Raw genomic sequence first — 56063 nt, forward strand, 5'->3', positions numbered from 1 at the left:
CCATTTGCCCTCTGCCTTTTGTCTGTTTTTCTGCCACAACAACAGTGTAATCCTTAGGTAACGTAACCGACACTATATCCTTTAGATAGCTGTTTGTTGAGTCAATGGCATTAAGTTTGATTATATACATAAAAACGGAAAATTTATTTTATAGTTTTCTTATGATATTTAGAGCTTACAAGAACTAAAAAAATAATAACTTTGCACAAAATTAACTGAAATTAATGACGAAAGAAAAAATCAATCCAGACCAACTCATTACAACCATCATTGGAGGCATAGAAGAAGTTAAAGGAAAAGAAATTACAATTTTAGATTTAAGAGAAATAGAAAATACGGTTTGTGATTATTTTATTGTCTGCGAAGGATCTTCAAATACGCAAGTAAATGCAATCGTCAATTCCATCCAAAAACAAGTTAGCAAAACGCTTAAGGATAAACCTTGGCATGTAGAAGGTACCGAAAATGCCGAATGGGTTTTGATGGATTATGTTAACGTTGTAGTCCATGTATTTCAAAAACACATCAGAGAATACTACGATATTGAAAGTCTTTGGGGAGATGCAAAAATCACCCAAATAGAAACAAGTTACTAAAAAGAGAAACGCTTATAATGGCTAAAGACAATAAAAATTTAAACAAAAAACCGAAGCTAAATCCGTATTGGATTTACGGAATTATCATTGCGATATTTATATCTATACAAATTTTCTCAGGTGGATTTGGAAGTTCTACAGGAAAACAAACTACTCCAACAGAGTTTTTTAACTATTTACGTAACGGAGAGGTTAAAAAAGTAGAAATTATTAATAACCGTGAGGCTCGAGTATATTTAACTAAAGAAGCACAAGCTTTAGATGTACACAAAGGTTCAAAACCAAATACAATTCTACCATCTGTAGCTGCAGCACCTAATTATAAATTCGAATTTGGTGATTTAAAATTATTCCAAGAAGAAATAAATGCTATAACAGCTGAAAATAATCTAGATGTTGCTGTAGGATTTAAATCTGAACAAAATGTATGGGGAGATTTATTACTTACATTATTACCTTTTGTTCTTATTATTGGTGTTTGGATTTTTATTATGCGACGCATGTCATCTGGAGGTGGCGGTGGAGCTGGTGGACAAATTTTTAATATCGGAAAATCTAAAGCTAAACTTTTTGACGAAAAAATAGATACGAAGACGTCTTTTAAAGATGTCGCTGGTTTAGAAGGCGCGAAAGAAGAAGTTCAAGAAATTGTAGACTTCTTAAAGTTCCCAGAAAAATATACTGCTTTAGGTGGTAAAATCCCAAAAGGTGCATTATTAGTAGGCCCTCCGGGAACAGGTAAAACCTTATTAGCTAAAGCCGTTGCAGGTGAAGCACAAGTACCGTTCTTTTCACTATCTGGATCAGACTTTGTGGAAATGTTTGTTGGTGTTGGAGCATCGCGTGTAAGAGATTTATTTAAACAAGCTAAAGAAAAATCTCCTTCAATTATTTTTATTGATGAGATTGATGCTATTGGTAGAGCAAGAGGTAAAAACAACATGTCTGGTTCTAATGATGAACGCGAAAACACGTTGAATCAACTCTTAACAGAAATGGATGGTTTTGGAACTAATACTAACGTTATTGTATTAGCTGCAACAAACCGAGCAGACGTTTTAGATAGTGCACTTATGAGAGCTGGTCGTTTTGACCGTCAGATTTATGTCGATCTTCCAGACGTTAGAGAGCGTAAAGAGATTTTTGAAGTGCATTTACGACCACTAAAAAAAGAAGAGACATTAGATATCGATTTCTTAGCCAAACAAACACCTGGTTTTTCTGGTGCAGATATTGCTAATGTTTGTAATGAAGCAGCTTTAATTGCAGCAAGAAAAGGAAAGAAGTCTGTAAACAAACAAGATTTCTTAGATGCCGTTGATAGAATCATTGGAGGTTTAGAAAAGAAAAACAAAATTATCACTCCAGCAGAAAAAAGAGCTGTTGCTTTTCACGAAGCTGGTCATGCTACTGTGAGTTGGATGCTTGAGCACGCTGCTCCATTAGTAAAAGTAACCATTGTTCCTAGAGGACGCTCTCTTGGTGCTGCATGGTATTTACCTGAAGAACGCTTAATAGTACACCCAGAACAAATGCTAGATGAAATGTGTGCTGCATTAGGAGGTAGAGCTGCAGAAAAAGTAATTTTTGATAAAATTTCTACAGGTGCTTTAAGTGACTTAGAAAAAGTAACAAAACAAGCGAGAGCTATGGTTACTGTTTATGGTCTAAGTGACAAAGTAGGAAACCTAACGTATTATGATTCTTCTGGACAGTCTGAATATGGTTTTACAAAGCCATATAGCGAAAAAACAGCAGAGCTTATTGATAGAGAAATTTCTGATATTATTGAAGAGCAATATCAACGTGCCATTAAGTTATTAGAAAATAATAAAGATAAACTCACCGAATTAGCAGAAGTACTTTTAGACAAAGAAGTTATCTTTAAAGATAATCTTGAAAAGATATTTGGTAAGCGTACTTTTGAAAATGCGGTAATCTCAAACGAAGAGGAAGAATAACCTATATACAATCATATAAAAAACTTAAATTAACCCAATGTTAATTTAAGTTTTTTTATATTTGAAAATCACACAAACGACAGGATTAATCGCAACTATTGAATGAGCTTATTTCGTAAATTCTTCGGAAAAAAGTCTGAACAGACAGAAGAGCACATACCGAATCAAGAGCGTGGCAAATACATGCCAGAGGTTAAGCTACCTGTAGATGAACGCTTTACTATTAATTTTAAAGCCAATGGTGGTAAGTTTTTGTATTGTGAAAATATTGAAGAAGTTAAAGAAAGTTTTAACGCAATACTAGACGAAAACAATTGGCATAATGATAAAGTTTTCTTAATAGACCAACGCTTGTCTGAATTATTTAAAGATTTCAATCTTAATAGTACTAAAAATCTTTCAGAAAGTGCCTATTTTTTATCTACTTGCGAATATTTAATTTCTGATGATGGTTCTTTATTGATTTCTTCAAATCAAATTGCCGAAAAAAAATTAATTGAATTACCAGACCACTTCATTATTTATGCTACAACAAGTCAATTTGTAGAAACTATTGGAGAAGGTCTTAAAGGCATAAAAGCAAAAAGTAAAGCAACAATACCTACAAATATTACTACTATTAAGCACTTTAAAACTGCAGATGATAAAGACTTTTTAACCTATGGCAGCAGTTCTAAAAATTTATACTTACTCTTGCTAGAAGATTTATAATGAAAGAATTAGCTATAAGAGCCTTATCTGGTGCTGTGTATGTGGCACTTCTTATTGGTTCGCTTTTTGTCCAAGAAGCTACAGTTATACTTATTGGAATATTTGGTATTATCTCGCTTACAGAATTTAGCAAGCTCATTAAGCTTAAGTCTTTTATTCAATACATCGTATATTTTATTATCTATATTGGGTTTTGGTATGTTTGTTTACAAAATTCAACTATCACAGGAACTGATGAGGCCATTCAGATTTTATTAGTTATTACTACGTTTGTCAACCTCATTTTAATTAAAGATCTATTTACGTCAAAGAAAATCCCACTTTTTGAATCTAAACGCTATATAGCTACAACATTTTATTTATCTAGTGGTTTTGTATTTATGCTTCTTATAGCAAACTACCAAAATGAATTTACTCCATTATTATTATTAGGTAGTTTTATACTAATCTGGATTAACGACAGTGCTGCTTATTTAGTCGGTAAGAATTTTGGTAAACAAAAATTATTCCCAAGCATATCTCCTAAAAAAACAGTAGAAGGTTTTTTAGGAGGATTATTTTTTGCATGTATATCTAGCTATTTTATTGCTACATATACAGAAACTCTTGATTTTACACCATGGTTAATATTAGCTATTATTGTTAGTGTTTTAGGCACTTTTGGAGACTTAATTGAGTCTAAATTTAAACGTCAAGCTGGAGTAAAAGACAGTGGAGCAATAATGCCTGGTCATGGAGGGCTATTAGATAGGTTAGATAGTATTATATTTGCGGCACCATTTATTTATTTATTTTTAAGAATTTTAAACTATGTTTCATAAAGAAGGGCATAAAATTATATTCATAACTCTAGTGATTGTTGTGGGTTCGTTTTTTTTAATTGATGGATTTATCACTAATGAATGGATACGAAAAGGGCTAATGCTAGCTATTTTGGTGTTCTTTATTCTTATTTTACAATTTTTCAGAAACCCAAAACGAAATACGCATGCTAACGAAAAGCAAGCATTATCTCCGGTTGATGGTAAGGTGGTAGTGATTGAAGAAGTTATGGAGAATGAAGTTTTTAAAGATAAACGTATTCAAGTTTCTGTGTTTATGTCTCCTATAAATGTACATGTTACGCGTCATCCAATCGCTGGAAAAGTAACATTTAGCAAGTATCATCCAGGAAAGTATTTAGTAGCTTGGCATCCTAAAGCTAGTGAGGAAAACGAGCGTACTACAGTTGTAGTAGAAAATGGTAGTTTTGGTAAAGTATTGTATCGTCAAATTGCTGGAGCTCTAGCTAGACGTATAGTTAATTATGCTAAAGTAGGTACTAAAGTAGAACAAGGATCGGATTCTGGATTTATAAAATTTGGCTCACGTGTAGATTTATTTTTACCTTTGGATGCTGATATTAAAGTTGAACTTAACCAAAAAGTAAAAGGCGGCGAAAGTATCATTGCAGAAATGAAATGACTTCAGAACAATTAGACATAGAATTTAAGACTGCGGTAAATCGTGTAAACGATCATACAGAGCCTTTTCCTGCCGATTTTTTATTACGCCTTTATGCTTATTTTAAAAAAGCAACTAATAATTATGATCGCCCTAGCAGTCGTAAACCTATTATAAATGCTTTTAAAACTAATGCTTTATTTCAAGTCAAAAACATCTCTCAAGATGAAGCAAAACAAGAGTATATTAATCTTGTAAACAATTATTTTCTATATCGTAAATAATTATTCCCTAATTAAAGGCATTGTAGAACAGCGCAATAAACCTTCTTGTTTCGCAATTTCGGCATAAGGCACTTCCTCAACTGTAAAGCCTTTTTCTCTTAACCACGTATTTAATCTTGTGAAATTCTTTTCTGAAATAATAACATCTTCAGAAATAGAAAAGACATTACTATTCATATTATACATTTCCTCTTTTGTAATTTCAAAGACATTATCTTTTCCAAAGAAATTTAGTAACCATTCGTATTCCTTTTCAACTAAAAAGCCATTTTTATGAAGAATGGCTTTATCCTTACCAATAGGTTGAAAACAACAGTCTAAGTGTAATGCATTCTCTTTTGGATCGGTGTTAGACTTACGTAGTTCAAAAGCCTTAACGGTTTTGTGAGGAAACAACTCTTGTATGGCTATAACGGCATCTGTATTAGTCCTAGCCGTTATATAATCTGAATAATCATCACCAGAGTAAGTACCAATAAAAATATAATCGTTCCAAGGCATTACATCACCTCCTTCTACGTGGCATTCTTCTGGCAGTACAATAATATTCTCCTCTCCTATTTTATTTAGCACATGTTGAATTGCTGTGTACTCACGTTCGCGGTCTGGTAATATGTTTGCTTTTATTAATTTATCTTCTATTACAAAGGCGATGTCTCTAGAAAATATTTGATTATAATCCGCTATAATTTCGGGCCTAAAAACCGTTACATTATATTTTTTAAACACTTCTACAACAGCATCCATCTCCTTTATCATATCATCTTCTGTTGGATAGGTACCAGCTTTTATATGCTGTATGGATTTAGGATCATAAGCGTCTTCTATTGATGGTATAGGACCAATACTTTTGGCTGTACCAAGAATAACGGCTTTTAAACGTGATGTTTCGTTTTGTATGTTTAATTTCATGTGTTAATATTAATTATTATTTACAGTCAAATGAAACAGCCTAATTACAATTTCATTAGAATAATAAACTATCTGTATGAGCATTTCATAAAGTTGCGCATAAAAAAAGCTCCATAACATAGATGAAGCTTTTATAAGTTTATTACAATCAATTATCTCTTATCAATAGCCTTGAAAGGTCTATATGTTTCACCAATATATAACTGTCTTGGACGACCGATTGGCTCGTTATTTCGTCTCATTTCTTTCCATTGTGCTATCCAACCAGGTAAACGACCTAAAGCAAACATTACGGTAAACATTTCTACCGGTATTCCCATAGCTCTGTAAATAATACCAGAATAGAAATCTACGTTTGGATATAATTTTCTATCTACAAAATATGGATCTTCTAAAGCTTCTTTTTCTAACCCTTTTGCAATATCTAAAATAGGATCTTCAATGCCTAAATCTGATAACACTTCATCTGCGGCAACTTTAATAATCTTAGCTCTTGGATCAAAGTTTTTATATACACGGTGTCCAAAGCCCATCAAACGGAAAGGATCATTTTTATCCTTAGCTTTAGCCATATATTTTTTGGTATCACCACCATCTTCTTTTATGGCTTCTAACATTTCTAAAACGGCTTGGTTAGCACCACCATGTAATGGTCCCCAAAGTGCAGAAATACCTGAAGCTAGAGAAACAAAAAGTCCTGCATGAGACGATCCTGTAATTCTTACTGTTGATGTAGAACAATTTTGCTCATGATCTGCGTGTAAGATTAAAAGTTTATCTAAAGCATTTACAAGAATTGGATTTTGTTTGTATTCACTATTTGGGCTCTTAAACATCATTTTAAGAATGTTTTCTACATAACCTAAATTATCATCACCATATTCTAAAGGTAAACCTTGTTTTTTACGCATCGTCCAAGCTACAATAACAGGGAATTTACCTAAAATAGTAACAATAGAATTATACATGGCCTCTTCCGAAGCTACATTTACAGAAGATGGATAAAATGCTGTAAGAGCACTTGTTAATGAAGACAAAACACCCATTGGATGTGCTGACTTAGGAAAAGCATCTAGTATCTTTTTTAAATCATCATCTACAACAGAATGTGATTTTATATCTTCATGAAACTTGTCTAACTCTTGTTTATTTGGTAATTCACCAAAAATAAGTAGATAAACTACTTCTAAAAAATCAGCTTTTTCAGCTAACTCTTCAATAGAATACCCTCTATACCTTAAGATACCTTTTTCGCCATCTAGAAATGTTATAGCACTTTTACAACTTCCTGTATTTTTGTAACCAGGATCTAAGGTAATAACACCACCTGTTGTACTTCTTAAACTCTTAACATCTATAGCGACTTCTTTCTCTGTTCCTATAATAACAGGAAAATCATACTTCTCGCCATTAATTTCTAATGTAGCTTTATCTGACATATCTTCTTTTCGGGTTTTAATAAATTATAAGGATTGTAAATTTACGAAATCTCAAACGATTTAGAAAGTAGATTTATAATGGTTTTAACATTTAAAATAACTTCAATTTTATTCCTTAATGTTTCCTAATTAAAAGCTTAAAAAATCATGATATTTTTGTGCTTATTTTACAGATATGAAACGTTTTTTTTTACTCGTTATATTAGTTTTTAGTCTTAACCTCACATACGCGCAAATTGTAAATGTAGAATCCTTAAGACGTATTTCTGATACATCAAAATGGTCAGGTTCTGCAAGTTTAGATATTGGACTTATAAAGAACACACAGTCCATCTTTAAAATCACCAACAGTTTGAGGCTTCAATACAATACCAGAAAAAACCTTTATCTTTTTATTAATGATTTAAAGCTTGAACAAATTGAAGACAATTCTTTTGTAAACAAAGGCATTCAACATATTAGATATAATAGGAAAATCACAGAACGTTTAAAGCTTGAAGTTTTTGCTCAAAGTCAGTATGATGCTATTTCTGACATTAAATTCAGAGGATTATTAGGTCTTGGACCACGGTTTAAATTGTCTAAAAGTAAAGATTACAGGTTTTATTTAGGAACATTATTAATGTTTGAACATGAAGAATCCTCTGACAAAACCATTGACATCCTAAGAGATTTTAGAGGAAGCACCTATTTTTCTTTGAGTTTATATCCCGTAGACAATATTTCTTTAATAAGTACGACCTACTACCAGCCCTTATTAGAACAGTTTTCAGATTTTAGAATTTCTAATCAAACGTCTCTAGGCATTAAAGTCTTAAAAAATCTACTTTTTAAAACATCTTTCACTTATAATTTTGATGCTAATCCTATTATTGGTATTCCTAAAACACAGTATGAGTTGACCAATGGAATTGTGTATACGTTTGATTGAATTAAGATATAAGAGCGCTACGCTTTTAGAAACAAGAACATAGACTCCATTGTAACTAACTGATGTAATGATGGTACATATAGAACTAAGATAATTGTGGATGCCTACTAATTTTGGTTTAAAACTTATCTAAACTTATAAAAAATGCTGTATTAATCTCAAGTTCATTGGGATAATTTATCTCGTGTCTTTTTTCATTGAATTCTGTTTTCTTATTACAAGTGTATTTAATCTTCTCTAGAAGGTAAAAGTTTCACACGGTTATATGATAATGAGCATAATCTTAATAAATCTCGAATAAAGAAAACCATCTAAAATGTAATCTTTTAGATGGTTTTGTATATGTTCAAAATATTTACTTGGATGGTCTGTTCTAATTATATATCTTTCTATACATTCACAAAACAACCCTAAAGAGCTTCGCTCTTGTGGTTTCATTAATTGATCTTAATTTCTGTATGGAAATTGATTTTTTATAATATTTGGCAATAATTTTTAGGCAGATTGGACCACAATCTTTGTGATCTTTTTATTTGTAAAAACGAAAATTAGTCATTCAGTATTTTAATCAAAATACTATTTAAGAAAATATATTGTTTATGTTGCAATTAAAATTTTTGAATTATATGTTTATTGACAATACTCCTATATACAAATCGATTTATTTTTTTTTAAGAGGGAAAATTATTTCTATTCTGATATTTCAATTTTATTAATAATATCATTGAATTCCAAAGTATCATTTGGAGAGGGCGAATTAATCAAAACAACATTATTATTATAATCTAAAATAGCATAATGAGGAATAGTACTCACGTTAAAAAATGCTATTAAATGATTGCTTTGAGTTTTACTAATCACATATTGATTTTTATTCATACCAAATTCTTGTAATTCGGCAACTTTTTTTCTCCAACTTTCTTGATTCTCGTCTATTGAAAAATAATAGAATTCTACATTTTTATTCTGAATTAATTTTTTTCTAAACTCATGACTACTTTTAATTTCTTCAATACATGGTGCACACCAACTTGCCCAAAAATCAATTATTTTAATTGTATTGCCCTGATTCTTTAAAATATCTTTTAATGTAATTCTGTCTCCATCAATATCTAATAAAATAGAACCGTAAACATTTTCTGCTAATCGATTATTAATCTTATTTAATCGTTCATTTATTCTCTCTAACACAACTTTATATTTTTCTTCTTTTATTTGCGGCAAGTAAATCATAATTTTATCTTGTAGGTTCTTTGAATCTTTTGCAATCGAATGACTATCAAATTCAAATATCATTTTTGTAATCGCATATTCTTTAGTTTTACCAACCAAATTTTTATTGATTAAATCTAATTGAAAATCTAGTGATTCTATTGAATATATATTATTGCCAAATTTTTCTTCAGATACAATATTTAGATATTTTGTTAATGCAAGATAAAAATTCACATTATCATCTTGGTCATTTCTATTAAAATCATTGATAGATATACCTTTTAAATATTCTGTATAATTAGTTATGGCGCCTTTAGGAATGCTGTTCTGATTTAATATCCCATTGATATATTGAAATTTAAAAACATCTTTTATTTTATTATAAAACAAATCTGAAACATTTTTGTTTTTTGCATACTGATCTAAAAACTGTTGCTTATTTTTATAATAATTTTCATGAACTTTCTTATATTCAGAAATTCCAAGTTGCTCATTATATCTTGGGTAATTTAGGTTTAAATTATAAAGTTCTTTAAAAAAATTATAATGGGCTTCATTATTGCCATTAAAAGTTATTATACTATTATCCAATTTATAACTAAGCGTATCACCTGGAGTTACATATATAAAAAACGCAATTGAGCTAGGTTTAAAACTAGCAAACCTAAATAGTCTTGGTGATTCCAATTTAAAACTAAAGTTTAAATTTTCATCTTCATTCTTTGCTTTAAGCAAAAAAGACTGTTTATTAAATTCAATATGGGTTTCATCAAGCAATACTGATTCTATTAAAGTGTCTCCTGCTTGTTCTGCAAACAAGTAAACTTGCTTTGATGTTTCTATTAGTTTTGATGTTTCTTTTTTTAGATTAAAAACAAGAATCCCAATAACAATTACGACAAGTAAAATTATTAAGACTCTTTTTGGGGCTCTTACCATAACATTATTTTTTTGTGAAATTTATATAAAAATACGTTTTTAAATTTAGCCACCTCTTGCCAAAGATGGCTAATCAAATTATTTAGACTGGCATTATAAAAAATTGAAATATTTAGTTGTTGTTCATATTTATCTAATAAAGATTTGAGTAGATAGTGAGGTTCTTCACAAAATCCACAATATGGACTGGTGATGATACTTATCTTTAAATTAGCATTTTTATTACCAAAAACTAATTTCGTTTCTGGGAGGTTATATCGATCTTCTGATGTTAAAAGCAATTTGAACGTATTATAATTCCTCTTAAACCTATTGGCTTTTAACTCAACAGTTTTTAAATCATTTACTTTTTTTAAGTTTTTTTTTAATGGCAACCATACTGCTGTTAGTAGTGAGATTGTGGCGAAGAACAACAATACGCTAAGCAATCCTATATTAAAGCCAAAATTTGAATGTATTAAAATTACAGCAATAAACTCCAAAATGACAACACCAATGATTGATAAACATATTGGACACCATTTTTTTTCGATATATTTTTGATAATACAATGAGGCAATTATAACAGGTACCGAAAAGAGCAGCACTACAATCTGTAATGAGAAATACGCAGAGTATAGATTTAAAAGTCCCATCAAGAACAACCCAACAAGTTGCGTAGAAAAGAAAAGGATGCCTAGATCGCTAAAGCTTATGGTATCAAAAAATTTCCATTCAGTTGAGTTAACTACAGTTTTACAACTGGTATTAGCTGTTACATTACAAAATTTATTGAAGAGTTCACTCTTTGTGCTAAATAGATCTTTTAGTGCAGCTGTAGAAAATAACAGCCCTAAGATTGGCAATGTGTAGAACAATAGAAACCATTTTTTTGGAGCGGTCAATACTATAACTGCAGTAATTAGTGCTATAGTAACTATTGGTATTATGTAATTGTATTTTGGCTTTGATTTCGCTTTTGGAACTATATTTTCATTCTCCACCAATAATACAATATCGGTCCATAAAGCCTCAAAATCAGTTTTTGCTATTGAATTGTTCTCAACTCCATTAGAATATATAACAGTATCATCCTTTTTTTGAACGTAGGATAAAAAATCTGAGTTACTCTTATTTAATCTTGCAAAGAATTTATTTGGCAATAATTCAATCTCTGACTTATTTACATTAAATGCACCATTCTTAATGTTGAAGAATGTTAAAGTGTCGCTTAATGCTAAAAGCGTAGGGAAATCTGGATGCGAATTAAACTGAAAATTAAATTCTTCTTTATCGATATATATATCTTCTGCTTCTAAATAATTAAAAAGTGATTTTATATTACTCCTATAAGAAATTTATTATAATAAAACAAAAATCTAAATTAGGACAATGAGCATATTTTACAGGATATAAATGCGCACAATAAGTAAGCAAAAACGGAAATCTAAATAAAACCATTTGTTCTAGCTGCCAGAACCAAGTCTCTATCACTATTACTCTCAATATTAAATTTTCGTTTTAAAAGTCGTTTTCTCTTATCTATCGCTGATTTAGACAAATGCACTAACTTTAATAAATCTCTCATATTAGAGCCATTGGCAAGTTCTTTAAGTATTATAACATCATAAGCATCTAACTGAATATTATTGAGCGACTTTTGCTTAATAGCGTTTATTATGGTTTTGCTGTAATGAGTTTCACCAAACAACACCTTGTTAATGGCACTAATATAATTTGAAAAACCTACATCTTGTTTATTTAAAAAGCCCAACGGATTATAGGCATTAATAGTCTGCCTAATTCTATGACTATTAGTATATGACGTAATGACCAAAATCTTAGTATTTGGAAATTGTCCTCTAATGCATACACCCAAATCATCACCAGAATATAAATTAAGCTGTGGAGCTGGTGGTAGACTTAAATCTAAGATGACCAAATCTAAAGGTTTTGCTGCAGAATAGCTTTGAATTTTTTGATGAGCTGTTTCGCAATCCCTAGCACTTTCGGTTTTAAAACACAACTTATCTGATTGGTCTTGCATATATTGAAGTGTGTTAATAATCGCTTCAATAATAATGGGATGGTCATCTATGATTAGGACGTTAATGGATTTTTAATCATAAATATTGCACAGGTTTTAAAGCCTAATGTTTAGGCTATCAAAAAATTAAATATGTGTAATCAACAATGAACTAATTAACCCTTAGGGTAAGAATTTTCATGAAACTAATACTTTTTTCTTACAAATAAAAACCATCTAAAATTAATATTTTAGATGGTTTAGTATATATTCAGCATATTTAGTTGAATAGTCTATTCTAATTGTGTATTTTTCTATACATTCAAAAAAAACACCCCTAAGAGCTTCGCTCGGTAGTTTCAAAACAAAAAATATTTTGTTTCTCACTAATCCTCAAGGGGACAATCCAAAAAAACTTATGCTTTCACCTTAAAAGCATTAGCTCCAGGAAAATAAGCAACACTTCCTAATTCTTCTTCAATACGTAATAACTGGTTGTATTTTGCCATACGATCACTACGAGATGCAGAACCAGTTTTAATCTGTCCGCAGTTTAATGCTACAGCTAAATCGGCAATAGTATTATCTTCTGTTTCACCAGATCTATGAGACATTACAGAGGTGTAACCTGCATTATGTGCCATGTTCACCGCTGCAATAGTTTCAGTTAAGGTACCAATTTGGTTTACTTTAATTAAAATAGAGTTAGCAATACCATTTTCGATACCGCGAGATAAACGCTCTACGTTAGTTACGTATAAATCGTCACCAACCAATTGTACTTTATCACCAATTTGCTCTGTAAGGTCTTTCCAACCATCCCAATCGTTTTCATCCATTCCATCTTCAATAGAAATGATAGGATATTTTGAGGCTAATTCTGCAAGATATTTTGCTTGTTCTGCACTTGTTCTTACTACACCTTTATCACCTTCAAATAAAGTATAATCGTATTTACCATCTTTATAGAATTCTGCTGCAGCACAATCTAAAGCGATCATTACATCTTCACCGAATTTGTATCCCGCCTTTTCAACAGCTAATTTAATAGTGTCTAAAGCATCTTCTGTTCCTCCGGGTAAGTTTGGTGCAAATCCACCTTCATCTCCAACAGCTGTACTTAAATCTCTATCGTGTAATACTTTTTTAAGATTATGGAAGATCTCAGTTCCCATTTGCATAGCATGTGTAAAGTTTTTTGCTTTAACAGGCATAATCATAAATTCTTGAAAAGCAATAGGAGCATCACTATGAGAACCACCATTAATAATGTTCATCATTGGTAATGGTAATGTATTTGCAGAAACACCTCCAACATATCTGTATAATGGCATACCTAATTCATTAGCTGCTGCTTTTGCAACGGCTAAGGATACACCTAAAATAGCATTAGCCCCTAATTTTGATTTGTTCGGAGTACCATCCAATTCAATCATCATTTGATCAATAGCGTTTTGTTCAAAAACAGAAACACCTAATAACTCTTGAGCAATTGTAGAGTTTACATTTTCTACGGCTTTTAATACTCCTTTTCCCATGTAAGTGTCACCACCATCACGTAATTCAACAGCTTCATGCTCTCCTGTAGATGCACCAGATGGTACTGCTGCCCTACCCATAATACCGTTTTCTGTAGTAACATCAACTTCTACTGTTGGATTCCCTCTAGAATCTAAAATTTGTCTTGCGTGTACATTGATAATAATGCTCATTATTTTTGATTTTAATTTACTGTAATTTCTATTGAAATACTGAAACGAGTTCAGCATGACTAGCCTCTAAGCTAGTCAAATTTACGAAAATCTAAGGCGCGAAACTTGACAAAAATCATATTTATGATAATTGCTTACGATAATGATTTCGTAACTAAAAAAACGCAATAAAAAGGGTGTTTTATTGCGTTTTCGTTATTATTTATTTTTAATATTTTCTATAAACTGATCAAATAAATACAAGGAATCATTTGGTCCAGGACTTGCTTCAGGATGATACTGTACTGAAAAACAATTTTTGTCTTTTAGTTTGATACCTGCAACTGTATGGTCGTTTAAATGCACATGTGTTATTTCAACATTAGCATTAGCTTCTGTTTCTTCTCTATTGATAGCGAAACCATGGTTTTGAGATGTGATTTCACCTTTTCCTGTCACTAAATTTTTAACCGGATGATTAATACCTCTGTGACCATTATGCATTTTATACGTTGATATTCCGTTAGCCAAAGCAATCACTTGATGTCCTAAACAAATACCAAATAAAGGTTTGTCTTTTGCTATAATTTCTTTAGCTAAATTAATAGCATCGGTTAACGGTTCTGGATCTCCAGGACCATTAGATAAGAAATAGCCATCAGGATTAAAAGCTTCTAGCTCTTCAAATGTTGCATTATATGGAAACACTTTAATGTAAGCATCGCGCTTCGCAAGGTTTCTAAGAATATTCTTTTTGATACCAATATCTAAAGCTGCAATTTTATATGTTGCATTTTCATCACCAACAAAATATGGTTCTTTAGTAGATACTTTAGATGCCAATTCTAAACCTTTCATTGAAGGGAATTCTGCTAATTGCTTTTTAAGCGCTTCTATATTATCGACCTCAGTAGTAATTACAGCATTCATGGCTCCATTATCTCTAATATAGCTTACCAATGCTCTTGTATCTACATCTGCAATGGCTAAGGTATTATGCTTTTCAAAAAAATCTTCTAAAGAACTATCAGCTGCTGGTCTGCTATAATTAAAGCTAAAATTTTTACAAATTAATCCTGCTATTTTAACATCATCAGATTCACTTTCATCTTCTTTAATTCCGTAATTTCCAATATGTGCATTGGTGGTTACCATAAGTTGACCATAATAAGAAGGATCTGTGAATATTTCCTGATAACCTGTAGTACCAGTATTAAAACAGACTTCGCCAAAAGCAGAACCTTCTTTTCCTATGGATTTACCATGAAAAATTGTACCGTCTGCTAAAAGAATAAGGGCCTTTTTTCTTTGTTTGTATTTCATTGGTTATGTTATTGAGTCACATTAGTTGGAAGAAATAATTTTAAATACATTTTAAAACACCCCTAAAGTCCCCTCAAGGGGACAATACAACCAAGTAAAATTAATTTTTAATTTTTGCAAAAATCCAAAAAAAAAGGATAAACTGAAACAGTCTATCCTTTATATTTATCAATGCTTATTAACACGCGATAATCGCGATTTATGAAATGCAAAAAACGATTTCAAATTTTGATCAGTGTTGATTTCAAATTCCATTCGTTTTTTTACTAGCATTTTTACTCTTCTTCGTTAGAAGCTTTAGTTTCCGTAGGTGCAGGTGTAGCAGCTTTTGCTTTGCTTCCTCCTCTTCTACTTCTACGTGTTTTCTTCTCTGGTTTAGCAGCTGAATAAAGTTCGTTATAATCTACTAACTCTATCATTGCCATATCAGCGTTATCACCTAATCTGTTTCCTAATTTGATGATACGTGTATATCCACCTGGACGATCTCCAATTTTTGGTGCTACATCTCTAAACAATTCTGCAACGGCATCTTTTTGTCTAAGCTTAGCCATAACAATACGTCTGTTGTGAGTTGTATCTGCTTTAGATTTTGTAATCATTGGCTCAACAAACTGCTTTAAAGCTTTTGCTTTAGCTACTGTTGTGTTAATACGTTTGTGCTCAATTAATGAACAAGCCATATTAGCTAACATTGCTTTTCTGTGTGCTGTTTGTCTTCCTAAGTGGTTGAATTTTTTTCCGTGTCTCATGACATTTGTTTTATCATCTTGCTACTAAACTCGCAAATCGAGGAGCAAAATATGATTAATTAATCTTTATCTAATTTATATTTACTTAAATCCATTCCGAAGTTTAATCCTTTAACGTTTACTAGTTCTTCTAGCTCTGTTAAAGACTTCTTACCGAAGTTTCTGAATTTCATTAAATCGTTTTTATTGAATGATACTAAATCTCCTAAAGTATCTACTTCTGCAGCTTTTAAACAATTAAGTGCACGTACAGAAAGATCCATATCAACTAATTTAGTTTTCAATAGTTGTCTCATGTGAAGTGATTCTTCATCATAAGTTTCAGTCTGTGCAATTTCATCAGCTTCTAAAGTGATACGCTCATCAGAGAATAACATGAAGTGGTGAATTAATATTTTAGCAGCTTCAGTTAAAGCATCTTTTGGATTGATTGATCCGTCAGTTTGAATTTCGAAAACTAATTTTTCGTAATCCGTTTTTTGTTCTACACGGAAGTTTTCAATAGCATACTTTACATTCTTTATAGGTGTAAAAATTGAATCTGTAAAGATGGTTCCAATTGGTGCTGAAGCTTTCTTATTTTCTTCTGCAGGAACATAACCTCTTCCTTTTTCAATAGTTAATTCCATATTGATGTTTACTTTAGGATCTAAGTTACAGATAACTAAGTCTGTATTTAATACTTGGAACCCAGAAATAAACTTCTGAAAATCACCAGCTGTAATTTGATTTTGTCCTGAAATAGAGATAGTAACAGTTTCGTTATCTATTTCATCTATTTGACGCTTAAAGTTAACTTGCTTTAAGTTCAAAATCATTTCAGTAACATCTTCAACTACACCAGAAATTGTAGAAAATTCGTGATCTACACCTTCTATTCTAACTGAAGTTATTGCAAAACCTTCTAAAGAAGATAATAATACTCTTCGCAAAGCATTACCTACTGTTAATCCGTATCCTGGTTCTAAAGGTCTGAATTCGAATTTACCTTCGAAATCAGTAGAATCAATCATGATTACTTTATCCGGCTTTTGAAAATTTAATATTGCCATATTATTCTTCGTTTTAATTGTTATTTAGTTGCGCGATTTATAAGTATGAAGAAGACAAATAAATCCTTTGGCCAAATACCAATATGATTAGTTTATTATTTAGAGTAAAGTTCAACGATGAATTGCTCGTTGATTTGTTCTGGAATTTGAATTCTTGCAGGAACAGCAACATAAGTACCTTCCATTGAACCTGTATTCCATGTAATCCATTCAAAAACATTGCTAGAGTTTGCTAATGAATTTTGAATAGCTTCTAATGATTTTGATTTTTCTCTAACACCAACTACATCACCAGCTTTTAATTGGTACGAAGGAATATTTACCTTTTCACCATTTACTGTAATGTGTCTGTGAGATACTAATTGTCTTGCAGCACTTCTTGTTGGTGCAATACCCATTCTGTATACCACATTATCTAAACGAGATTCACATAATTGAAGTAATACTTCACCTGTAATTCCTTTAGATGCTGTTGCTCTTTTGAACATGTTTCTGAATTGCTTTTCTAATATACCATAAGTATATTTTGCTTTTTGCTTCTCCATTAATTGGATTGCATATTCAGATTTTTTACCACGACGACGGTTGTTTCCGTGTTGCCCTGGAGGGTAATTTCTTTTTTCGAAGGCTTTATCATCTCCGAAGATCGCTTGTCCGAATTTACGGGCGATTTTAGTTTTAGGACCAGTATATCTTGCCATTTTAAATTTGTTTAGAGAGTGAGTAAAGAATTAAGGTCTTAATCTTATCCTTCTTTAATCGTTAACCTCTCGATTGATACTTGTTATTTTTCAGTTTGCAAATTTATGCAAAATAAACTAATATCAATACATAAATGAATGATATTAGTTTATTTAAAATTTGTGTGAGTTTTTTTAACTAAGACTGACTTAGAAAACTGAATACGATTCAGATTATACTCTACGTCTTTTTGGTGGACGACAGCCGTTATGTGGCATTGGAGTTACATCAATAATTTCTGAAACTTCAATTCCTGCATTGTGAATAGATCTGATAGCAGATTCTCTACCATTACCAGGTCCTTTAACGTATGCTTTCACTTTCTTTAAACCTGCTTCTTTTGCTACGCCTGCAGCATCTTCAGCAGCTAATTGAGCAGCGTAAGGAGTGTTCTTTTTAGAACCTCTAAATCCCATTTTACCTGCCGATGACCATGAAATAACGTCACCTTTTTTGTTTGTTAAAGAAATAATGATATTGTTAAAAGAAGCTGTGATATGAGCTTCACCTATTGCATCAACTATAACTTTACGTTTTTTTGTACTTGCCTTTGCCATTTTATTTTTAGCTTTTAGTATTAGTTAATAGTCGCTAGAATCCTAAACCGTTAAATTTCAAACAGATTCTTTCCAACGTCTAAAGACTAAAGACTATTTATTATTTAGTTACTTTCTTCTTGTTAGCAACCGTTTTTCTTCTACCTTTTCTTGTACGAGAATTATTCTTAGTACGTTGTCCTCTTAATGGAAGACCAGATCTATGACGAATACCTCTGTAACATCCAATATCCATTAATCGCTTAATGTTCATTTGTGTTTCAGAACGTAATTCACCTTCGATTTTAAAAGTTCCAACAGCGTCACGGATTGCTCCTATTTCGTCGTCAGTCCAATCTTGTACTTTTGTGCTTTCGTCAACTTTAGCCGCAGCTAAAATTTCCTTTGATCTACTTCTACCTACTCCGTAGATATAAGTTAAAGAAATCACTCCTCTTTTTTGTTTTGGTATGTCTACACCTGCAATTCTTGCCATATTTACCCTTGTCTTTGTTTGAATCTAGGATTCTTTTTGTTAATGACGTAAAGTCTACCTTTTCTGCGCACTAATTTACAGTCTGCGCTTCTTTTCTTTACTGATGCTCTTACTTTCATCTTGTATTATTTATTACTACTATAGTATGATAGAACCTTTCGGCTATACCTTGTATTAGTATCTATAAGTTATGCGAGCCTTAGTTAAATCGTAAGGACTCATTTCTAATTTCACCTTATCTCCTGGTAATAATTTTATGTAATGCATACGCATTTTACCAGAGATATGTGCAGTCACTATATGACCATTTTCTAATTCTACACGAAACATTGCATTTGATAATGCTTCTATGATTGTTCCGTCTTGTTCTATTGCTGCTTGTTTTGCCATAATATATATTTAGTATTCAGTGATTAAATGCAAATACCTTGCCTAATTTTTAACACTGACATTCTAATGTTTAACATCTTATTGCGCAACCGCTTTTCTATTCTTACCTGTCTTCATCAAGCCATCATAATGCTTATTTAATAAATAAGAATTAATCTGCTGCATTGTATCAATAGCTACACCTACCATAATTAAAAGTGATGTACCACCAAAGAATAATGCCCAACCTTGTTGCACGCTCATTAACTTAACGATAAATGCTGGAAAAATAGCAACTAATGCTAAGAATATAGAACCTGGTAAGGTAATCTGTGACATAATTTTATCTAAATACTCAGATGTTTCAGATCCTGGACGTATACCTGGAATAAATCCACCACTACGTTTTAAATCATCAGCCATTTTGTTTGTCGGTACTGTAATTGCTGTATAAAAATATGTAAATATTATAATTAATAAAGCAAATATTAAGTTGTACCAAAATCCAAACATATCTTGGAAGTTAGATTGCATCCAAATGCCTGTACTTGTATCTTTCAACCAAGCAGAGCTACCTATTAAACTTGGAACAAACATAATTGCTTGTGCAAAGATAATTGGCATTACACCAGAAGCATTTAATTTTAATGGTAAAAACTGACGTGATCCAAATACATTCTTTTCATAACCACCAGAAGCTGTTCTTCTTGCATATTGCACAGCAATTTTTCTAACTGCCATAACCAAGAAAACAGAAGCTAATATGATTAAGAACCATATAACCATTTCAATTAAAATCATCATAAAACCACCATTACCACCTTCAAGTCTAGAGTACATATTTTGTACAAACGATTGTGGTAACGTTGCTATAATACCAACCATAATTAATAATGAAATACCATTACCTATACCTTTATCTGTAATTTTTTCACCTAACCACATAGCGAATACACACCCTGTTACTAGAATAATTACTGATGAGAAGTAAAACATATTTTCATTAAAACCAGGTACTAACATAGCATTAATTGATGACAATCCTGATAATGAAGGAATACTAGCTAAATAACCTGGTGCTTGAACTAAACAAATACCTATAGTTAACCAACGTGTAATTTGAGTGATCTTTTTCTGACCACTAGCACCTTCTTTCTGAAGTTTTTGTAGATAAGGAATCGCAATACCCATTAACTGAACAACAATGGAAGCAGAGATATATGGCATAATACCTAATGCGAATACAGAAGCATTAGCAAATGCTCCACCTGTAAAGGCATTTAATAATCCCATGATACCACCATCCATACCTGCTTGTAATCCACCTAAAGCATCAATATTGATACCAGGTAATACCACCTGAGCACCAAAACGATAAACCAAAAGCAAACCTAAGGTTAGAATAATTCTATCCTTAAGTTCTGTGATTTTCCAAACGTTTTTTAATGTTTCTATTATTTTCATCCTATAATCTTATAAAGTTACAGCTTCACCACCAGCAGCTTCTATAGCTGCCTTTGCCGTAGCAGTAAATTTATGAGCAGTTACTGTTAATTTTGTTTTTAACTCACCTCTACCTAAAATTTTAACTAGCTCGTTTTTACCAACTAATCCCATAGATACAAGTGTTTCAAAATCAACACTATCTTTGATTACTTTTTCATCTACTAACTTTTGTAAAGTATCTAAGTTTATACCTTGGTATTCTACTCTGTTAATATTTGTAAATCCAAATTTAGGTACACGTCTTTGTAATGGCATTTGACCACCTTCAAATCCTAATTTCTTAGAATAACCTGAACGAGATTTAGCTCCTTTGTGACCACGTGTTGCCGTACCACCTTTACCAGAACCTTGACCACGACCAATACGTTTACCTTGATTTTTTACTGAACCTTCTGCAGGTTTTAAATTACTTAAATCCATTGTTAAGTTATATTTTTAAGCTTCCTCTACAGAAACTAAATGTTCAACTTTCTTAACCATACCAAGGATGTTTGGTGTGGCGTCGTGCTCTACTACTTGACCAATCTTTTTTAGACCTAAAGCTAATAATGTTAGCTTTTGTCTTTTAGTACGATTGATTGCACTTTTTACTTTCTTTACTTTAATCTTTGCCATCTTATCCTATCGATTATCCGTTAAATACTTTTTCAAGTGAAATTCCACGCTCTTTAGCTACAGACTTAGCATCTCTTAATTGTAATAAAGCGTCAAAAGTTGCTTTTACTACATTATGAGGATTAGAAGATCCTTGAGATTTAGATAATACATCGTGTACACCTACTGCTTCAAGAACAATTCTTACCGCACCACCTGCAATAACTCCTGTACCAGGTGCAGCTGGAATAATGTTAACTCTTGCTCCACCATATTTACCTTTTTGCTCATGAGGAATAGTTCCATTAAGAATAGGTATTCTTACTAAGTTTTTCTTAGCGTCTTCAACAGCTTTAGCAATTGCAGTAGCAACATCTTTAGATTTACCTAATCCTTGTCCTACAACATTTGTTTCGTCACCTACAACAACAATAGCAGAAAAACCAAATGCTCTACCACCTTTTGTTACTTTAGTTACACGCTGAACGCCAACTAAGCGATCTTTTAATTCTAGTCCGCCTGGTTTAACAAGCTCTGCGTTTTTATATTTTTGATACATAATGTCTTAAAATTTAAGTCCTGCTTCTCTAGCACCTTCTGCTAATGATTTTACTCTTCCATGATATAAATAACCACCTCTATCAAAAGAAATAGTTTCAACACCAGCTTTCATAGCTTTCTCTGCTACAGATTTACCTACTAATGCAGCTACTTCTGTTTTGTTTCCTTTAGATGCTGCTATGTCTTTATCTCTTGAAGATGCAGCAACTAAAGTTTTACCAGTTACATCATCTACGAGTTGAGCATAAATTTCTCTATTACTTCTAAAAACAGCTAATCTAGGTTTTGTTTCTGTACCAGAAACAACCTTACGGATTCTGTTTTTAATTCTTATTCTTCTTTCGTTCTTTGTCAATGCCATAACTTAATTATTAAGCTGATTTACCTGCTTTTCTTCTAATTTCTTCACCAACAAACTTGATACCTTTTCCTTTGTAAGGTTCTGGTCTTCTAAAACCGCGAATCTTAGCTGCAACTTGGCCAACCAATTGTTTGTCAAAAGACGTTAATTTAATAATTGGATTTTTACCTTTTTCTGATACTGTCTCAACTTTTACTTCTGGAGCAATATCCATAACGATGTTATGAGAAAAACCAACGGCTAAATCTAATTTTTGTCCTTGATTTGATGCTCTATAACCTACACCAACCATTTCTAGTTCTTTGGTCCAGCCTTTTGAAACACCTTCTATCATATTAGCAATTAATGCTCTGTAAAGACCATGTTTTGCTCTTAAATCTTTCTTATCAGAAGCACGCTCTAATGTAATAGTACCGTCTTCTAATTTAATCTGAATATCTGAATACTCTTGAGTTAATTCACCTAATTTACCTTTAGCAGTAATTAAATTATCCTTAATCTCAACTGTGACACCTTCAGGAACTGTTATTGGGTTTTTACCTATTCTTGACATAATTTCCTGTTTTTAGTATACATAACATAAAACTTCACCACCTACATTTTCTCTCTGCGCTTGTTTTCCTGTCATCACTCCGTGAGACGTAGAAACAATTGCAATACCTAATCCGTTAAGGATTCTTGGCATTTCTTTAGATGAAGCATACTTACGTAAACCTGGTTTACTGATTCTTTGAATTTTTTTAATGACAGACTCTTTAGTCTCTTTACTGTACTTCAAAGCAATTTTGATTGTACCTTGTACTGTAGAGTCGTCAAACTTATAACTTAAGATATATCCTTGGTCGAATAAAATCTTAGTTATTTCTTTTTTTAAGTTAGATGCAGGGATCTCAACCACTCTGTGGTTGGCCTTAACTGCATTTCTAACTCGCGTTAAATAATCCGCTATTGGATCTGTATACATAGTTATTAATTTGCGGTAGCGGTTTTCGGCACTATTGCCAAACCTGAAACCAATTTATAATTTTACCAACTTGCCTTCTTAACACCTGGTATTAAACCTTGGTTGGCCATTTCTCTAAACATTACACGAGAAATTCCAAATTGTCTCATATAACCTTTAGGCCTTCCTGTAAGTTTACAACGGTTGTGTTGACGTATAGGTGATGCATTTTTTGGTAATTTCTGTAATGCTTCATAATCGCCAGCTTCTTTTAAAGCTTTACGTTTTTCTGCATATTTAGCTACCGTTTTAGAACGCTTCACCTCACGGGCTTTCATTGATTCTTTAGCCATAATTAATTCTTTTTAAAAGGTAATCCTAATTCTGTTAATAAAGACTTCGCTTCCTTGTCTGTATCCGCAGAAGTCACAAATGTAATATCCATTCCTGAAATTTTATTGATTTTATCAATATCTATTTCTGGAAAAATAATTTGTTCTACAACACCTAAATTATAGTTTCCACGTCCATCAAAACCTGTAGCTTTAATACCGTTAAAATCTCTAACTCTTGGTAAAGCTGAAGTTACCAAACGATCTAAGAATTCATACATTTGTTCACCTCTTAAAGTTACTTTGGCACCAATTGGCATTCCTTTTCGTAACTTGAAAGATGCAACATCCTTCTTAGACATTGTGTGTATAGCTTTCTGTCCAGATATTTTTGTAAGCTCTTCTACCGCGTGATCAATTAACTTTTTATCCGCAACAGCAGCACCAACACCTTTAGATATTACTATCTTAGTAAGCTTAGGTACTTGCATTACATTTTTATATCCAAATTCTTCCGTAAGAGCAGGAATTACTTTTTCCTGATACTCTTTTTTTAATCTTGCAACGTAAGCCATATTAAATTACTTCATTAGATTTTTTTGAAAATCTCACTTTATTATCACCTTCCATTTTATAACCAACTCTTGTTGCTTCACCTTTTGAAGTTAACAACGATAAGTTTGAAATATGTATAGAGGCTTCTTTCTCTACAATTCCACCTTGAGGATTTTGTGCACTTGGTTTCGTATGTTTCTTAACCATGTTTACGCCTTCTACAATGGCTTTGTTTTTATCTATTAATACTTTAAGTACTTTACCTTCTGATCCTTTGTGATCACCAGCTATTACTTTTACTGTATCTCCTGATTTTATTTTAAGCTTTGTCATCTTATTTATCAATTAAAGCACTTCAGGTGCCAATGATACAATTTTCATGAATTGTTTATCACGAAGTTCTCTAGCTACAGGTCCAAAAACACGAGTTCCTCTCATTTCCCCTTGAGGATTTAATAGTACACATGCATTGTCGTCAAATCTAATATAAGACCCATCTGGACGTCTTACTTCTTTAGCTGTACGAACTACAACTGCTGTAGATACAGCACCTTTTTTGATTTGTCCGTTTGGAGTAGCATCTTTAACAGATACAACTATTTTATCTCCTACAGAAGCATACCTTCTTTTAGTTCCACCTAGTACACGGATAGTTAAAACTTCCTTTGCACCAGTATTATCAGCTACTTTTAATCTTGATTCTTGTTGTAACATAATTACTTCGCTCTTTCAATTATTTCTACTAATCTCCAACATTTAGATTTACTTAAAGGTCGTGTTTCCATGATCTTTACAGTATCTCCTTCGTTGCAGTCATTTGTCTCATCGTGTGCGACATATTTCTTTGTCTTTAACACGAATTTTCCATACATAGGGTGTTTTACTTTCTTAACTTCAGCAACAACAATAGATTTCTCCATTTTGTTACTCGTTACGATCCCTATACGTTCTTTTCTTAAGTTTCTTTTTTCCATCTTTCAGCAGAATACAATTATTGTACGTCTCTTTTAGTTAGTTCTGTTGCCACTCTAGCTACTGTGCGACGTGCAACGCGTAACTGAATTGGGTTGTCTAAAGGAGAAATAGTATGAGCCATTTTTAGGTCCGTATAACTCTTTTTAGATTCACTAAGTTTCTCTTGTAACTCAGCTGTTGAAAGCTGTTTAATTTCTGATTGCTTCATAATATCTTTCTATTAAGCTTCGTAATCTCTAGCTATGATAAACTTAGTTTTTACCGGAAGTTTCTGTGCTGCTAAACGTAAAGCTTCTTGAGCTACGTCTAATGGCACTCCACTTATTTCAAATAACATACGTCCTGGTTTTACAACGGCTGCCCAATATTCTACACCACCTTTACCTTTACCCATACGTACTTCAAGAGGTTTCTTTGTGATCGGCTTGTCTGGAAAAATTTTAATCCATAACGATCCTTCTCTTTTCATATAACGAGTAGCTGCAATACGCGCTGCTTCTATTTGACGTGCAGTTATAAAAGTTGACTCTAATGATTTAATACCGAAAGTACCATTTGATAACAAATGACCTCTTCCCGCATTTCCTTTCATACGTCCTTTTTGCTGCTTACGAAATTTTGTTCTTTTAGGCTGTAACATTTTGTCTTTTCTTTAAAAAATTACTTTCTACGACGAGATTGGTTCTTGTTTCCACCACGTCCACCTTTACCTTTTTGTTTAGATAAGCCAACTAGTGGTGATAATTCTCTTTTACCATACACTTCGCCTTTCATTATCCAAACTTTGATGCCCAATCTACCATAAGTAGTATGTGCTTCTACTAGAGCATAATCAATATCAGCTCTAAAGGTAGATAAAGGAATACGTCCTTCTTTGTAGTGTTCAGAACGTGCCATTTCAGCACCATTTAAACGACCACTAATTTGAATTTTGATTCCTTCTGCATTCATACGAATAGCAGCTGCGATAGCCATTTTTATAGCACGTCTGTAAGAAATTCTACTTTCTATTTGACGAGCTACACTTGCTGCTACTAAATAAGCATCTAGTTCAGGTCTTTTGATTTCAAAGATGTTCAATTGAACTTCTTTACCAGTAATTTTCTTAAGCTCTTCTTTTAACTTATCTACCTCTTGGCCACCTTTTCCGATAATAATACCAGGTCTAGCAGTAGTGATAGTAACGGTTACAAGTTTAAGCGTACGCTCAATAATTACTCTACTTACACTAGCTTTAGATAAACGCGCGTGAACGTATTTTCTAATCTTATCGTCTTCGGCAAGCTTATCACCATAATCGTTTCCTCCGTACCAGTTAGATTCCCATCCTCTGATAATTCCTAAGCGATTTCCGATTGGATTTGTCTTTTGTCCCATATCTCTATCTTAGCTTTGTGTTTTATTTATTGCATCTACAACCACTGTTACGTGATTAGATCTTTTTCTTATTCTGTGTGCTCTACCTTGAGGTGCTGGACGCAATCTCTTTAACATAGAACCACCATCTACTCTAATTTCTTTGATAAACAATTTAGCTTCTTCAACATCAGCGTCTTCGTTTTTAGCTTGCCAATTTGCAATTGCAGATATTACAAGTTTCTCTAAACGACGAGATGCTTCTTTTTGACTAAATCTAAGAATCTGAAGAGCTTTATCTGCCTTCTCACCTCTAATTAAATCCGCAACTAAACGCATTTTTCTTGGTGATGTAGGACAGTTATTTAGCTTAGCAAAAGCAACCTGCTTTTTCTCAGCCTTAATAGCTTCCGCCATTTGTTTTTTACGACTTCCCATGATTCTTATTTTTTACCTTTATTCTTAGCACCTGCATGACCTCTAAAAGATCGTGTTGGTGAAAATTCTCCTAATTTGTGACCTACCATATTCTCAGTAACATAAACTGGAACAAATTGACGACCATTGTGAACTGCTATAGTCTGACCAACGAAATCTGGAGAAATCATTGATGCTCTAGACCAAGTTTTAATTACCGTCTTTTTGTTTGAAGCTACATTTTCTGCAACTTTCTTTTCTAGCTTATAGTGGATATAAGGTCCTTTCTTTAATGAACGTGCCATACTATCTTAATTATTTCTTTCTACGTTCTACAATATACTTATTACTCGCCTTTGTCTTAGAACGTGTTCTAAATCCTTTAGCAGGAATACCGTTTCTATTTCTTGGATGACCACCTGAAGATTTACCTTCACCACCACCCATTGGGTGATCGACTGGGTTCATCACTACTGGTCTTACTCTTGGACGTCTTCCTAACCATCTACTTCTACCTGCTTTACCAGATACTAATAATTGATGATCTGAATTTGAAATCGCTCCAATAGTAGCCATACATGTTACTAGAATCATTCTAGTTTCACCAGACGGTAACTTTACTGTAGCAAACTTATCACCTCTTGCCATTAATTGAGCAAATGCACCAGCACTACGAGCCATTACAGCTCCTTGTCCAGGACGTAACTCAATACAAGAAATAATTGTTCCTAATGGTATTTCACTTAAAGGCATTGCGTTTCCAATTTCTGGAGCGATACCTGTTTCACCAGACACTATATTTTGCCCTACTTGTAAACCATTTTGAGCGATAACATAACGTTTCTCTCCATCTTGGTAGTTTAATAGCGCAATAAATGCTGTTCTGTTTGGATCGTATTCAATTGTTTTAACTTCCGCTGGAACTCCAGTTTTGTTACGTTTGAAATCGATAATACGATAACGTTTCTTATGACCTCCACCTAATTGGCGCATGGTCATTTTTCCTTGACTGTTTCTACCACCAGATCTCTTTTTCGGAGCAAGCAAGCTTTTCTCCGGCTTATCAGTAGTAATGGCGTCAAATCCATTTACTACTCTAAATCGCTGACCTGATGTGATCGGTTTTAATTTTCTTACTGACATTAATGTCTAAAATTACATGTTAGTGTATAAATCTATTACTTCACCTTCCGCCAGTTGTACAATTGCCTTTTTAACAGCATTTGTTTTACCATGTTGAATACCAGTCTTTGTGTGACGTGTTCTTCTTTCTGGACGGACATTTATTGTACGAACTTTTTCAACAGAAACTCCATAAGCAGCTTCCACCGCTTTTTTGATTTCTACCTTGTTCGCCTTTGTATTCACTTCAAATGCATATGCATTTAACAACTCACTTTGCATGGTTGCTTTTTCTGTGATGATAGGTTTTATTAAGATACTCATCTGTTCTATTTACTTAAATTCGATTCAATTCCTTCTAATGCACTCTCAATTAGAATAACTTTATTAGCATTCATAATTTTATAAGTACTTAATTCTGAAGTCTTTATAACTTCAGACCCTTTAAAATTGCGTGATGACAAATATACATTATTATTTGTTTCACCCAACACAATAAGAGATTTTTTGTTTTCTACCTCTAAAGCCTTTAATACATTAACAAAGTTTTTAGTCTTTGGAGCATCAAAACTGAAGTCTTCCATTACTAAAATTGATTTGTCATTTGCCTTAATACTTAATGCAGATTTACGTGCTAATCGTTTTACGTTTTTGTTTAATTTAAAACCGTAATTTCTTGGTCTAGGACCAAACATACGACCACCACCTCTAAATACACCAGATTTAATACTACCTGCTCTCGCAGTACCAGTACCTTTCTGTTTTTTTATCTTACGTGTACTTCCAGAGATATCTGCTCTTTCTTTAGCCTTATGTGTACCTTGTCTTTGATTTGCTAAGTATTGCTTAACATCTAAATAGACAGCGTGATTATTAGGCTCTATAGCGAACACTTCTTTAGAAAGCTCAGCTTTTCTTCCAGTGTCTTTTCCGTTTATATCTAAAACTGCTACCTTCATTACTTCTGAATAATTACATAAGAGTTTTTATGACCAGGAACACATCCTTTAACCACAAGTAAGTTCTTTTCTGGAACTACTTTGTAAACTCTTAAATTTTGAACTTTTACTGTTTCACCACCCATTCTTCCGGCCATCTTCATTCCTTTGAATACTCTCGCAGGATAAGAAGCTGCACCAATAGAACCTGGAGCTCTTAAACGGTTATGTTGACCATGCGTTGCTTGACCTACACCTCCGAATCCGTGACGTTTTACTACACCTTGAAAACCTTTACCTTTTGAAGTACCTGCGACATCCACAAATTCTCCTTCAGTAAATTGCTCTACAGTGATTGCATCACCTAATTTGTACTCCTCATCAAAACCTTTGAATTCAACAACTTTGCGTTTTACAGAAGTACCCGCTTTTTTAGCATGACCTAAGTCTGCTTTAGTAGCGCTTTTTTCTGTCGCGTCATCGAAACCTAATTGAAGTGCAGAATAACCATCCACTTCTTCAGTTCTGACTTGGGTAACGATACATGGTCCAGCTTCGATTACTGTACAAGGAATGTTCTTCCCATTTTCATCGAAAATGCTGGTCATACCGATTTTTTTTCCAATTAACCCAGACATGTTTTTCTTTTTAGTTTGGCCAAATCGCGATTTGACCGATTGTTTGTTTTTTTTTGCTGGACAATTCGCGACTTGTCCTTTGCTATAAAAATTCAAGGCTGAAAATACGTTTCAGCCTTGAATTGTATTTTTTACCGTTTTTCCCTCGCTCGCAGCTTAGGACATGTAGTGTGTAATTACACTTTTATCTCAACTTCTACTCCACTTGGTAATTCAAGTTTCATTAAAGCATCAATAGTTTTAGAAGATGACGAGTAAATATCTAATAAACGCTTGTAAGAGCTTAATTGAAATTGTTCTCTAGACTTCTTATTTACGTGTGGTGAACGTAATACAGTGAAAATCTTTTTGTGTGTTGGTAATGGAATTGGTCCTGTTACTACTGCACCTGTACTTTTTACTGTTTTTACAATCTTATCAGCAGACTTGTCCACTAAGTTGTGATCGTAAGATTTTAATTTTATTCTGATTTTTTGACTCATTTTCTTAAGATTTACGATTCAACTCCTTTAGCTGCTTTAATCACTTCTTCAGATATATTTGAAGGTGTTTCAGCATAGTGTGAAAATTCCATTGTTGATGTTGCTCTACCTGAAGATAACGTTCTTAATGTTGTAACATAACCGAACATTTCAGATAATGGAACAGTAGCTTTTACAGTTTTTGCACCAGCTCTATCACCCATGTCACTAACTTGACCTCGTCTTCTATTTAAATCTCCAACAATATCACCCATGTTTTCTTCTGGTGTAATCACCTCAAGTTTCATGATTGGCTCCATTATAACTGCTTTAGCTGCTTTAGCTGAATTTTTAAAACCAAGTTTTGCTGCTAATTCGAATGATAATTGATCCGAATCCACATCGTGATAAGATCCATCCTTTAAAGTTACTTTCATAGAATCTACTTCGTAACCTGCTAATGGACCATTAGCCATTGCCATTTTGAATCCTTTTTCAATTGAAGGGATAAATTCTTTAGGAACGTTACCACCTTTAATTACAGATTCAAACTGAAGACCTACTACACCTTCATCTGCTGGCTCAATCGTAAATACGATATCAGCAAACTTACCACGACCACCTGATTGTTTCTTATAAACTTCTCTATGATCTGCAGCTTGAGTAATGGCTTCTTTATATTCAACTTGTGGTTGACCTTGGTTAACCTCAACTTTAAATTCTCTTTTTAAACGGTCTACAATAATATCTAAGTGAAGCTCACCCATTCCAGAAATAATTGTCTGTCCTGAAGACTCATCTGTTCTTGCTGTAAACGTTGGATCTTCTTCAGCTAATTTAGCTAAAGCCATACCTAACTTATCAACATCTGCTTTAGTCTTAGGTTCTACCGCGATACCAATTACAGGATCAGGGAAGTCCATAGATTCTAAAACAATAGGATGTTTTTCATCAGACATAGTATCACCAGTCTTAATGTCTTTAAATCCTACTGCTGCTCCAATATCTCCTGCTTCGATAAAATCGATAGCATTTTGCTTATTAGAGTGCATTTGATAGATACGTGAGATACGTTCTTTTTTACCTGAACGGTTGTTTAAGATATAAGAACCTGCATCTAAACGACCAGAATACGCTCTAAAGAAAGCTAAACGACCTACAAAAGGATCTGTAGCAATCTTAAACGCTAAGGCTGAAAAAGGTTCATCAACACTTGGCTTACGTCTTTCTTCTTTATCTGTATTAGGATTAACACCTACTACACTTTCTCTATCCATTGGAGAAGGTAAATAACGACAAACAGCATCTAATAAGAACTGTACACCTTTATTCTTAAATGAAGAACCACATACCATTGGTATAATAGCCATATCCATTACAGCAGCTCTAAGTGCAGCGTGCACTTCATCTTCTGTTATAGAGTCTTCATCTTCCATGAATTTCTCAAGTAAGTTCTCGTCGTAACTTGCTACTTCCTCGATTAATAAAGCACGGTACTTACGTACCTCGTCCTTCATGTCTTCAGGAATATCAACAACATCAAAAGTAGAACCATAGTTATCATCATGCCATACAATAGCTCTGTTTTTAACTAAATCTACAATACCTTTGAAGTTATCTTCATCACCAATGTTTAAAACGATTGGCACTGCGTTAGACTTCAACATATCTTTTACTTGCTGACAAACACCTAAAAAGTCAGATCCTTGACGGTCCATTTTATTAACGAAACCAATTCTTGGAACTTTATAGTTATCTGCTAGCCTCCAGTTAGTTTCAGATTGTGGCTCTACACCATCAACTGCACTAAACAAAAATACTAAACCATCTAATACACGTAATGAACGGTTAACTTCTACCGTAAAATCTACGTGACCAGGTGTATCAATAATGTTAAAATGGTAATCTTTAGCGTCTGCTGTTGGCTCACCATTTTCTTTTGGGAATGTCCAATCACAAGTAGTTGCAGCAGACGTAATTGTAATACCTCTTTCTGCTTCTTGCTCCATCCAGTCCATTGTAGAAGCACCATCATGCACTTCTCCAATTTTGTGTGAAACTCCCGTATAAAAAAGAATACGCTCTGTTGTTGTTGTTTTACCAGCATCAATATGAGCTGCAATTCCTATATTTCTTGTAAGTTTTAAATCTCTTGCCATTTCTTAAAATCTAAAGTGTGAGAATGCTTTATTTGCTTCTGCCATCTTATGCGTATCAGTTCTTTTCTTAACCGCAGCTCCTTCTTCTTTAGCTGCTGCTAAAACTTCTGCCGCTAAGCGTTGCGCCATAGATTTTTCATTTCTCTTACGTGAAAAGCTAATTAACCATTTCATCGCAGTTGAAACCTTACGGTCTGGACGAATTTGCATTGGAATCTGGAATGTAGCACCACCAACACGACGACTACGTACTTCTACGTGAGGCATCACATTTGATAAAGCTTCTTTCCAAATCTCTAAAGCTGTTTTTTCGTCATCATTCTTTTTCTCTTCAACAATATCAATTGCATCATAGAATACTTTAAAAGCTACAGACTTCTTACCATCCCACATCATCATGTTAACAAAACGTGTTACTAACTGATCATTAAACCTTGGATCTGGTAAAAGCGGTCTCTTTTTTGCTGCTCTTTTTCTCATGTCTTCTTCTTAAAGTTTTTAATTACTTCTTAGGGCGTTTTGCACCATACTTAGATCTACGTTGTGTTCTTCCTGATACACCTGCTGTATCTAAAGCACCACGAACGATGTGATATCTAACTCCTGGCAAATCTTTTACCCTTCCACCTCTAACCAATACTATCGAGTGCTCTTGTAAATTGTGACCTTCTCCACCAATGTATGCATTTACTTCGTTTCCGTTTGTTAAACGAACCCTTGCTACCTTACGCATTGCTGAGTTAGGTTTCTTAGGTGTCGTTGTATAAACACGAGTACATACACCACGTCTTTGAGGACACGAATCTAAAGCAGCCGATTTACTCTTCTTGGTTATTTTGGCTCTTCCTTTTCGTACTAATTGTGAAATTGTTGGCATATATTTCTATATAAAATTTTATTAATCCTCACTTTTGAGGGGTGCAAATGTAGTAATTAATATCTATTATTCAAACACTTGAGAATTAATTTTTAAAAGAAATATGAACTTTCATTTCATTCGTATATAATATCACTTATTTTTACGTTACATAAGAGTTACTCTATTTAGTGTCCATGCCGTTTTACAGCCGTTTTCTTTTTTTTCTTATTCTTCTAGTTTTTTCAAATCTAGGCACTTCTCAATCTATCAATTTAAAAGTTATTGGAGAAAACGAAGTTTCAACGGCAACTATTGACTCTCTAGGTTATCAAAAGAGCTTCAATAATTACAAAAATTTAGAAATTGAAATTCAAAATCTTAAAATTAAGCTGACAAAAAGGGGCTATATTGACACTTCAATTGAAAGTATTACTAAACAAAACGACTCTCTTTTTAAAGCACAACTAATAACGGGCAAACGGATAAACCGAATTCGAATCTATTACCCTTCGGATTTTAATACTGAATATTTGAACCTTATTCATCAATCAAAAGACAATAATTACTTTGAACTCAGAATAACTGAGCTAGAAACCTATTTAAAAAACTTAAATTCTACAATAGCCGAACAAGGTGATCCGTTTTCAACCTTACAGCTTATTAATATTTCTAAATTAGCATCTGATTTAATTTCAGCCGACTTAAAAATTGTAACGAACCAAAAAAGACGAATTGATAAGATTATTGTAAAAGGCTATGAGAAGTTTCCGAAATCTTACTTAAAACGTTTCTTAAAGTTAAGAACAGGAAAGTCTTTCAACCTAAATGCTATTAAAGAAAAAATTGAACTATTAAACGACTTACGATTTGCTAATAAAATAAAAGACCCAGAAGTGCTTTTTACCCAAGATTCTACAACACTATATATATATGTAGAAAAAACAAAGACAAACAACTTTGATGGTTTCCTTGGCTTTGGCACTAACGAAAACACTAATAAGATTGAATTTGATGGTTATTTAGATTTACGACTGATTAACAATCTTAACTACGGAGAGACCTTAAATCTTTTTTATAAAAGCGATGAGATAGATCAACAAACAATCAATGTAGATGCTGATTTACCTTATCTATTTAGCTCTCCTATTGGGTTGCAAGTTGGCCTTAATATTTTTAGAAAAGACTCTACCTTTTTAACTGCTAAGCAATACGCAAAAATTAATTATCAAATTAATGCCCAGCATAAAATTGGAATAGGAATTAATACTACAAATTCAACAAACTTATTAGATGACGATACTGATATTTTAAACGATTACACATCTAATTATTATACATTACACTACAATTATACAAAACCTCAATTCTCTGATCCTTTATTTCCTATTAACTTTTGGTTGGATGCCTCTTCTGGCTTTGGAAACAGAGATAACAACTTAGGCACGCAAAAACAAAGTGTATTTAACATAGATGCTTACAAGATATTTAATCTTAATAATAAGAACAGTTTTTATGCACGTTTAAATGGAGCAACACTTATTTCAGACGATTATTTAGATAATGAATTATTTCGTTTTGGAGGTATCAATTCTATTCGTGGATTTGAAGAAAATAGTTTGGTTGCCAATCTCTACGGAGTTCTAAGTACCGAATACAGATATCGTTTAAGTAATGATATTTATGTACATTCGGTTTTAGATGCTGCCTATTTTGAAAATAGACTTACAAATAGCAAAGAAAAACTATTTGGTTTTGGGTTTGGACTAGGCCTACTTACCAATGCTGGCCTTTTTCGTTTAAATTATTCTAGCGGAAAAACAGAAAACAGACAATTTAAATTATCAGATTCTAAAATACATATTAGCTTAACTGCAACTTTTTAAAGAAAAACTCATGTTAAAAAAAATAATTTTCACACTCTTAATTACAATTAACGTTTCTTATTCCCAAAACACTATTGGTACAACACTTATTTCTGAAGGTGTTGCAGATGGCTACACCTTATTTAGTGCTTTTACGGAAACTTACTTAATTAATAATTGTGGAGAAATTATAAATCAGTGGTCTAGTGAGTTCCCTCCTGGCAATGCTGTTCATTTATTAGAAAATGGAAATATTTTAAGAGCTGGTAGAACTGAAAGTAGTGATATTGTTTTTGGTGGACAAGGTGGCGTTATAGAACTATTTGATTGGGAGGGCAACCTCACTTGGCAATATTTTTATGACAATTCGACAATGCGACAACACCATGACGTATTCCCTATGCCTAACGGAAATGTTCTTATTCTTGCAGTAACTAAGATTACTAATTCTGAAGCTCTACAACTAGGACGCAACCCATCACTTCTAAATGAAGACATTTTATACAATGAACAAATTATAGAAGTTACTCCTATTGGCGAGGACAGTGCTGAAATTCTATGGAAATGGAACATCATGGACCATGTTATTCAGGATTTTGATGACGAAAAAGACAATTTTGGTGATATAGCCTTACATCCCGAAAAATTAAATATCAACTTTTTAAATGGAGGTGATGGAGGTGCCAATTGGCTTCATTTTAATTCAATAAATTACAATCCTATTCTAGATCAGATTATAATAAGCTCTAGAAATTTAAGTGAATTTTATATTATAGATCACTCTACTACAACTGAAGAAGCAGCTACAGGCGAAGGAGGCATCTATAATAAAGGAGGCGATTTTCTATACCGCTGGGGAAACCCTCAAGCCTATAATCAAGGTGACGAATCAGACCGACAACTTTACGGACAACACTCTCCTCACTTTATTAAACCTGGCCTATTAGATGAAAATAAAATTTTATTATTTAATAATGGTAGAGGAAGGTTACCCTTATTTTCTGAAGCTTATATTGTAAACCCTGAAACCGATAGCCCAGGAGTATATTCTTATGATACAGGAAGTGCATATGGCCCTATATCTCCAGATTACACTTACGGAAGCTCTACGGGCGCTTTAAACTTCTACTCTGGTATACTAAGCAGTGCACAGCGCTTACCAAACGGAAATACTCTAATTTGCGAAGGAATCAATGGTCGCTTCTTTGAAATCACAACGACAGAAGAAGTTGTATGGGAATATATAAATCCAATAAATACTTCTAATGGAAATATCATTTCACAAGGAACCAACCCTTCCACCTATTCTAATACCAGTTTTAGAGCACAAAAATATCATATAGATTATCCCGCTTTTACAAATAGAGATTTAACACCAAGCGCACCTATTGAATTAAATTCAAATATAACGGCATGTAAAAATTTAAGTGTTTCCAATTATGAAACACTAATAACCAAAGTGTACCCTAATCCTACAAGCGGATCCTTAAAAATAATATCAGAATTAGCTATTGATAAAATTGACGTTTATAATGTTATTGGAAAAAAAATCTATACAACTACATCTAACACTATTGATTTATATAACCAGCCAAACGGCATCTATTTTTTACAGATTTATTCAGACACCAATATTATAAGTAAAAAGGTGGCAAAAAACTAAGTTAACAAACTTGAATTAATTTGACAAACCATCTCAATTTCCGGATGGTTTTTTTTATACCTTTGCAGCATGAAGAACGAAACTACAATCTTTGGAATTAGAGCGATTATTGAAGCCATAAAATCTGGTGAAACCATAGATAAGGTTTTTATGCAGAAAGGACTTCATGGTGAATTGTTCCAAGAATTAGAACTTGCTATTCGTACTGAAGGCATTAATTCTTCTTACGTTCCTATTGAAAAATTAAATCGTCTAACTCGAGGTAATCATCAAGGAGCCGTAGCACAAATATCTCCAATTGCTTTTCATGATATTGACGACTTAGTAATGAGTGTTATTGAATCTGGAAAAACACCTTTATTCTTATTATTAGACCAATTAAGTGATGTAAGAAATTTTGGTGCCATTGTTCGTACTGCAGAATGTACAGGAGTCAATGGTATTATTATTCAGAAAAAAGGAGGAGCACCTATTAATGGAGATACTATAAAAACAAGTGCTGGAGCTATTTTTAAAATGCCTATTTGTAAAGTAGACCATATTAAAGATGCCGTTTTCCATATGCAGTCTTCAGGAATAAAAGTTATTGCTGCTACTGAAAAAGCAGACAATTATTTATATGATGTCTCTTTTAAAGAACCATGTGCTATAATTATGGGGTCTGAAGGCCGAGGAATTAATCCATCTGTTTTAAAAGTTGTAGACGACCAAGCAAAACTTCCTATACTAGGCGAAATAGAATCTTTAAATGTTTCTGTGGCTTGTGGTGCTTTTTTATATGAAGCCGTTAGACAACGCCGTTAATCTTCATTTTTTTTGAATGTATATTTGATACTGATTCTATTGTGATTATTTGAGGGCTTTTGATTATCCTCAATTTCAGATTCAACTTCTATATCTTCTTCAGGTTGAAGCTCAATAAAGTTTCCATTTTCATCAAAGTGTTTCATAAACGGATCATCCTCTTCATTATAATCTGGTTCTTCCCATTTATAACGGTCTGGTTTTGCAACTTGTTTTCTAAAAACTAATGCAAACACCAAGCCTGTAATTAATCCACTTAAATGCCCTTCCCAAGACATACCACTTTTAATAGGAAACACATACCAAATCATGCTTCCGTAAAGAAAAATAACGACTAGAGACAGAGCAATTAATCTATAATGTTTGGCAAAAATCCCTTTAAAAAACATAAAACTAACCAACACATAAACTAAACCACTTGCTCCAATATGATTTCCATTATTAGCAATAACCCATGTTAAAAGTCCTGATAATAAAATGCCAAAGCCTAGTACTTTCCATGCTATTTTATTGTAGAAATAAAACAGGGCTACACTGAGTACAAAAAGAGGAATAGAATTGTTATAAATATGATTAATGTCTCCGTGTAGAAATGGACTTGTTACAATTCCTATAAGTCCGTCAATCTTTTGAGGTCTTATTCCAAGAGCTTTTATACCACTATCTATTCTTACTTGATACCAAAACACCAGCCAAATACTGAACAAAATCATCAAAGGGTAGACAATAATACTATTAGAATATTTAAAATGTTGATGTTTGCTCATGTTATAAATCTCTTTCAATTTTGTAGCCAAAATAGGATAGTCTGCAAAATTGGCAGAAAAAGGTATTTTAAGATGAAATTAAATTAATACATCACAAAAGCATTTTGTAATTTTGAATTATGAATATTCCATTAGCAGAACGCCTTAGGCCAAAAACACTAAACGATTATTTAAGTCAACAACATCTAGTTGGCAAAGACGGTGTGCTTTATCAGCAAATTAAAAACGGTGTAATTCCTTCACTTATACTTTGGGGGCCTCCAGGTATTGGAAAAACGACACTTGCTAATATTATTGCCAATGAATCTGAACGTCCGTTTTTTAAATTAAGTGCCATCAATTCTGGGGTAAAAGACATCAGAGAAGTTATTGATAAAGCAAAAAAAAGTGGTGGTATGTTTACCACAAAAAACCCTATTTTGTTTATTGATGAGATTCATCGTTTTAGTAAATCGCAACAAGATTCACTTTTAGAAGCTGTAGAAAGAGGTTGGATTACCTTAATAGGAGCAACCACCGAAAATCCAAGTTTTGAAGTTATCTCTGCATTACTTTCTAGATGCCAAGTTTACATTTTAAATGCATTTAGCAAAACAGATTTAGAAGATTTACTTCAACGCGCAATGACTGAAGACTCTAAACTTTCTAAATTAAATATTGAATTAAAAGAGACAGAAGCACTACTTCGATTGTCTGGTGGTGATGCTAGAAAACTGCTAAATATTTTTGAACTATTAGTTGCTTCATTTGAAGGTGAAGACATTATTATCACTAATGATTTAGTGATGAAACAAATCCAAAACAAATCTGCTCGATACGACAAAACAGGAGAGCAGCATTATGATATTGTTTCGGCATTTATAAAGTCCATTCGCGGAAGCGACCCAAATGCTGCTGTGTATTATTTGGCACGAATGATTGAAGGAGGCGAAGATGTAAAGTTTATTGCAAGACGACTCTTAATTCTCGCTAGTGAGGACATTGGAAATGCCAATCCAACGGCTTTAGTTATTGCAAATAATACCTTTCAGGCGGTTTCTGTAATTGGCAATCCAGAATCTCGAATTATATTAAGCCAGTGTGTCACTTATTTAGCCAGTTCGGCAAAAAGCAATGCAGCATACGAAGCTATAAACAAAGCCCAACAATTAGTAAAAGACACTGGTGATTTATCGGTTCCAATAGCAATGAGAAACGCTCCTACCAAACTAATGAAAGAATTGGGTTATGGAGATCAATATAAATATTCGCACAGTTACGAAAACAACTTTGCAGCTCAAGAATTTTTACCACAAGAAATTGCCAATACAAAACTATATAATCCAGGAAATAATGCTCGTGAACAAGCACAGCGAAATTATTTAAAAATGCTTTGGAAAGATAAATATGGTTATTAGTGGTTTAGAACTTAATGTTCATTGCTGTTTTATCACCTAGTTCTCCATTGTTTTCAGAATAGTACCAAAATCCGTCTTCTTTAAAAACAATGGCACTCTTCCCTTTAACAATAAATACATTTTCTGCTGCAGTGCTCAGTAAAATCATAACAATTTTTGGTTCTGAATTTACCAATTGAAAACCGTTTTTAATTTCTTGGGCATAATGTAAATCTGAAAAATCATGTGTTGTAGAAACCACTTCTGTTTTAACACTTTCTACTTCTTCAGTTTTAGTTGTTTCAACAATTTTATTTTCTGGTGTTGCTACTTTAATAGTACTTTCATTTACACTTCCCGTTTCAGCATTTACAGGCTTAACCATTACGTCTGCTTTAGGAACATATTTATAATTAAAATTTTGGAAGGTTACAAAAGCATCTCTCAAAGCTAAGTTATATGCTTTTTTATATTCTTTTACTCGCGACTCTCCTATTTGAGATGTCATAACGGTAACGCCGTAACAATCTTTTAGCGAAATTAACAGCTTTGTTTTAAATATTCCACCTTTATCTTTAGTTACTTCAGCGGTTAATGCCAAACAGTGATTCTTTTTTAAATCCTCTGGGAATTCATCAACGTCACCTGCAAAAAAGGCCTCATAACCATATTTGTTAAATAGAAATTTCGTTAGAGAATTTAATTGATATTGGTCTTCTGTATTAAAAAAATCAAACTTTTGAGGTACAATAATATACTTGTAATCATTTATACTTTTTTGAGCTACACCATACCAACTCACAAGCATAAATAAAACTAAAACTACTATTTTCTTTGACATATTATTTTTTTTAAAGGTGATTAACAAGCGTTTTTAAATTGGTTATGCGTTTATATTTATGATTATTATGGGTATCCTTATAATCAAAATGAATGGTATCCATACCTATATTATGAGCTCCCTCAATATCTGCTTCTAGACTGTCTCCAATCATAACACTTTCGTGAGGTTTAGCCTTTGCCCAATCTAACGCAAAATTAAAAATTTTAGGGTTTGGCTTTTTCACTCCTACCATTTCAGAGTTTGTAACTGTTTTAAAATACGGTTTAATATTTGAAGTGGTCATTTTTTTATCCTGAGCTTCTTCAAATCCATTAGTAATAATATGAAGCTGGTATTTATCCTTCAGATAATTTAGAATTTCAAAAGTCCCATCAAACAAATGATTAAAAGTTGAAAGATGATCTATATAACTTTCAGACAAATGGTATATCATTTCGTCTTCAACTTTGACTCCTATTTTATCAAAAGTTTCTCGTAATCTCCCATACCGTAAGTTTGATTTTGTTACTTTTTCTTCTCTATATAATTTCCAATATTTAAAATTTATAGGTTCGTAAACTCTTAAAAAATCATCGAGATTTACTTCAATAGTATTCAGCTTAAATATCTTTTCAAACGTTAACCCTGAATTTTTATCAAAATCCCAAAGGGTATGATCTAAATCGAAAAACACATGTTTTATTTCGTTTTTCATTCTGATGATTCTAATATTAAATTAAATAGTGATTTAAAACCTTTCCAGCGGTCAAGATCACTAAAGCTATAATTATGAAACACAGCAACAAAAGTACCATTCACGGCTTTAACTTCGTTAATTAACTTTTGTAAATGCTCTGTTTTATCGAGCTCTGAATTGTATTTTAACAATGCATAATCTAAACACTGATACGGATTAATTTGCAACGGCGTTTGCACTTCGTAATCTAAATCGTAAAACTGAAATGGTGTACACGTACCTGCTCTAAAACCTAAGGTATCAATATAACCCATTGTAAAATCTTGATTAATTTCTAATTCTACTAAATTACGATAAGACGTAGGCAAATTGAGTTTAGAAAACGAATGACGAACCGCTTTTAAATCGGTATGTGTAATTCCTTCCATTCTAATCTTTTCCGCTTTAAGTGTCTTGATATTATTTAAAGAAAAATATGATGCTTTTATTCCAACATCGCAATAATCTGCAACCGATTTTATTAAGGATACAAATGATTTTCTATTCGTACTTATGTTTTTATCGTAGGTTGAATAATCTCCTATTAAAAACAATACTATAAATTTAAAATCGTATTTTTTTTGTTTTCTAATTATCCACTTAAAAGTATCATAAGGATCGCGTTTAAAACCCATTAAAACTAAATAACGCGTGTACGTTTGTTTCAATTTAAAACGTCCGAGGTCATTTAAAGTTCCTCCAATAGTTCGCAATAAACCTTTATGTTTAAAGTAGTAAGCCATGGGTACATCTATCACTGGCTTAACGTTATATTTACGTGTTGTAAATTTGTAATCTGGAAACCGCTCTTGCAAAACAGCTTGAAGCTTATAAGCCCAAATATCTACAACAGGTTGGTTAATAAACTCATGCTGAGACGCTAAACTTTCGGATGCTAAAAACCGACCATAATCATCCTTAACATGTGGTAAATATTCTTCGTATCTACTTAATAAATAAAAAGAGGCGGCAAAAATATCGAATGGTAAATCGCTTCGATCTCCTGTAGAGAAAAATCCTTTTGTGTTTTCCCATTGCTGTACGCTAATATCAATATCTGACAGCCCTGTTTCAAACAACAAATTATTGCTTCTTACAAACAACTCATGACTTAAAGGTTGTCTTGCGTAAGACATTTTAAGACTATCGTGTGCTATAAAATCTTCAACTTTAGACGTAAAACCAATTTCTAAACCTAAAATTCGTTTACATATATGCTTAAACGTATAAGTAACGCGAGGTGTGATTTTATGTGTATAAACGAGTAGCATAAGGCATTGCGGATTCCAAAAGTTAAAAATAACAAATTCCAACTCTAATTGCCCTAATTATATTGGTAATCCTAATTGACTTTTATTTAAAAATTTCTGATTTGGCTTTGGGAAGTTAATTTATAGCTAGGGCAAATTCCAAATTAAAAACAATAAATTCTATAGCTTTTCAAAATAACATGAGATTTAAGATTTCTAAGTTTTAGAATTTCTTAAAGACTATTTTCATCTGCGAAACTATAATAAGCATTTTCAGTAATGATTAGATGGTCTAAAACCGAAATATCTAAACTCTGAGCTGCCACTTTTAACTTTTGAGTTATCGCTTTGTCTGCTTGACTTGGTTTTAAAGTCCCTGAAGGATGATTATGACACAATATTAAGGCTACAGCTCCAACTTCTAATGCATTTTTGAGTACCAAGCGAACATCGACTAAAGTACCTGTAATACCTCCTTTACTTAATTGATTTTTCTGAATGACTTTATTCGAATTATTGAGATATAAGATCCAGAATTCCTCATGCGGTAAATCTCCAATAACAGGTTGCATGACATCAAAAACCGAACGACTCGATGTTATTTTATCTAATTGAAGTGCGTCTTCTAAGCGACGACGACGTCCTAATTCTAATGCCGCAGCAATAGTTATCGCTTTGGCTTCACCAATACCTTTAAACTCCATTAATTGTGCAATAGATAATTTACCTAAAGCATTTAAGTTGTTACCTACACTCGCAAAAATACGTTTACATAATGCTACAGCACTTTCTTCTCTGTTGCCAGAACCAATTAAAATGGCTATTAATTCAGCATCACTCAAAGACGTTTTCCCTCTGTCTCTAAGCTTTTCTCTTGGCTGATCGTCTTGTGACCAATTTTTAATTGAAAATGAAGTTAACTTCTTTGCCATGCATTAAAGATAAAAAAATTGTAAATTTAAGCGTCTATAAATGCTGAAGTAATTTAATAATCAATAGACGTAAATCTTAAAATCACAAACCTATTGTATCCTCCACAACATCACCAAGATAATGACACCAATCACATGGTTGACGTTATAAAAACCTATCCTTTAGCAACGGTTATTTCTGTACAAGACAATCAACCCGTAATTACACATTTACCTTTAATTTATAAAGAAGGCAAACTCATTGGTCATATTGATATAAACAATCCGCAAGCTAAATTATTAAAGGACAATAAGGAGGTTACTCTCATTTTTGCAGGACCAGAATGTTATATCTCGCCTAGTATTTATTCTACAGCACAACTTCCTACGTGGAACTATATTAAAGTACATCTAAAAGGTAAAGTAAAAGCTATAGAAAGTAAAGCGGCTCTAAAGCAATCCTTAATTTTAATGACTGAATTTTTAGAAGCACCAGACCATAAATACGTTTTAGACCCCAACCATCCGCGTTTAGACAAAAACCTTAACTATATTGAAATGTTTGAAATTACGATTACCAATTGGGAAGGTAAATTTAAACTCTCTCAAGACAAAAAACCAAGCGACATCAAAGCGGCTCGAGAAGAATTAGTTAGAGCCAATCAAGAAAGTATTACTCAATTTTTAAATAAAATATTCTAAACAAAAACCAATGAAGTATCTATTTACATTATTTATTATCCCTGCACTTTTATTAAACACCACAACCAATACAAACGACTTTATTGGCAAATGGAAAGGTGAAGACAAGAATGAGATTGGCTATATTATTTTTGATGATGAAGGTTATGCCGCTTTTGAAATTAATGGACAAACTATTGGTGGTAAAGAATTCTTTATGAATGGTAAAAAAGGAAAAATGACTTACACCATTAATTACGACACTAATCCAATTGAAGTTGATTTTACTATGACAAAAATAGAATCTGGTGAATCAAAGAAAATGTTAGGCATCGCAGAATTTACAGATGAAGACACTTTAAAATTTAATATAAATTTTGATGCAGCAAGACCCACTGAATTTGATGACGACTCTATTATCTTAACACGTGTTAAATAATTATAAAATACGGATTTGCGTTTTCAAAATTTGTAATTTAATCAATTGATTATCCATGATATAAAACAGCGACTTATGAAAGACTTAAAAAAAGAAGACATTAAACAAGACGTTTTCGATTTATACGATGATTACGCACATAACAAACTCAACCGAAGACAGTTTGTAGAAAAACTATCTTTATACGCTGTTGGAGGAGTTACACTATCATCATTATTAAGTTTTATGTCGCCAGATTATATCACTAATTTAATGGTACAACCAGATGACCCAAGCTTAGATTCAGATTATATAACTTATGAATCCCCAAAAGGAGGTGGTACCATCAAAGGCTTATTATCACAACCAAAGGACAATAAAACAAAATTACCTGGAGTTATTGTGGTACATGAAAACAGAGGTCTAAATCCATATATTGAAGATGTAGGCAGACGCACCGCAAAAGCAGGTTTTATCTCATTGGCGCCAGATGCTTTGAGTCCGCTTGGCGGCTATCCCGGCAATGACGACGATGGAAGAACAATGCAAAAAACACGTAACCAGCAGGAAATGCTCGAAGATTTTATTGCAGCTTATCATCACCTTAAAAATCACGACAACTGCGATGGCAATGTTGGTGTCGTTGGCTTTTGTTTTGGAGGTTGGATTTCTAATATGATGGCTGTTCGTTTACCTAACTTAGGCGCTGCAGTGCCGTATTATGGCCGACAACCAGAAGCTGAAGATGCTGTAAAGATTAAAGCGCCACTCCTACTTCAATATGGCGAATTAGATACCAGAGTTAATGCAGGTTGGCCTGCTTTTGAAAAAATCTTAAAAGCCAATGATATTGAATATACAGCTTATATCTATCCTGAAGTGAATCATGGTTTTCATAATAACACGACTCCACGTTATGATAAAGCAGCAGCTACTTTATCTTGGGAACGTACCATTGCTTTTTTTAATAAACATTTAAAATAAAGAACCTCTTACATTCATCAATATAATAAGTTAGTTTTTTGTTATTTAGCAGTCGCATAAAAACGCAACCTAAAAACACAAAACGAAATGCCGCTTACGCTATTATCTTCACCTCTACAAGGGTTTACAGACTTCCGATTTCGGAATGCCTTTAACCACTATTTTGGAGGCATTGACACGTTTTATGCTCCTTATATTCGATTTAATAAGAAATTAATAATCAAAAATTCTTATCAAATAGATTTGCAACTGGAAAATAATACTGACCTCGAAGTCATTCCACAAATTATGACCAATAGCGCTGATGAGTTTTTATTCGTGGTTGATTACATTCAGGAATTAGGCTATAAAGAGTTGAACTGGAATTTAGGTTGTCCCTATCCAATGGTAACGAATCGTGGTATGGGTTCTGGATTGATTTGCGACCCAGAAAAAATCAATCATATTCTTGAGCGTGTTCATAAAGAAACAGACATTGTGGTCTCTATGAAAATGCGAATGGGCTACGAACATCCGGAAGAAATTTTAGACACCTTCCCTATTTTAGATGCTTATCCGCTAAAGAATATTGCCATTCATGCACGTATTGGAAAACAACTCTATAAAGGAGGTGTCAATCTTGATGCTTTTGAAAAATGTATAGAAAGCACCAAGCACAAATTATATTATAATGGAGATATCACCTCTGTAGCAAAGCTAAAAGAAATGCAAACCCGTTTTCCTAGTATCGATCATTTTATGATTGGCAGAGGATTAATTGCTGATCCGTTTTTACCAAGCATGATAAAAAACGACACGACTGAATATCCAGAAAACCGATGGGATATTTTTAGAGAATTTCACGACACTATTTATCAGCAATACGATGCAGCGCTTTCTGGACCAACTCCTATAAAAATGAAAATGCAAGGTTTTTGGGAATACTTTGCGCAGTCGTTTTCTAATCCACAAAAAACCTTTAAGAAAATAAAAAAGGCCAATAATCCAAGAGCATACCAACAAGCCGTTACTGAAATATTAAAAAACGGATAAGTTTAAGTCTTATTAACTTAACTCTAAATTTCTACGCTACAATTTGCCTCTTAAAATTTTTCTTAGACCTTTGCATCTTCTAATACTAAGTTATCAAACTTAGCCCCAAAGCAAAAAACTAAAATTTCTTAATGAGGAAACATAAAGCCATTCGATTTTTAATGGTCGCTACTGTTTTATTTACACAGGTTACCTTTTTAACCATGATTGTAAACGCGCATTACGAAACCAACGCTGCCATAATTATAGCGGCCCTTGTTATCTTACTCACCATCGTGTTTGGATACCGCTACTTAGATTTACACCACGAAGATTACGCCTACGAAAAAATATCAGTCGTTATTTGGGTGCCTATTGGAGCCGTTTTGTGTTACCTCTTAAATATCCATGGAGGTTTAGGCAGTATTTTAGCCATGGGTATTGTGGGGACTTTGGCTTCATTTATACCATCGCTCAATAAAAAATCGAACTACTTACAACAACTACCAGCAAGTATCTATTGTGGTGCTTTTGTTGGGATGTCTAGTGTAGCAACCACACCATCTATTGGTTTTGTTCTTGCTGCAGGCACTTTGGCAGGTTTGTTTTTTATGATGTCTAAAAACTTATTTCTCGGTGTTGGCGGAAAACTAGGCACCATGGCATTTGCTGGTGTCATCACAGCGACTCTAATTTATTCATTAATAGCATGAATACATTTATCCTCATCATCACCGGAATTTTAGGCGCCACACTCACCTACTTTGTTAGCGAACACTTACGTCTTGGTGCTGTAAAAGCTTCTGCTTTACTCTCACTCATTGTAGGCTTGTTTTTTTATGCCTTCCCTAACCTACACAATAGCTATTTAACAGAACATTTACCTATTGTATTTGTTGGCACCTCGTTTATAGGCATGGTATCTTCTAAAACCTTAAAAAGTTACACCTTGCTTGCCATAGCAGGAAGTCTATTCACTGCGATATACATAACTAAAAACCATGTCTTTGATGGTTATGGAGGTGCACTTGGCGCACTCGCTTTTATTGCCTTGCTGACTACTATGGGTTTTGCTTTTGTAGTCTCAAACTCTACTAAAATTAAGCGTAAGGTTATTGTGGTGTGGGAGAAGGTTTTTGGCTCTGGGGAATAGGGTTTTGATTGGTTTGGTGTTTTAAACCTATTATCGATAAATTTTCTGCTTTTGATTTTGTAAATTTTAATAGTCATAAAGTATTTATGTTCAAAAATGAATTGCAAAATCATAACTTCTATAACAATTAACACCAGTAATAAGCTGATTTTCAATTATAACTTGAGAGTAAAAAATATAAAATTGTTAATATCTTGTTACACTTTTTAATTAAACAATTAGCTTATAATCAGGAAATCGTGTTAAATTTGTCAAAAAAATAAACCCACAAGTTGATTTAATGAAAATAATTAATACATTTGCAATAGTAAAAGATAGTTTACTTTCGGTTCAATATGAAACTGAAGACTTACATGAATTTGCTAAATGTTTTGAATTATGGAACGACCCTATCTACTTAAGAGAGTTTTTCGAAAAAAACAAAGAAGACTTAGACAATGAATTTTGGAATGGCATAACTATTGAGGAAGCAATTATTAAAACCCGAGAAGATGCTAGTCTTTTTGAAGAAGAATTACTTTATATAGCTGAAACCGGAAAAACTGAAAGACTTGAAACATTATCTACATTATTTGAACCCTTATCAAAAGGGATTATTGAAGAAAACTTTGAAAAAGACAAAGCTAAAGGGGTAAAAAGACGAAGTTGGCTACGTATATATGCCATAAGAATTGAAGCTAACTTATTTGTTATTTGTGGTGGAGCAATAAAACTTACAGCAACAATGAATGAAAAACCCCATTTACTATTAGAATTAGAAAAGTTAGAATTCACTCGAAATTATCTACAAAATGGAGAAGACGAAAATTTAGATTTCGTTGAATTGAATTGAATTAAATCAACCAAACAAATACTAATGAGTATTAAAAACATAAAAAACAGACTTCTAGAATCTTCAAAACAAGACAATATTTGGGCTGAAAGAGCAAAGTACAGAAAAGAAAATAAAGCTTGGCTTGATATTTCTTTTGCAATAGCTGTAAAGGTTATGTCTGCAATTAAAACAAATAAAACTTCTAATACTTTTCCAAAAACTCAAAAAGAGTTGGCACAAGCATTAGGTTGTTCACCACAGTACGTTAACAAAGTTTTGAAAGGAACAGAAAACTTACAATTAGAAACTATCACTAAAATTCAACAAATTTTAAATATTAACTTAATTGAGGTCCCCGAATTTCAAACAACGGTTCATGTTCAAGTTGAGCAATATAAAGAATACAATAAATCTGATGAATCAGTAAACGTAGAATCAAGTCTTTCAAATTATGAAGAATTGTTCGGAGCATATTCTTATGAGAATGAACCAGATTGTTATCTAAAATTAGTTGCATAATGGCAGAAGAAAAAAATAAAGTTGGCTTTGCATTAAAAAAAATCACAACTGAACAGTTTGCTATTATTGAATCCTCTTATAAAGAAAGTGAAATTGTAGAATTAAAAGCTGGATTAAAGTTTGGGATTAATTTTGATAACCATATTATTTCAGTTGTTTTTTCAACAAGTCTAATTCAAGAAAAGTCACCTTTTTTACTCATTGCAGTTGGCTGTCATTTCAATATAAACATCGAAGCTTGGAACAGTTTCTATAATGAATCAAAAACTGAATTAATAGTACCAAAAGGTTTTATTAGTCATTTAGTAATGTTAACTATTGGAACAACTAGAGGAGTTCTGCATAGCAAAACAGAAAACACACCATTTAATAAGTTCTTACTTCCTACATTAAATGTCAATGAATTAGTTAAAAAAGATGTAGTTTTTAAAGCTGATAAAACTAAATAAGAAACAACTTTAACTCTCTAAAAACGGAACTTTCTAATTTCTAAAACTCAGAAAAAACTGCTTTTAAAACCTCATATCAAAACGTCTTGTTAAACCTTCCTCATACGTCTAATTAATCCATATTTTTGCATATTGAAAATCGAGAATTATGCAAGACAATAAAACCCTAAATTACATAAAAGACGTATTAAAAAATAGGCCTTCAGACTGGTTAGGTCTAACCACGCATCGTTTAGATATTTACAACGAGAAATTAGCTAAAACACAGTTTTTAGATGAGTTTGAGTTGTTATTTAATGCTAATAACACGGAACCATCGGCATTACGTGAATTACCAACCGCTTACGATTATATTCGTTTAGGGCATCCCTTATCTTGTATTCTAGAATGGGCCATCGCCAACTTACACGGACTACAACCAGAACAGGTGATTAGTTTTTCGTCACAAACGGTTCCTGTGTTGTCTATTTTGAGAACTAACTTATTAGAAGACAAAAAGACCCAAATAGTATATACAGGCGAACTTCCAGAATTTTTCGATGCAGATAGCATCAAGCAGGTTTATGGTTATAATTTCGATGTCATAAAAGTGGATAGCGCAGATGCTATTTTAGAGTTTAAAGGCAGTACTGTTTTTATCTCGCAACAAGAGGATATTTCACATCTTGAGGACAATGTAAATATTGATTTTTATATCAATCTTCACGCACATCTTGGAAGTGTACTCATCGTTAATGGCAGTCACAACGACCATTATATTTCAGACATTCAGCATGTGAGACGTCGCGAAACAATTGCCATGACTCCTGCCAATTGTCTAGTGGCTTTAAAAGCGTTAACCGAACAGACTCCGATTACCAATGAAGACAGTGACTTTGAAGCAAATAAAGCAAGTGTTTTAAACTCCATTAAGGAGATTAATGGGACAACGTCTCAGCCTTTAGTCGGTTCTAGCGGATTGTCGGTGCAGTATGCCATTATGATGGGCTTGGTAGACTATTCCTTAGAACACCATAAAGGCAAAGCGATTAAATTTGTGGTACCACCAAATTGTTATGGAGGCACCAATGACCAAGCCAGACGTGTTGCGGCCTGTTTAGATCATGTGGAAGTGGTTGATTTACCAGTAGATGGTGATAATGATATGGTGCAAAGTATCCATACTGTTTTAGACAAAATTGCCCACGACGATGCCATTCCTTATATCATTGCAGAAATCCCAACCAACCCACGTGTTGAAGTTCCGGATTTACAAAAATTAAAAGAAGCTTTAAGCAAAGAACGTAAAACGGCTTCTGGAGACATCGCGATAGATCCTGTGTTTATATTAGATCAAACCTTTTGTCCGAATGTGCACTTTTTAGGTGAAGGTGAAATATTATCTTCAGTACGTACGATTTCTTATGCGAGTGGTTCTAAATTCCCGAGTGGTGGAAAATGTACAGCGGGTTATATTGTAGGAAATGCTAAAGTAGATGCTTTAATGGATAAAATTGCATTACATCTCACGCTTTGCGATAATGAGGCGACTGCGCTTCAATACGAGATATTGGCTAAGCAATTACCATCTATGAATCAGCGTATTGCGGAGGCTTATAAAAATACACGTGAGTTTGTGAATTTTATTCATGACACCTTACCAGAAGCGAAAATCAATTTTGTTTCAGAAGAATTGGCAGCACAAGGGTTTACTCCTTCGGTGTTTTCATTAGACCTTCCAACCAAAGGAAATACTCCTGAAGAAAAAGAAACTTATAAACGTGCTTTAAATCACAGATTAATCAATTTAATGATTACCGAAATCCCTAACGAAAGCAAGTATTGCGTGAGTTACGGACAGTTAAAAGGCTGTTATTGGACCATTCCTGCAACCTCAACACAAGGTACTACCAAAGAAGGTGACAAAGATTATATTGCACGTGTGTCCTTATCTCCAGATTTAGATTTGGAAAAGCATAAAGCAGTGTTTTTAGAATTTGTTTCTAAGATTTAAGAATCACTGAACCTGTCCTAGCACATCATTTCGAGTGTTTATTGATTCGAAGTGCAACAAAGAATACATGAATGTATCGAGAACTATTAGATTGACTAAAGGTTCTCGGTACATTTTTTTTTAAGACTAAATTATTCACTAGTTGTTATTCTGAGGGAAGCATAACCGAAGAAGCTGTATCTACGATTAACATCTTGGGTAATTGAAATGCTTCGCTCTATTCTGAATGACAGCAGTACTCAAAAGATACTTTCCCTTATAATATATCTAACATTTAAGCTAATGTGACAAATGTCACATTTTAACCCAAAAACCCATCGTAAATTTACGATAAGAGCTATGAAAAGAAGTTTAGAAACCATAGAGTACCAGAAAAACACCGAAGCCTTAGCCAAATTTGCTAAAGCATTAGGACATCCAACACGGATTGCCATATTGAAACATCTCAAAAATCAATCGTGTTGTTTCACAGGAGATTTAGTAGATGTCTTTCCGTTGGCACAATCTACAGTATCTCAACATTTAAAAGAATTGAAAAATGCGGGTTTAATTCAAGGCGAATTAAAATCACCTAAAATAAAGTACTGTATTAATCACGATAACTGGAAAATTGCAAAAGCATTGTTTCAAGATTTTTTTTGATTGATATTTTTTTTCAAAACCTATCGTCTATTGGCGATAAACAAATAACTGTATTATGAGTAAAGTAATTAAAATATTAGGAACTGGATGCCCAAAATGTAAATCAATGACCAATGTGGTTAAAGACGTCGTTAAAGAACACAACATTGATGCTACTATTGACAAAGTTGAGGACATCATGGAAATTATGAAATTCAACATTATGACAACTCCAGCTTTAGTCATCGATGATGTTGTTACCATAAAAGGCAGAGTCCCTTCAAAAGACGAAGTATTGAAACTTTTAAATTAAAATGAACGGTTATGAATTATCAAATCAAAGCCTCTTCCTTATCTAATGAAGATGCTATTATTCATATCAAAGCATCAGATATAGATTTTGGCACAACGGTTAAAACCGCTGAAGTTTTACCCAATCCTGCCGAATTATTCTTAGGTTCATTTGCAGCTTGTATGCTTAAAAATGTGGAACGTTTTTCTACTATGATGAAATTTAGCTACACCAAAACAACGCTTAATGTTAGTGCTACACGTCTCGAAAATCCGCCACGAATGGAAAACATCAATTATGATTTAACCATTTACACCAAGGACGATAAATTGAATGTGGAATTATTAAAAAAGAATATTGAAAAGTTTGGAACTATTTACAATACTATCAAATTATCCTGTTCTATTTCTGGTACCATTAAAACCATAAAAAATGTTTAATTGGTTACAACATTTTGCCGATTGGTTCATCTATTCTGTCTTAGGCATTGGTGCCGAAACCCATTTAGGAGTGGCACTCAATTTCTTTGTGTACGATACGCTTAAAATTCTGATTCTGCTTTTCGTTATCGTTTTTATCATGGGCATTGTAAATGCTTATTTCCCCATTGAACGCCTTAAAGATTATCTGAACAAAAAAAAGCTTTACGGTTTAGAATACTTTTTCTCTTCCGTTTTTGGAGCCATAACACCGTTTTGTTCCTGCTCTTCGGTACCATTATTTATTGGTTTTGTACAAGGCGGCATTCCCTTAGGTGTCACTTTTTCGTTTTTAATCACCTCACCATTAGTAAATGAGGTTGCGGTAGCCATGTTTATAGGTATGTTTGGTGTAAAAGCCACATTAATTTATGTCGCTTCAGGTATTTTATTAGGTACGATTGGAGGTTGGCTTCTTGGTAAATTTAATCTTGAACCCTTACTATCCGATTGGGTAAAACAGATTCTCAAAAATAAAATGCAACAAGCCCAATTTGAAGAAGAACACAAAACGTTTTACCAACGCTTACCTGAAATTACAAACGGAGCTTGGGATATTGTAAAAAGCGTTCTACTGTATGTGATTATTGGTATTGCTATTGGTGCAGCCATGCATGGCTATGTTCCAGAAAACTTTTTTAGTGCGTATTTAGGAGGTGGCGAATGGTGGACCGTTCCTATTGCCGTATTAGTTGCCGTACCAATGTATGCCAACGCAGCAGGTATTGTGCCTGTGATTCAAGTTTTTGTTGCTAAAGGAGTGCCTTTGGGTACAGCTATCGCTTTTATGATGGCAACCGTAGGTTTATCTATTCCTGAAGCCACCTTGCTAAAAAAAGTAATGTCCTTAAAATTGATTGCCATCTTTTTTGGTGTTGTTACGCTTTGTATAATACTTTCAGGTTACGTCTTTAACATCTTATTATAAATCTACACAGAAATGGTAATAGATAATTAAATCATTGGTGTGTTTTATAACAGGCTTGTATGATGTTATTATTTTCATCGGATTATTACAACAAACACTATTCCTTATTTTTAATGCGTTCAACTTCTATACAAGACAATGCTACATAAGAAGATAAAGATTATATTGCACGCTGCGTTGTCGTATGCTATAAGTTTTAGCATTTTTCATAAGCATGTTTCTTTGTGATTTATGGAGAGCATACAGCATATTTGGTTACGCTTCTTAATGACAAAACATATAATAAGAGAATTGAAATGGAAATTTTAGAGTGGATACAAGATTGGTTCAAAAGTAATTGTGATGGAGACTGGGAAAAAGGTGAAGTGATTCAGATTACCACATTAGACACACCAGGTTGGGAAGTTGAAATTGATATCTCTAAAACATCTATAGCCAATTTAGAAATCAAATGGATTCTTAACGAAATCAATAGACAAGATTGGTATGGTGTAAAAGTTGAAAATTCAAAATTCTTCGCAGCAGGTGATGCTAGCAAACTTATTTTCTTGTTAGATCTATTTAAGCAGATGATTGATAAGATTGAGAATGAATAATAGTATATAAACGTATTCAAAGCGTTCGATAATTGGAAAATAAAAGTCTCTGTATATTTATATACAATAACCAATTAGAGAAACAAAAAGATATTTGACTTGCAAGTAGATATAAAAACCCACAGAATTACATGTTACAAATGCATGAGACCTTCAAGCACATGTATTTGTAAACATATTAGTCCATTTCAGACTAAGACGCGCTTTATTATTCTTATGCACCCAAAGGAGTACAAAAAAGAAAAAAACGGCACGGGATATATGACTAATCTTCAACTTGAAAATTCGGAAATTATAGTTGGTATAGATTTTACCAATAATAAACGTGTGAATGACATACTCTCTAATGAAAAAAGTGCTTTCTTACTTTATCCAGGAAAAGATAATTTCAACTTATCCATAAGAAAAAGTTCTGAAATAAATTCTTTTATGGGTGGCACTCCACACATCTTCATTCTTGATGGTACATGGCCTTGCGCTCGCAAAATGCTTAAATTAAGTAAGAACTTGCAAAAACTAAAGAGAGTGAGTTTTGATAATAAAATAAAATCAAAATTTATTATTAAGCAGCAACCAGAATCGCTTTGTTTGAGTACTATTGAGTCCGTTTATACGGTTTTAAATTTACTTAAAGAAGGTAACGTAGAACAATGCGAAACAAAGGACTTCCTTATTCCTTTTGAAAAAATGATTGATTATCAGCTCGACTATATTCTAAACCCAAATAGTAAAAACTATTGTCCAAAGGCAAACAGAGACATTAGTCCTAAGAACATCTATAAGACAAATACGCAAAGAAATACTATTTTTGAACAAGAAGAGATCTAATTACTAAATAGATAATAGCGCTTTAAAAAAGTGCTTTCACCTCATCAAAATCCAAACCACCATAATTACCCGAACTCATTAATAACAAACTCTTATTATCAAATTTTTGAGAGAACAAGAAGTTTTTAAAGTCTTCTGGATTAGTATAAATGATTAAATCATCGCGCTCAAAAGCATTTGCAATTTGTGTTTCTGTAACTTCTTCTAGTTTCTTAATTTCTACAGCATGTGGAGAATAGAACACAACAGCAACATCTGCAGCATCTAAAGCTCCTTTATATTCTTTTAGGAATTCGGCATTAAGGCTACTATAGGTATGCAATTCTAAACACGCCACTAAAGTACGATCGCTGTATTGTTCTTTTACCGCTTTGGTTGTGGCTTCTACTTTACTTGGAGAGTGTGCAAAATCTTTATAAGCTACGCTTGTCTTAGATTCTGCAATTTTCTCTAAACGTTTGCTTGCTCCTTTGAACGTAGAAATGGCTTCGTAGAAATCATCTTCATCGATGCCCATATGTTGGCAAATCCATTTGGCACCAGCTAAATTATTTAAGTTATGCGCTCCAAAAACTTCAATTGGCATTGGACCCTCTGGAGTTTCTAATAATGTTTCTCCATCTTCAACCGTGTATTCTGGAGTTTTGTAAGCTATTTTTCGAATCTGATTTTCTGAAGCTTCCACTACACGTTTGACTTCAGGATCTTCTTCGTTATAATTAATACTTCCACCTGTCACAATAGAATCTACAAAGATGCTAAACTGCTCCACGTAGTTTTCATACGTAGGAAACACATTAATATGATCCCAAGCAATACCACTCAACAACGCAATATTTGGTTTGTACAAATGAAATTTTGGTCGCATATCTATAGGCGAACTTAAATACTCATCACCTTCTAACACCATAAAATCATTGTGCTCTGTGAGT

73 protein-coding genes and 1 pseudogene (2 of these 74 cut by a window edge) are annotated in these 56063 nt (G+C 33.0%); 27 read left to right on the forward strand and 47 right to left on the reverse strand.

The annotated features are described in order from the left end of the window. On the reverse strand, window positions 1-130 hold the start of the coding sequence (locus tag VDP25_RS12780) for a biotin--[acetyl-CoA-carboxylase] ligase (protein ID WP_334470363.1). Its footprint begins 602 nt before the window's first position; the window shows 130 of its 732 coding nt (coding positions 1-130); its start codon is at window positions 128-130; its stop codon lies off the left edge, out of view. 94 nt (window positions 131-224) lie between these two features. On the opposite strand from VDP25_RS12780, the gene rsfS reads away from it, so the two are divergent. The 6 genes from rsfS (at window position 225) to VDP25_RS12810 (ending at window position 4995) form a co-directional block, all read left to right on the forward strand. Continuing rightward, window positions 225-596 carry a ribosome silencing factor gene (gene rsfS / locus VDP25_RS12785; protein WP_215927723.1) on the forward strand — a complete coding sequence of 124 codons (372 nt, stop codon included), beginning with the start codon at window positions 225-227 and terminating at the stop codon, window positions 594-596. A gap of 17 nt (window positions 597-613) precedes the next feature. After that, window positions 614-2557, forward strand: a complete 1944-nt coding sequence (gene ftsH, locus VDP25_RS12790; RefSeq protein WP_334470365.1) for an ATP-dependent zinc metalloprotease FtsH — start codon at window positions 614-616, stop codon at window positions 2555-2557. A 102-nt stretch (window positions 2558-2659) separates the two neighbouring features. Next, window positions 2660-3268, forward strand: a complete 609-nt coding sequence (locus tag VDP25_RS12795) for an LUD domain-containing protein (protein ID WP_334470367.1) — start codon at window positions 2660-2662, stop codon at window positions 3266-3268. After that, window positions 3268-4089: a phosphatidate cytidylyltransferase gene (locus tag VDP25_RS12800; protein WP_334470369.1), complete on the forward strand. Its 822-nt coding sequence runs from the start codon at window positions 3268-3270 to the stop codon at window positions 4087-4089. Before VDP25_RS12795 ends, VDP25_RS12800 begins: the two co-directional genes overlap by 1 nt. After that, window positions 4079-4732 (forward strand): phosphatidylserine decarboxylase family protein, encoded by a 654-nt coding sequence (locus VDP25_RS12805; RefSeq protein WP_334470371.1) that lies wholly within the window; start codon window positions 4079-4081, stop codon window positions 4730-4732. Before VDP25_RS12800 ends, VDP25_RS12805 begins: the two co-directional genes overlap by 11 nt. Further along, window positions 4729-4995, forward strand: coding sequence for an acyl-CoA-binding protein (locus VDP25_RS12810; protein WP_334470372.1), 267 nt, complete (start codon window positions 4729-4731; stop codon window positions 4993-4995). Before VDP25_RS12805 ends, VDP25_RS12810 begins: the two co-directional genes overlap by 4 nt. Here VDP25_RS12810 and VDP25_RS12815 read toward each other — a convergent pair whose 3' ends face one another. Both VDP25_RS12815 and VDP25_RS12820 read right to left on the reverse strand, forming a co-directional pair. After that, window positions 4996-5907 carry a dimethylarginine dimethylaminohydrolase family protein gene (locus tag VDP25_RS12815; protein ID WP_334470374.1) on the reverse strand — a complete coding sequence of 304 codons (912 nt, stop codon included), beginning with the start codon at window positions 5905-5907 and terminating at the stop codon, window positions 4996-4998. 152 nt (window positions 5908-6059) lie between these two features. After that, on the reverse strand, window positions 6060-7346 hold the full coding sequence (locus tag VDP25_RS12820) for a citrate synthase (protein WP_334470376.1): 1287 nt from the start codon (window positions 7344-7346) through the stop codon (window positions 6060-6062). 175 nt (window positions 7347-7521) lie between these two features. Here VDP25_RS12820 and VDP25_RS12825 point away from each other — a divergent pair, with 175 nt between their 5' ends. Next, window positions 7522-8277, forward strand: a complete 756-nt coding sequence (locus tag VDP25_RS12825; protein WP_334470378.1) for a DUF481 domain-containing protein — start codon at window positions 7522-7524, stop codon at window positions 8275-8277. Window positions 8278-8674: 397 nt separating this feature from the next. Here the strand turns inward: VDP25_RS12825 and VDP25_RS12830 are convergent. The 38 genes and pseudogenes from VDP25_RS12830 to rpsL all read right to left on the reverse strand — a co-directional run. After that, window positions 8675-8791, reverse strand: a pseudogene (locus VDP25_RS12830) (cysteine peptidase family C39 domain-containing protein); the annotation flags it as partial. A 176-nt stretch (window positions 8792-8967) separates the two neighbouring features. Beyond that, window positions 8968-10431, reverse strand: a complete 1464-nt coding sequence (locus VDP25_RS12835; protein ID WP_334470381.1) for a TlpA family protein disulfide reductase — start codon at window positions 10429-10431, stop codon at window positions 8968-8970. Further along, the gene (locus VDP25_RS12840) at window positions 10425-11573 is read right to left on the reverse strand and encodes a vitamin K epoxide reductase family protein (RefSeq protein WP_334470383.1); all 1149 of its coding nucleotides are present in this window, start codon (window positions 11571-11573) and stop codon (window positions 10425-10427) included. The genes VDP25_RS12835 and VDP25_RS12840 overlap by 7 nt, the downstream gene beginning before the upstream one ends. 284 nt (window positions 11574-11857) lie before the next feature. Then, window positions 11858-12523: a response regulator gene (locus tag VDP25_RS12845; protein WP_334470599.1), complete on the reverse strand. Its 666-nt coding sequence runs from the start codon at window positions 12521-12523 to the stop codon at window positions 11858-11860. 329 nt (window positions 12524-12852) lie between these two features. Then, window positions 12853-14148 (reverse strand): phosphopyruvate hydratase, encoded by a 1296-nt coding sequence (gene eno, locus VDP25_RS12850; RefSeq protein WP_334470384.1) that lies wholly within the window; start codon window positions 14146-14148, stop codon window positions 12853-12855. A gap of 198 nt (window positions 14149-14346) precedes the next feature. Then, complete coding sequence (gene carA / locus VDP25_RS12855; protein WP_334470385.1) at window positions 14347-15450, reverse strand: glutamine-hydrolyzing carbamoyl-phosphate synthase small subunit; 1104 nt, start codon at window positions 15448-15450, stop codon at window positions 14347-14349. 275 nt (window positions 15451-15725) lie between these two features. After that, a complete protein-coding gene (gene rplQ, locus VDP25_RS12860; RefSeq protein WP_215927698.1) occupies window positions 15726-16202 on the reverse strand; it encodes a 50S ribosomal protein L17 in 477 nt (158 codons plus the stop codon). 59 nt (window positions 16203-16261) lie between these two features. Beyond that, window positions 16262-17254 carry a DNA-directed RNA polymerase subunit alpha gene (locus VDP25_RS12865; protein ID WP_115818534.1) on the reverse strand — a complete coding sequence of 331 codons (993 nt, stop codon included), beginning with the start codon at window positions 17252-17254 and terminating at the stop codon, window positions 16262-16264. Window positions 17255-17349: 95 nt separating this feature from the next. Beyond that, a complete protein-coding gene (gene rpsD, locus VDP25_RS12870; RefSeq protein WP_215927696.1) occupies window positions 17350-17955 on the reverse strand; it encodes a 30S ribosomal protein S4 in 606 nt (201 codons plus the stop codon). A gap of 213 nt (window positions 17956-18168) precedes the next feature. Further along, entirely contained in the window at window positions 18169-18552 is a 384-nt protein-coding gene (rpsK, locus tag VDP25_RS12875; protein WP_173281865.1) for a 30S ribosomal protein S11, read from the reverse strand. Window positions 18553-18652: 100 nt separating this feature from the next. Then, the gene (gene rpsM, locus VDP25_RS12880; protein ID WP_215927694.1) at window positions 18653-19027 is read right to left on the reverse strand and encodes a 30S ribosomal protein S13; all 375 of its coding nucleotides are present in this window, start codon (window positions 19025-19027) and stop codon (window positions 18653-18655) included. A gap of 2 nt (window positions 19028-19029) precedes the next feature. After that, entirely contained in the window at window positions 19030-19146 is a 117-nt protein-coding gene (gene ykgO, locus VDP25_RS12885; protein ID WP_008269159.1) for a type B 50S ribosomal protein L36, read from the reverse strand. A 55-nt stretch (window positions 19147-19201) separates the two neighbouring features. Beyond that, entirely contained in the window at window positions 19202-19417 is a 216-nt protein-coding gene (infA, locus tag VDP25_RS12890) for a translation initiation factor IF-1 (protein ID WP_007094967.1), read from the reverse strand. 78 nt (window positions 19418-19495) lie between these two features. Beyond that, window positions 19496-20860 carry a preprotein translocase subunit SecY gene (gene secY, locus VDP25_RS12895; RefSeq protein WP_215927692.1) on the reverse strand — a complete coding sequence of 455 codons (1365 nt, stop codon included), beginning with the start codon at window positions 20858-20860 and terminating at the stop codon, window positions 19496-19498. Window positions 20861-20869: 9 nt separating this feature from the next. Continuing rightward, entirely contained in the window at window positions 20870-21322 is a 453-nt protein-coding gene (rplO, locus tag VDP25_RS12900; protein ID WP_215927690.1) for a 50S ribosomal protein L15, read from the reverse strand. A gap of 15 nt (window positions 21323-21337) precedes the next feature. Next, entirely contained in the window at window positions 21338-21517 is a 180-nt protein-coding gene (rpmD, locus tag VDP25_RS12905) for a 50S ribosomal protein L30 (protein WP_008269164.1), read from the reverse strand. Window positions 21518-21530: 13 nt separating this feature from the next. Beyond that, window positions 21531-22055 carry a 30S ribosomal protein S5 gene (rpsE, locus tag VDP25_RS12910; RefSeq protein ID WP_179354566.1) on the reverse strand — a complete coding sequence of 175 codons (525 nt, stop codon included), beginning with the start codon at window positions 22053-22055 and terminating at the stop codon, window positions 21531-21533. Between the two features lie 6 nt (window positions 22056-22061). Beyond that, window positions 22062-22418, reverse strand: a complete 357-nt coding sequence (gene rplR / locus VDP25_RS12915) for a 50S ribosomal protein L18 (protein WP_215927688.1) — start codon at window positions 22416-22418, stop codon at window positions 22062-22064. A gap of 10 nt (window positions 22419-22428) precedes the next feature. Beyond that, window positions 22429-22971: a 50S ribosomal protein L6 gene (gene rplF / locus VDP25_RS12920; RefSeq protein WP_334470434.1), complete on the reverse strand. Its 543-nt coding sequence runs from the start codon at window positions 22969-22971 to the stop codon at window positions 22429-22431. Between the two features lie 12 nt (window positions 22972-22983). Further along, window positions 22984-23382: a 30S ribosomal protein S8 gene (rpsH, locus tag VDP25_RS12925; RefSeq protein ID WP_215927684.1), complete on the reverse strand. Its 399-nt coding sequence runs from the start codon at window positions 23380-23382 to the stop codon at window positions 22984-22986. Between the two features lie 62 nt (window positions 23383-23444). Further along, window positions 23445-23714 carry a 30S ribosomal protein S14 gene (rpsN, locus tag VDP25_RS12930; RefSeq protein WP_115818545.1) on the reverse strand — a complete coding sequence of 90 codons (270 nt, stop codon included), beginning with the start codon at window positions 23712-23714 and terminating at the stop codon, window positions 23445-23447. A gap of 2 nt (window positions 23715-23716) precedes the next feature. After that, a complete protein-coding gene (rplE, locus tag VDP25_RS12935; protein ID WP_215927683.1) occupies window positions 23717-24268 on the reverse strand; it encodes a 50S ribosomal protein L5 in 552 nt (183 codons plus the stop codon). 1 nt (window position 24269) lies between these two features. After that, the gene (rplX, locus tag VDP25_RS12940; protein ID WP_215927681.1) at window positions 24270-24581 is read right to left on the reverse strand and encodes a 50S ribosomal protein L24; all 312 of its coding nucleotides are present in this window, start codon (window positions 24579-24581) and stop codon (window positions 24270-24272) included. A 12-nt stretch (window positions 24582-24593) separates the two neighbouring features. Beyond that, a complete protein-coding gene (gene rplN, locus VDP25_RS12945; RefSeq protein WP_092446808.1) occupies window positions 24594-24962 on the reverse strand; it encodes a 50S ribosomal protein L14 in 369 nt (122 codons plus the stop codon). Between the two features lie 2 nt (window positions 24963-24964). Next, a complete protein-coding gene (gene rpsQ / locus VDP25_RS12950; protein ID WP_092469501.1) occupies window positions 24965-25222 on the reverse strand; it encodes a 30S ribosomal protein S17 in 258 nt (85 codons plus the stop codon). A 17-nt stretch (window positions 25223-25239) separates the two neighbouring features. After that, on the reverse strand, window positions 25240-25431 hold the full coding sequence (rpmC, locus tag VDP25_RS12955) for a 50S ribosomal protein L29 (RefSeq protein WP_115818549.1): 192 nt from the start codon (window positions 25429-25431) through the stop codon (window positions 25240-25242). Between the two features lie 12 nt (window positions 25432-25443). Then, complete coding sequence (gene rplP / locus VDP25_RS12960; RefSeq protein ID WP_008269176.1) at window positions 25444-25863, reverse strand: 50S ribosomal protein L16; 420 nt, start codon at window positions 25861-25863, stop codon at window positions 25444-25446. 20 nt (window positions 25864-25883) lie between these two features. Further along, window positions 25884-26600 carry a 30S ribosomal protein S3 gene (gene rpsC, locus VDP25_RS12965; RefSeq protein WP_215927679.1) on the reverse strand — a complete coding sequence of 239 codons (717 nt, stop codon included), beginning with the start codon at window positions 26598-26600 and terminating at the stop codon, window positions 25884-25886. A 9-nt stretch (window positions 26601-26609) separates the two neighbouring features. After that, window positions 26610-27017 (reverse strand): 50S ribosomal protein L22, encoded by a 408-nt coding sequence (rplV, locus tag VDP25_RS12970; protein WP_215927677.1) that lies wholly within the window; start codon window positions 27015-27017, stop codon window positions 26610-26612. 5 nt (window positions 27018-27022) lie between these two features. Then, on the reverse strand, window positions 27023-27301 hold the full coding sequence (gene rpsS, locus VDP25_RS12975; RefSeq protein ID WP_008269180.1) for a 30S ribosomal protein S19: 279 nt from the start codon (window positions 27299-27301) through the stop codon (window positions 27023-27025). 10 nt (window positions 27302-27311) lie between these two features. Next, entirely contained in the window at window positions 27312-28139 is an 828-nt protein-coding gene (rplB, locus tag VDP25_RS12980; RefSeq protein ID WP_215927675.1) for a 50S ribosomal protein L2, read from the reverse strand. 12 nt (window positions 28140-28151) lie between these two features. After that, on the reverse strand, window positions 28152-28442 hold the full coding sequence (gene rplW / locus VDP25_RS12985) for a 50S ribosomal protein L23 (protein WP_173302428.1): 291 nt from the start codon (window positions 28440-28442) through the stop codon (window positions 28152-28154). A 5-nt stretch (window positions 28443-28447) separates the two neighbouring features. Further along, window positions 28448-29077 (reverse strand): 50S ribosomal protein L4, encoded by a 630-nt coding sequence (gene rplD / locus VDP25_RS12990; protein ID WP_215927673.1) that lies wholly within the window; start codon window positions 29075-29077, stop codon window positions 28448-28450. Continuing rightward, window positions 29077-29694 carry a 50S ribosomal protein L3 gene (rplC, locus tag VDP25_RS12995; protein WP_215927671.1) on the reverse strand — a complete coding sequence of 206 codons (618 nt, stop codon included), beginning with the start codon at window positions 29692-29694 and terminating at the stop codon, window positions 29077-29079. The genes rplD and rplC overlap by 1 nt, the downstream gene beginning before the upstream one ends. A gap of 176 nt (window positions 29695-29870) precedes the next feature. Beyond that, on the reverse strand, window positions 29871-30176 hold the full coding sequence (rpsJ, locus tag VDP25_RS13000) for a 30S ribosomal protein S10 (RefSeq protein WP_007650482.1): 306 nt from the start codon (window positions 30174-30176) through the stop codon (window positions 29871-29873). 11 nt (window positions 30177-30187) lie between these two features. Continuing rightward, window positions 30188-32314 carry an elongation factor G gene (gene fusA / locus VDP25_RS13005; RefSeq protein WP_334470458.1) on the reverse strand — a complete coding sequence of 709 codons (2127 nt, stop codon included), beginning with the start codon at window positions 32312-32314 and terminating at the stop codon, window positions 30188-30190. Window positions 32315-32317: 3 nt separating this feature from the next. Further along, window positions 32318-32794 (reverse strand): 30S ribosomal protein S7, encoded by a 477-nt coding sequence (rpsG, locus tag VDP25_RS13010; RefSeq protein ID WP_178984421.1) that lies wholly within the window; start codon window positions 32792-32794, stop codon window positions 32318-32320. Window positions 32795-32816: 22 nt separating this feature from the next. Next, entirely contained in the window at window positions 32817-33191 is a 375-nt protein-coding gene (rpsL, locus tag VDP25_RS13015; protein ID WP_019386263.1) for a 30S ribosomal protein S12, read from the reverse strand. Between the two features lie 176 nt (window positions 33192-33367). Here rpsL and VDP25_RS13020 point away from each other — a divergent pair, with 176 nt between their 5' ends. From VDP25_RS13020 to rlmB, 3 genes are all read left to right on the forward strand, one after another. Continuing rightward, the gene (locus VDP25_RS13020) at window positions 33368-35056 is read left to right on the forward strand and encodes a POTRA domain-containing protein (protein WP_334470464.1); all 1689 of its coding nucleotides are present in this window, start codon (window positions 33368-33370) and stop codon (window positions 35054-35056) included. Between the two features lie 10 nt (window positions 35057-35066). Next, on the forward strand, window positions 35067-36698 hold the full coding sequence (locus VDP25_RS13025) for an aryl-sulfate sulfotransferase (protein ID WP_334470466.1): 1632 nt from the start codon (window positions 35067-35069) through the stop codon (window positions 36696-36698). 69 nt (window positions 36699-36767) lie between these two features. Then, on the forward strand, window positions 36768-37502 hold the full coding sequence (gene rlmB / locus VDP25_RS13030; protein ID WP_334470468.1) for a 23S rRNA (guanosine(2251)-2'-O)-methyltransferase RlmB: 735 nt from the start codon (window positions 36768-36770) through the stop codon (window positions 37500-37502). Here rlmB and VDP25_RS13035 read toward each other — a convergent pair. Further along, window positions 37499-38269, reverse strand: a complete 771-nt coding sequence (locus tag VDP25_RS13035) for a rhomboid family intramembrane serine protease (RefSeq protein ID WP_215927662.1) — start codon at window positions 38267-38269, stop codon at window positions 37499-37501. The genes rlmB and VDP25_RS13035 overlap by 4 nt on opposite strands. Before the next feature lie 119 nt (window positions 38270-38388). Between VDP25_RS13035 and VDP25_RS13040 the strand changes: the two genes are divergently transcribed. After that, entirely contained in the window at window positions 38389-39666 is a 1278-nt protein-coding gene (locus tag VDP25_RS13040) for a replication-associated recombination protein A (protein ID WP_215927661.1), read from the forward strand. A 4-nt stretch (window positions 39667-39670) separates the two neighbouring features. Here VDP25_RS13040 and VDP25_RS13045 read toward each other — a convergent pair whose 3' ends face one another. The 4 genes from VDP25_RS13045 to radC form a co-directional block, all read right to left on the reverse strand. Beyond that, entirely contained in the window at window positions 39671-40486 is an 816-nt protein-coding gene (locus tag VDP25_RS13045; protein ID WP_334470472.1) for a hypothetical protein, read from the reverse strand. A gap of 10 nt (window positions 40487-40496) precedes the next feature. Further along, window positions 40497-41183: a YjjG family noncanonical pyrimidine nucleotidase gene (locus VDP25_RS13050; RefSeq protein ID WP_334470474.1), complete on the reverse strand. Its 687-nt coding sequence runs from the start codon at window positions 41181-41183 to the stop codon at window positions 40497-40499. Continuing rightward, the gene (locus VDP25_RS13055; RefSeq protein ID WP_334470476.1) at window positions 41180-42517 is read right to left on the reverse strand and encodes a polysaccharide deacetylase family protein; all 1338 of its coding nucleotides are present in this window, start codon (window positions 42515-42517) and stop codon (window positions 41180-41182) included. The genes VDP25_RS13050 and VDP25_RS13055 overlap by 4 nt, the downstream gene beginning before the upstream one ends. A 170-nt stretch (window positions 42518-42687) precedes the next feature. Next, window positions 42688-43386 (reverse strand): RadC family protein, encoded by a 699-nt coding sequence (radC, locus tag VDP25_RS13060; RefSeq protein ID WP_215927657.1) that lies wholly within the window; start codon window positions 43384-43386, stop codon window positions 42688-42690. Window positions 43387-43479: 93 nt separating this feature from the next. Here radC and VDP25_RS13065 point away from each other — a divergent pair, with 93 nt between their 5' ends. The 16 genes from VDP25_RS13065 (at window position 43480) to VDP25_RS13140 (ending at window position 55131) form a co-directional block, all read left to right on the forward strand. Further along, a complete protein-coding gene (locus VDP25_RS13065) occupies window positions 43480-44067 on the forward strand; it encodes an FMN-binding negative transcriptional regulator (RefSeq protein WP_334470479.1) in 588 nt (195 codons plus the stop codon). 10 nt (window positions 44068-44077) lie between these two features. Further along, the gene (locus VDP25_RS13070) at window positions 44078-44485 is read left to right on the forward strand and encodes a hypothetical protein (protein ID WP_334470481.1); all 408 of its coding nucleotides are present in this window, start codon (window positions 44078-44080) and stop codon (window positions 44483-44485) included. A gap of 75 nt (window positions 44486-44560) precedes the next feature. After that, on the forward strand, window positions 44561-45448 hold the full coding sequence (locus VDP25_RS13075) for a dienelactone hydrolase family protein (protein WP_334470483.1): 888 nt from the start codon (window positions 44561-44563) through the stop codon (window positions 45446-45448). An 87-nt stretch (window positions 45449-45535) separates the two neighbouring features. After that, entirely contained in the window at window positions 45536-46480 is a 945-nt protein-coding gene (locus VDP25_RS13080; protein WP_334470485.1) for a tRNA dihydrouridine synthase, read from the forward strand. Between the two features lie 131 nt (window positions 46481-46611). After that, window positions 46612-47172 carry a hypothetical protein gene (locus VDP25_RS13085; RefSeq protein ID WP_334470486.1) on the forward strand — a complete coding sequence of 187 codons (561 nt, stop codon included), beginning with the start codon at window positions 46612-46614 and terminating at the stop codon, window positions 47170-47172. Next, on the forward strand, window positions 47169-47612 hold the full coding sequence (locus VDP25_RS13090; protein ID WP_334470488.1) for a hypothetical protein: 444 nt from the start codon (window positions 47169-47171) through the stop codon (window positions 47610-47612). Before VDP25_RS13085 ends, VDP25_RS13090 begins: the two co-directional genes overlap by 4 nt. Window positions 47613-47892: 280 nt before the next feature. Next, window positions 47893-48444 (forward strand): hypothetical protein, encoded by a 552-nt coding sequence (locus VDP25_RS13095; RefSeq protein ID WP_179348423.1) that lies wholly within the window; start codon window positions 47893-47895, stop codon window positions 48442-48444. A gap of 24 nt (window positions 48445-48468) precedes the next feature. Next, window positions 48469-48945, forward strand: a complete 477-nt coding sequence (locus VDP25_RS13100) for a helix-turn-helix domain-containing protein (RefSeq protein WP_334470493.1) — start codon at window positions 48469-48471, stop codon at window positions 48943-48945. Next, entirely contained in the window at window positions 48945-49394 is a 450-nt protein-coding gene (locus tag VDP25_RS13105) for a hypothetical protein (RefSeq protein WP_179348420.1), read from the forward strand. Before VDP25_RS13100 ends, VDP25_RS13105 begins: the two co-directional genes overlap by 1 nt. Before the next feature lie 148 nt (window positions 49395-49542). Next, entirely contained in the window at window positions 49543-51387 is a 1845-nt protein-coding gene (locus VDP25_RS13110) for a cystathionine beta-synthase (protein WP_334470494.1), read from the forward strand. 339 nt (window positions 51388-51726) lie between these two features. After that, window positions 51727-52029 carry an ArsR/SmtB family transcription factor gene (locus tag VDP25_RS13115; RefSeq protein ID WP_115818577.1) on the forward strand — a complete coding sequence of 101 codons (303 nt, stop codon included), beginning with the start codon at window positions 51727-51729 and terminating at the stop codon, window positions 52027-52029. A 55-nt stretch (window positions 52030-52084) separates the two neighbouring features. After that, window positions 52085-52321: a thioredoxin family protein gene (locus VDP25_RS13120; RefSeq protein ID WP_115818578.1), complete on the forward strand. Its 237-nt coding sequence runs from the start codon at window positions 52085-52087 to the stop codon at window positions 52319-52321. 11 nt (window positions 52322-52332) lie between these two features. Continuing rightward, on the forward strand, window positions 52333-52740 hold the full coding sequence (locus tag VDP25_RS13125; RefSeq protein WP_334470496.1) for an OsmC family protein: 408 nt from the start codon (window positions 52333-52335) through the stop codon (window positions 52738-52740). Continuing rightward, complete coding sequence (locus VDP25_RS13130; protein ID WP_334470498.1) at window positions 52733-53707, forward strand: permease; 975 nt, start codon at window positions 52733-52735, stop codon at window positions 53705-53707. Before VDP25_RS13125 ends, VDP25_RS13130 begins: the two co-directional genes overlap by 8 nt. 224 nt (window positions 53708-53931) lie before the next feature. Beyond that, window positions 53932-54303, forward strand: a complete 372-nt coding sequence (locus VDP25_RS13135) for an immunity 53 family protein (protein ID WP_334470500.1) — start codon at window positions 53932-53934, stop codon at window positions 54301-54303. 99 nt (window positions 54304-54402) lie between these two features. Then, window positions 54403-55131 (forward strand): tRNA-uridine aminocarboxypropyltransferase, encoded by a 729-nt coding sequence (locus tag VDP25_RS13140; protein WP_334470502.1) that lies wholly within the window; start codon window positions 54403-54405, stop codon window positions 55129-55131. Between the two features lie 22 nt (window positions 55132-55153). Here the strand turns inward: VDP25_RS13140 and VDP25_RS13145 are convergent, their stop codons facing one another. Then, on the reverse strand, window positions 55154-56063 hold the 3' portion of the coding sequence (locus VDP25_RS13145) for a UDP-N-acetylmuramate--L-alanine ligase (RefSeq protein WP_334470504.1). It continues 443 nt past the right edge of the window; only the last 910 of its 1353 coding nucleotides appear in the window; the start codon falls outside the window, past its right edge; its stop codon occupies window positions 55154-55156.

The organism is Winogradskyella sp. ECml5-4 (assembly GCF_036903175.1).
Taxonomy (GTDB): Bacteria; Bacteroidota; Bacteroidia; order Flavobacteriales; family Flavobacteriaceae; genus Winogradskyella; species Winogradskyella damuponensis.

Excerpts from the sequence above, each read along its gene's own strand:
- rsfS (WP_215927723.1), top strand. The coding sequence starts at position 225 with ATGACGAAAGAAAAAATCAATCCAGACCAACTCATTACAACCATCATT.
- ftsH (WP_334470365.1), top strand. The coding sequence starts at position 614 with ATGGCTAAAGACAATAAAAATTTAAACAAAAAACCGAAGCTAAATCCG.
- VDP25_RS12795 (WP_334470367.1), top strand. The coding sequence starts at position 2,660 with ATGAGCTTATTTCGTAAATTCTTCGGAAAAAAGTCTGAACAGACAGAA.
- VDP25_RS12800 (WP_334470369.1), top strand. The coding sequence starts at position 3,268 with ATGAAAGAATTAGCTATAAGAGCCTTATCTGGTGCTGTGTATGTGGCA.
- VDP25_RS12805 (WP_334470371.1), top strand. The coding sequence starts at position 4,079 with ATGTTTCATAAAGAAGGGCATAAAATTATATTCATAACTCTAGTGATT.
- VDP25_RS12810 (WP_334470372.1), top strand. The coding sequence starts at position 4,729 with ATGACTTCAGAACAATTAGACATAGAATTTAAGACTGCGGTAAATCGT.
- VDP25_RS12815 (WP_334470374.1), bottom strand. The coding sequence starts at position 5,907 with ATGAAATTAAACATACAAAACGAAACATCACGTTTAAAAGCCGTTATT.
- VDP25_RS12820 (WP_334470376.1), bottom strand. The coding sequence starts at position 7,346 with ATGTCAGATAAAGCTACATTAGAAATTAATGGCGAGAAGTATGATTTT.
- VDP25_RS12825 (WP_334470378.1), top strand. The coding sequence starts at position 7,522 with ATGAAACGTTTTTTTTTACTCGTTATATTAGTTTTTAGTCTTAACCTC.
- VDP25_RS12835 (WP_334470381.1), bottom strand. The coding sequence starts at position 10,431 with ATGGTAAGAGCCCCAAAAAGAGTCTTAATAATTTTACTTGTCGTAATT.
- eno (WP_334470384.1), bottom strand. The coding sequence starts at position 14,148 with ATGAGCATTATTATCAATGTACACGCAAGACAAATTTTAGATTCTAGA.
- carA (WP_334470385.1), bottom strand. The coding sequence starts at position 15,450 with ATGAAATACAAACAAAGAAAAAAGGCCCTTATTCTTTTAGCAGACGGT.
- rplQ (WP_215927698.1), bottom strand. The coding sequence starts at position 16,202 with ATGAGACACGGAAAAAAATTCAACCACTTAGGAAGACAAACAGCACAC.
- VDP25_RS12865 (WP_115818534.1), bottom strand. The coding sequence starts at position 17,254 with ATGGCAATATTAAATTTTCAAAAGCCGGATAAAGTAATCATGATTGAT.
- rpsD (WP_215927696.1), bottom strand. The coding sequence starts at position 17,955 with ATGGCAAGATATACTGGTCCTAAAACTAAAATCGCCCGTAAATTCGGA.
- rpsK (WP_173281865.1), bottom strand. The coding sequence starts at position 18,552 with ATGGCAAAGGCAAGTACAAAAAAACGTAAAGTTATAGTTGATGCAATA.
- rpsM (WP_215927694.1), bottom strand. The coding sequence starts at position 19,027 with ATGGCAAGAATTGCAGGTGTAGACATACCAAAACAAAAAAGAGGAGTG.
- ykgO (WP_008269159.1), bottom strand. The coding sequence starts at position 19,146 with ATGAAAGTAAGAGCATCAGTAAAGAAAAGAAGCGCAGACTGTAAATTA.
- infA (WP_007094967.1), bottom strand. The coding sequence starts at position 19,417 with ATGGCAAAACAAGCAGCAATAGAACAAGACGGAACAATCATAGAAGCA.
- secY (WP_215927692.1), bottom strand. The coding sequence starts at position 20,860 with ATGAAAATAATAGAAACATTAAAAAACGTTTGGAAAATCACAGAACTT.
- rplO (WP_215927690.1), bottom strand. The coding sequence starts at position 21,322 with ATGGATTTAAGTAATTTAAAACCTGCAGAAGGTTCAGTAAAAAATCAA.
- rpmD (WP_008269164.1), bottom strand. The coding sequence starts at position 21,517 with ATGGCAAAGATTAAAGTAAAGAAAGTAAAAAGTGCAATCAATCGTACT.
- rpsE (WP_179354566.1), bottom strand. The coding sequence starts at position 22,055 with ATGTATCAAAAATATAAAAACGCAGAGCTTGTTAAACCAGGCGGACTA.
- rplR (WP_215927688.1), bottom strand. The coding sequence starts at position 22,418 with ATGGCATTGACAAAGAACGAAAGAAGAATAAGAATTAAAAACAGAATC.
- rplF (WP_334470434.1), bottom strand. The coding sequence starts at position 22,971 with ATGTCAAGAATAGGTAAAAACCCAATAACAGTTCCTGAAGGTGTCACA.
- rpsH (WP_215927684.1), bottom strand. The coding sequence starts at position 23,382 with ATGTATACAGATCCAATAGCGGATTATTTAACGCGAGTTAGAAATGCA.
- rpsN (WP_115818545.1), bottom strand. The coding sequence starts at position 23,714 with ATGGCTAAAGAATCAATGAAAGCCCGTGAGGTGAAGCGTTCTAAAACG.
- rplE (WP_215927683.1), bottom strand. The coding sequence starts at position 24,268 with ATGGCTTACGTTGCAAGATTAAAAAAAGAGTATCAGGAAAAAGTAATT.
- rplX (WP_215927681.1), bottom strand. The coding sequence starts at position 24,581 with ATGACAAAGCTTAAAATAAAATCAGGAGATACAGTAAAAGTAATAGCT.
- rplN (WP_092446808.1), bottom strand. The coding sequence starts at position 24,962 with ATGTTACAACAAGAATCAAGATTAAAAGTAGCTGATAATACTGGTGCA.
- rpsQ (WP_092469501.1), bottom strand. The coding sequence starts at position 25,222 with ATGGAAAAAAGAAACTTAAGAAAAGAACGTATAGGGATCGTAACGAGT.
- rpmC (WP_115818549.1), bottom strand. The coding sequence starts at position 25,431 with ATGAAGCAATCAGAAATTAAACAGCTTTCAACAGCTGAGTTACAAGAG.
- rplP (WP_008269176.1), bottom strand. The coding sequence starts at position 25,863 with ATGTTACAGCCTAAAAGAACAAAATTTCGTAAGCAGCAAAAAGGACGT.
- rpsC (WP_215927679.1), bottom strand. The coding sequence starts at position 26,600 with ATGGGACAAAAGACAAATCCAATCGGAAATCGCTTAGGAATTATCAGA.
- rplV (WP_215927677.1), bottom strand. The coding sequence starts at position 27,017 with ATGGGAAGTCGTAAAAAACAAATGGCGGAAGCTATTAAGGCTGAGAAA.
- rpsS (WP_008269180.1), bottom strand. The coding sequence starts at position 27,301 with ATGGCACGTTCATTAAAGAAAGGACCTTATATCCACTATAAGCTAGAA.
- rplB (WP_215927675.1), bottom strand. The coding sequence starts at position 28,139 with ATGTCAGTAAGAAAATTAAAACCGATCACATCAGGTCAGCGATTTAGA.
- rplW (WP_173302428.1), bottom strand. The coding sequence starts at position 28,442 with ATGAGTATCTTAATAAAACCTATCATCACAGAAAAAGCAACCATGCAA.
- rplD (WP_215927673.1), bottom strand. The coding sequence starts at position 29,077 with ATGAAGGTAGCAGTTTTAGATATAAACGGAAAAGACACTGGAAGAAAA.
- rplC (WP_215927671.1), bottom strand. The coding sequence starts at position 29,694 with ATGTCTGGGTTAATTGGAAAAAAAATCGGTATGACCAGCATTTTCGAT.
- rpsJ (WP_007650482.1), bottom strand. The coding sequence starts at position 30,176 with ATGAGTCAAAAAATCAGAATAAAATTAAAATCTTACGATCACAACTTA.
- fusA (WP_334470458.1), bottom strand. The coding sequence starts at position 32,314 with ATGGCAAGAGATTTAAAACTTACAAGAAATATAGGAATTGCAGCTCAT.
- rpsG (WP_178984421.1), bottom strand. The coding sequence starts at position 32,794 with ATGAGAAAAAGAGCAGCAAAAAAGAGACCGCTTTTACCAGATCCAAGG.
- rpsL (WP_019386263.1), bottom strand. The coding sequence starts at position 33,191 with ATGCCAACAATTTCACAATTAGTACGAAAAGGAAGAGCCAAAATAACC.
- VDP25_RS13020 (WP_334470464.1), top strand. The coding sequence starts at position 33,368 with ATGCCGTTTTACAGCCGTTTTCTTTTTTTTCTTATTCTTCTAGTTTTT.
- VDP25_RS13025 (WP_334470466.1), top strand. The coding sequence starts at position 35,067 with ATGTTAAAAAAAATAATTTTCACACTCTTAATTACAATTAACGTTTCT.
- rlmB (WP_334470468.1), top strand. The coding sequence starts at position 36,768 with ATGAAGAACGAAACTACAATCTTTGGAATTAGAGCGATTATTGAAGCC.
- VDP25_RS13035 (WP_215927662.1), bottom strand. The coding sequence starts at position 38,269 with ATGAGCAAACATCAACATTTTAAATATTCTAATAGTATTATTGTCTAC.
- VDP25_RS13040 (WP_215927661.1), top strand. The coding sequence starts at position 38,389 with ATGAATATTCCATTAGCAGAACGCCTTAGGCCAAAAACACTAAACGAT.
- VDP25_RS13045 (WP_334470472.1), bottom strand. The coding sequence starts at position 40,486 with ATGTCAAAGAAAATAGTAGTTTTAGTTTTATTTATGCTTGTGAGTTGG.
- VDP25_RS13050 (WP_334470474.1), bottom strand. The coding sequence starts at position 41,183 with ATGAAAAACGAAATAAAACATGTGTTTTTCGATTTAGATCATACCCTT.
- radC (WP_215927657.1), bottom strand. The coding sequence starts at position 43,386 with ATGGCAAAGAAGTTAACTTCATTTTCAATTAAAAATTGGTCACAAGAC.
- VDP25_RS13070 (WP_334470481.1), top strand. The coding sequence starts at position 44,078 with ATGAAGTATCTATTTACATTATTTATTATCCCTGCACTTTTATTAAAC.
- VDP25_RS13075 (WP_334470483.1), top strand. The coding sequence starts at position 44,561 with ATGAAAGACTTAAAAAAAGAAGACATTAAACAAGACGTTTTCGATTTA.
- VDP25_RS13080 (WP_334470485.1), top strand. The coding sequence starts at position 45,536 with ATGCCGCTTACGCTATTATCTTCACCTCTACAAGGGTTTACAGACTTC.
- VDP25_RS13085 (WP_334470486.1), top strand. The coding sequence starts at position 46,612 with ATGAGGAAACATAAAGCCATTCGATTTTTAATGGTCGCTACTGTTTTA.
- VDP25_RS13090 (WP_334470488.1), top strand. The coding sequence starts at position 47,169 with ATGAATACATTTATCCTCATCATCACCGGAATTTTAGGCGCCACACTC.
- VDP25_RS13095 (WP_179348423.1), top strand. The coding sequence starts at position 47,893 with ATGAAAATAATTAATACATTTGCAATAGTAAAAGATAGTTTACTTTCG.
- VDP25_RS13100 (WP_334470493.1), top strand. The coding sequence starts at position 48,469 with ATGAGTATTAAAAACATAAAAAACAGACTTCTAGAATCTTCAAAACAA.
- VDP25_RS13105 (WP_179348420.1), top strand. The coding sequence starts at position 48,945 with ATGGCAGAAGAAAAAAATAAAGTTGGCTTTGCATTAAAAAAAATCACA.
- VDP25_RS13110 (WP_334470494.1), top strand. The coding sequence starts at position 49,543 with ATGCAAGACAATAAAACCCTAAATTACATAAAAGACGTATTAAAAAAT.
- VDP25_RS13115 (WP_115818577.1), top strand. The coding sequence starts at position 51,727 with ATGAAAAGAAGTTTAGAAACCATAGAGTACCAGAAAAACACCGAAGCC.
- VDP25_RS13120 (WP_115818578.1), top strand. The coding sequence starts at position 52,085 with ATGAGTAAAGTAATTAAAATATTAGGAACTGGATGCCCAAAATGTAAA.
- VDP25_RS13125 (WP_334470496.1), top strand. The coding sequence starts at position 52,333 with ATGAATTATCAAATCAAAGCCTCTTCCTTATCTAATGAAGATGCTATT.
- VDP25_RS13130 (WP_334470498.1), top strand. The coding sequence starts at position 52,733 with ATGTTTAATTGGTTACAACATTTTGCCGATTGGTTCATCTATTCTGTC.